Genomic DNA, 57,157 nt, shown 5'->3' on the forward strand with positions numbered 1-57,157 from the left:
GACTCCACTACACAAAAAACGCCTGTTAAAAAGGCGTTAGCCGCTACAGAGTGAATTATGGATAATTGCACTAAATCACGTAGAAGTTTGATCGAGTGGGGAGCATTAGAGAGTCTTGCTCCCATGCTACTCATGGGTTCGGATGGATTTCCAAATGACGGTACTGAGCAAGGCCAGCAAGCGGTTGAACATTTACAGTCGTGTAAGAAATGTCAGTATTGGGCAAAAGACTTTACAACAACAGATAACTTGGAAAGGATGGAAAGGCTGAGCCAGTATTGTTGCCCACAAATGTTTGTTGCTGTCGAAGAATCGAATCAAGCAGGTATCCATTTGCAATTTCGGCAATTTCGAGACGAATACTTGTGGATGATTGAGCAAAAAGACAGAGAGTTCGGTTTCGAGTTTTTTTCTTTCTGCCCATGGTGTGGTAATAAACTACCAGAAAACCCTTTTATCGATGATTGTTTGGGGCGCGGCTAACAAACGGATTAACCACTCGCTGCGCTCGCTGGCGACAAAAACACTTAGGCTCCCTGCGCTTCGCTTGGTATTGTAGCCTACGTGTTTTTGCCCGTTATGCGGGTGTTAGCTTTCTAAGGAGTAGAAATTGAGTCCAACAGTTTTCAGGGAAGATGGTTATCGGTTCTTCTTTTTCTCACGTGAGGAGTCTCGTATGCATGTTCATGTTTTATCTGGTGACGGCGAAGCAAAATATTGGTTAGAGCCAGAAATAGCGTTAGCAAAATCTTTCGGTTATTCTAGTAAACAACTATCTCGAATCGAGCAATTGGTCAGGGGGCATCAAGATGAGCTCATCAGCGCTTGGCAACGACACTTTAAAGACTGAAGTTACAAACGTATCACCTTTTGGCATATGGCTTCTTACATCATCGAATAAAGAATATTTTTTGTCATTCGAAGATTATCCTTGGTTTAAATCCAAGCCAATTGAGCAGATTTTTAATATTGAAGAGTTTGCGCCAGGTCATTTTCATTGGCCTGATTTGGACGTGGATTTAAGCGAGCAAATACTCGAAAATCCAGACAAGTATCCTTTAAAGGCGAAAGCTAACAAGTGATTGAACAGAGATGTTTAGCCAATGTCATGTCGCTTGCATCCGCAATCGTCGTGCCATTAGCAAGCCACTCGTTAATCGAGTGTTAGTTGTCGAAAAAATTATGGAGACAGTTTTGAATTACATAAAAGGATCTATTCCCATTGTAGCAATTTTATTTGTTACGGCATGTGCTTCCAGCGATATTGTCAAGATTGGCGATACGTTTAAAGTGTTCAAGGAGGGAGGTACTCCGGTACTTGGGCAAGAATATAGATTAAGTAGACTCAAAGCCGAGGCTCTCAAGGAAGCTCAGGAAAAATGTAGCGAAAATAATGCAAGTTTAGTAATTCAAGACGAGATCGAGACTGAAATGACAATAGGCGTGTTCGCAAGATACGAGCTAACTTTTATATGCGAGCGATTAGATAACAATAATTAGTAGTTGGATTTTAGTCTTTTTGAGTATTGTGGAGTGACAACTAACAAAGCCATCAAGCCAGTCACTGTCGTTCCTTCGGATGCGCAATCATTCATGCAATTTGCATTTAGCTGCGCTAAATTATCGCAAATTCCATGAATAATTACGCACCGCTTATGGCGGTGTTATATCGCATGTTGAAAAAGGATACATAAAATGAAATTTTGGATTGTCAGTGCTTTTCTTTTTATAACTTCAGGTTGCGCATCTACTCCAACCTTTCAATCTAAAGATAATCTAACGGCATATCAGTCAAATCAAGCCATAAACCTCAGCGATGATGTTGTTTACAAAGTAAAAAAGGGTATGGTCACTTGGTTTTTTGGAGTACAACAGGGTACTTATATTCCTAAATACCAAGATGATACTGGTTACTATTATGAAGGCTCTGGCCACTCAGCATGCATGGGAACACAAGGCAAAACTGGCGGTTGTACTGACAAATTAATTGGAGGCATTTGGCGTTCAAAAACGGCTCCAAATGATTTCCGAATGTATTATTTAGACGGTTCGTCTGAAAATGAAAGCCCCAATATTCAAGGCTATGCATTAACACTTAACAAATATGTTATTGAAACCAAATCAGAAGAATTTTCGACAAAGATCGGTGGTAGTTTTTAAGTTGCGATATAACAAAACGCTCAAGTCGCAACCCGCTGCGCGGGCTGCTGGGACAAATACACAATGCGGCTTCGCAATTATCGCATTGTGCATTTGCCCCTTAGCTTAGTGTTAGAGCCACAGACAGGAACGTGATGAAAACCTTAGATATGGAAGCAATAAATACGACGATACTTTTTTTCTTTATTATTTCATGTTTCCTAATGTTTATAAGTGGTGGCAAATTTCATGAAGAAACTACCGCATATTATAAACTTTGGGCTGAAAGTATGTCACCGTTGTCATTCAACCTATTGGGGAGTTTTTCGCTCCTTTCAGGAAGTGTTTTTTATTGGGCAAATCCGGATTATTGTACAAACAATGGAAAAAGTTTTCGGTTATTGTATGTACATCCTTTAAATGCAACTTTTACAACAGGAGCGGCAGGGGCTGCTACTTTGTTTTCAATGTGTTTAGGATTTATGATCTACCATGATAGATATGATTATGCTTTAGTAGTTTTTGCTGTCGCTTTTCATATTTTGCTTATTCTCTGGGGCTTAGCTAAATTAGATGGGATACTTAAATCAGAAAATGTATCATCGCAACATAAGAAGATACTAGGCTTCGGTCTCTTCCATTTAGTGATAATAGTATCGTTATTTTACGTTGTTAAATACAGCGTAGCGTGGCTCTAACAAGTGTTTCATGTTCGCAAGCAAGCTTGCCGGATTCACTTCGTTCACCGCATAAACAAGCGTTAGGGTCACTAAAGTAGTCTTTTAAAGAGGTAATTTGAACGGATTGACATATATGTATTGAATATGCATACTAAAAGTCATGGAAATTCAATATGACCCGTTAAAAGCTGAAATAAATGAAAGGAAGCATGGTGTTTCGTTCGAAGAAGCAGCAAGCGTTCTCTTTGATCCTATGGGACTGAGTTTTGAGGACGGCGATTCTGAAAATGAGCATAGGTGGGTTCTTCTAGGGATGAGTAGCAAAGATAGACTGCTCGTGGTCGTTTATACACTTCGAGAAGATGAAATTATTCGTTTGATTTCAGCTCGAAAAGCTACACGTAAAGAGGTGAAACAATATGCGTAAAGAATACGATTTTTCAAATTCTAAAAGAGCTAAAGATGTTCCGCACTTATCAAAGCTTCAAAATGATGGCAAAACGCGAATCACGATAATGCTTGATAATGATGTGCTAACCGCTTTTAAGGAAAGGGCACAAGCCGAGGGGATCGGTTATCAAACTTTAATTAACGCGGCGCTAAGAGAAGCATGTAAGTCGAAGCCAGTTGATGAAGAATCTTTAAGACGAATTATCCGTGAAGAGTTAAAGGCTTCGTAAGTGAGAGCGGACCCTAACAAAAGCATGAAGACGGATTTGTCAGAAAAGCGCTGGCAAACCGCTTATGCTAAGTGTTATATGCCTTTGAAAATCTCAGCTTTTATAGTTTTTATCTCGCTCACTTCTTTTCAAGCTGTGGCAGGTGGCAGTACCTTTCGGGTAAAAATCGAAAACCTCTTACATGACACTTTTAAGTTTCGTTTCATTGCGAGGGTGATTGACAATTTTAACTATGACAACTCAGGTTGTGAGATTATCGATGTTTCCGGATATTATGATGCAGACAAATGGAAAAATCGCAATGCACTTATCAATCAAAAAATCCACTCAGAATCCTTATTAGTTCTAGAGGCCGCTTTTGAAAACGATAGTGAAATAAACCTTGGTTATATCGGAAACGGGTTTTTTAACGTTGGCGATTGCAAATATGTTAGCAAAGGTCTTTTTCACGATGAACAAGGTGTTTATTCAATTTATGTCAGCATATAACAAATCAATTAATTCGCTGCGCTGGGATGCCACTGCGTGTCACCCATTATTGAAGCGTTATACGTCAGGTGACTAATATGGATATGGTAACTACCTTCAACAAGTTAATGCGTGGTTTTGTTCCGGATGATATTTCATCCGATTGGTTAATCAAAAATCCAGAAGGCACTTTGCGGAATGGCTCAAGTTATTGCAGTTACAAACTAAAAAAAATAAATGGTAAGCAGTTATTAGGTGCTTATGGCGAAAGTCGATTCACAAATTCACGGTTTTATGAGATAGCTGAAACCGGTGAGATTGAATATGAATGGTTTCTGCAAGAAATGTGTATCGCTAATGACCCAGAATCAGAAGAAGAAATGGTCAAGCATAATAAAGATGGTTTCGATAGAATCGAAGCGTTTGGTATCAGTGAAAACGTATAACAAATACATGAAGACGGATTTGGCACAAAAGCGGTGCCAAACCGCTTATCATAAGTGTTAGGCATCATGAGGAATATGGGACAATGGAAGTTGATTTAAATACAAGAATTCAAAGACTTGAAACGGCTAACCGAGTTCTTTTTATTGCGTTAGTTGTTCTTTTTTTATTCGTTGTTTACATTTTATTATCCAGTTTAAAAAAACCTAATCAAAGCACCGTAGAGGTAAGTGAACTAGTCGTACTAGACTCAAACGGTATAGTGCGCGCCCGTTTATCTGGGGATATGCCAAACGCTATGATCAATGGCAAAGAAATTGAAAGAGGAAATGCTGCCGCTGGATTAATGCTATATGATCAAGACGGTCAAGAACGAGGGGGCTATCTTACATTTAGTAACGACAGCATTGCACTCACTTTGGATTCAAAAGAAAAACAAACTGCGCTTTTCGTTTCAGGTGGAGATGGAGGAAGTGCACTACATTTATGGGACGACAATTCTGCAATAGAGTTACGGTCAGATTCTAATGGCTCAAGGTTAACATCATCTAAGCTAGGAACGGTAGTTGCGCAACTACCCGAAATTTTGGCGTTGAGCGGATCTTCCTGTGCAGAATATCGTAGTCACACAGTTAACTATCCTGCCGAGGAAGTATTTCAAAGTTGTAGAAAACGTTTCAACGAAGAGGCTTGCAAAAAGTGTTTCGAAGGTCTAATCGAGTGATGCCTAACAAATGCTTCAAGCGGACAAAAATAAAAAGCAATTTTCGCCGCTTAAGCGGGTGTTATGTGCAAGGAGGCTCCATTGGCATGGATTGAATATTTAAAAGCAGAAGATGTAATGTTGCACGCTACTCCAGTACAAATATTGGATTGGAGTGATGAATATACTATCGATGACGCTGCACACCTGATGTTGAATGATAGTCCAAGGTATTTTGCTGCTTTAAAAGATGAAGATAAATTAAAATTGATAAAGGGAACGATTTATACAAGGTCTGCTGATAATCGCCCTCCTAAATCATATTGGACTTCAGTAAAAAGTGAATTTCATCTGTTCTTTTGTACTGATGATAAACGCTACGACAAACTACGAAAGCAGTTAGACGAAGCAGTAACTCCGACCTCTACAGCAATCATTAGCATTATATCTGCTTTTATAGGTGATATGGTTGGCGTAGAGGCAGGAGTAATAGTCGGGCTTATTGCTGTATGTTTATACGGTGTGCTAAAAGTTGGCAAGGAGGCATATTGTGCAATTGCACATAACAAATGATTCAAACGGACATAAAACAAGAGAGGTTTTACGCCGCTTAATCAGGCGTTAGCTGCCAAATGGAACAGCCATGCGATTAGAGCAATCATTAGAAATCACTCTGAATTCGATAGATAATTTACCTTGGGATCATCAGGTTTTTATTACTGACTTTAGTCTTTCGAACATGGGGCAATTAGTATTGGTAATAGATGATGATGAGGAAGCAGAAAGGGATTTAAATGATGATCCGGTTTTCGCTACGTCAAGAGGTTTTAGAAGTTTTTTAAGCGTAAAGCAATTACAGGAAATAAAGGAAAATTTGGTAAATAGTGAATACGATTTTTCAGTTGAGAAATTTGTTGAAGCTATTTTGTATTATCACAAATACGATGCATTTATTAGGCAATGGCAGCTAACAAAGGTTTAAAGCCACTCGCTGTCGCGCATTTGGATAAAACTGCGTTTTGCTTCGCAAAAATTATCGCAGTTTTATCCAAATAAACTAAGCCGCTTAAACGAGCGTTATTCGCCATTAGACATTGCTTGACAATGTACGGCATTGCCGTATTATTGGGCCATGATCTTTATAGAAACAAGCCTATTTACAAAACTGCTACCAGATTATTTATCAGATGATGAATATCGTGGATTGCAGTCTTACCTTCTTCAAAAACCAGACGCTGGCGATATTATTAAAGGCTCAGGTGGTGTCAGAAAGGTAAGGTGGGCTTCTTTGGGAAAAGGCAAAAGTGGTGGTGTGCGCGCTATTTATTTTTGGAAGAAAGCTGAACATGAGATATGGATGCTCACTATGTACAGTAAATCGGAGCGAGCTACTATCGCAGGTCATGTGTTGAAACAAATAGCAGAGGCAATCGACAATGAGTAATAGAGATATAGGTGCCGAAATTCTTGCAGGTATAAATGAGATCAAGGAATATAAAAAGGGAAAGGTTTCTCTACGCAATAACGAATTAAGTGAGCCATCAGCGCCACAAGTTATTCGCTCTAAATTGAAAATGTCTCAGGTTATGTTTGCAGGTTTACTCGGTGTAAGCACAAGAACGCTACAGGATTGGGAACAGGGACGAAGAAACCCTCAAGGACCGGCAGTTGCATTACTAAGGATAGCCGAACAACATCCTGAAGTTTTTAGCGAGCTGAGATAAGCGGAGTGGCGAATAACAAATGCATTAAGACGGATTTTGTGGAAAAGCGCCACAAAACTGCTTATGCAAAGTGTTAGGCAATATTTGCATGAAAGGCCTTATCAGAGCACTACGAATAGAAGAACTGGATTTCGTTAGTAACCTTGCTTTGCGTTCAAAAGGATATTGGGGCTACTCTCAGGATTTTCTGGACGCATGCAAAGAGGAGCTTTCAATTTCCCCTGGCGAATTTCATAATTCGAAATTTCAATTTCGTGTCATGGAATACGAAAACAGAATTATTGGTTATTACGCAGTCTGCCACTTGGATTCAAACACCTACGAATTGGATGCGCTTTTTGTAGAGCCAGTATTCATTGGCAAGGGAGTTGGAAATCAATTAATAGATCACGCCAAGTCTTTGGTTACTCAACGTGGAGGCACAAAAATAATCCTACAAGCAGAACCCAATGCAGAGCCTTTTTATCTTAAGGCTGGCGCAAATATTGTTGGCAAAAAAGAGTCTCAAAGTATTAGAGGGCGCTATCTCTCTTTGTTAGAAATCGATTTAGGTGTAAAACATGTTGCCTAACAAGGCGCCTCACTCGTTCCCTTCGGTCACTGGGACAATAACACTGCGGTGCTTACGCACTTTACCGCAGTGTCATTGCTTGTTAGCTTAGCGTTAGTTTCACGGAGGATAGATGAAGAAATCATCATTTTTTTACCTTCTAGCAAGCGGTCTTTTCTTGATTACTCCGCTATATATTTTTAAAGGGGCTATCGCTTGTGAGATAGCCGAGCCTTTAGGATATGAAGAAATACGTCAAAACATTTTCGTTGCAAGGGGCAGCATAAAGACTTCGGAGTCTATAGACTTTATTGTACAAGGGGCGAAGAGAGTCAATGATACTTTTGGACCCACAATAGCTTCGCCGATGATAATAGTTGCCGATGCCGTGGATGAATCTAAAAAGTTTTTCGCTTCTGATACAGCTACATCACATGTTAGCCCATTTGGTACTTGCATTGTTCTAGGATCGAATGGTCAGAACGTAGATGTCATGGCGCATGAATTTGTTCATGCTGAAATATACGCAAGATTGGGTTGGATGACTTGGGTTTTAGACATGCCGAGATGGTTTGAAGAGGGGGTTTCGTTACTTGTTGATTTGAGGGATCCTTTTTTACCTCAGAATATAAGTCTTGAAGATATAGAAATCGAAGCTGTTAAAAGCATCTTTTATGGGCATCATTTTTACACTGATAATGCATTTCAGAATTATCAAGCAGCAAGATTAGCAGTTGAATCAGTTGATAAAAGTGAGTTCTATGCAAACCTTGAGAGGATGAAACAAGGGCATAGTTTTGATGAAGTATTTGGAATGTGAAACTACCAAAGTATTGAACACGGACGTAGCAATCTTGTCACCTTTTTTGCAAGAAGCCACAAAACAGCCCCCAAAATCACTCTGCCGGTTAATACGGAGTTATGCGCAAAGATTCAGAAGATTTTTTTCACACCGCGATAAAAATTTTCATGCGATCCAAGCGCGATCAGCTCTAGCACCACAGTTCCATTTTCATGGCTATATCCGAGCAGTGTCAGTTGCTTGACCATTTTAAACTTGTGTACGCGTAGAAACGACAAATCTCCCTTCTTTTGCTCTCCAAGCAACGGATCTTCCATGATTGCTTTTACTGCTTTGTCTAAATCGGATTTTTGATTTTTATGCAGTTTTTTAACTGCTCTTTTAAAATTTTGCGTTTGTAAAACGGTAGTAATTTTAGCCAAAGCTGTACGGCTCCAACTTACCCGCTTCTTTCTCGGCTTTAGAGATAATTATCTGTTTCACAAATTCATAGGGTAGGTCTGGGTTATCTTCCATCATCTCACCTATCTTAGCCCAATGTTCAATCTGCTTAGGTGTTGTGCGATTAAATGCTTTTCCCATGATAGTGGCTTTTTCTACCAATTCTTGATCTAGCCTTATGCTTGCGGTTGCCATGGTATATCTCCAACAAATTTAAGTTTATTGTAGCAAGATGCATCAGGTGTGGCAATTTGCGCACAACAAAACGTTGAACAGAAATTGTCAGCTCATGTCATGCCACTTGCATCTGCAAGAGCCACGCTATAATCTGATAACTCGTTAACTTTGTGTTACCCCTTAGAAGTGAGCTATTGATTAAGCTCTAAATAAAGAGCTATATTTGGCTCTATATTTATTGGAGGGTAAAACCATGCGACAAGTTTTAGCTGATTGTTCAGCAAGCATATCTGAATTAAAGAAAAATCCTTCTGCACTGCTAAATGAAGCTGATGGTGCAACAATTGCGATACTAAATCACAACAGACCTGCAGCCTATCTGGTTCCGGCAGATACTTATGAGCAATTGATGGATTTGTTAGATGACTACGAACTATCAAAAATCGTAGAGAACCGCCGCTCCGAAATTGATAATGCAATAGAAGTTAAATTGGATGACTTATAGGTTAAAGTTTGTTCCATCTGCATATAAAGAGTGGAACAAACTAGGTGCGTCAATAAAATCTCAATTCAAGAAAAAGCTTAGAGAGAGGCTTGAAAACACACATGTCATTGCCGACAAACTGACAGGTTATAAATCAGTCTATAAAATTAAGTTGAGAACTGCCGGATATCGAATGGCGTATGAAGTATTTGATGATGAGATTTTAGTCTACGTTTTAGCTGTCGGAAAGCGAGACAAAGATGCGATCTATAAGAAATTGGCAAAACGTATTGACTAATCACGGGATAACAAAATGATGAAGACGGATTTGTCACAAAAGCGGCGGCAAACCGCTTATCAAAAGTGTTACTTCTCTACAAAAATGATAAGGTTACTTTTTAGTTTTTAGACTGTGTATTTTGTTCAGAATATTGTTGGCATTAGTGATTGCGACGGTTAATTCTTTTTTTCTTACGTATTGGCAAGGTGATATAAGAGTCGACTCAAGCTAGCACTTTATTTCTCAAGTAACTATCGGGCTAATTGGTGCTTACATAGCATTAGCCTTTTTTGATGGATTCAAGTGAAAGTCTTTAGCGGGAAATATAACAAAACGATAAACAGAGATTGACAGCTTATGTCATGCCATTTGTTTTCGCAATTGTCACGCCATACCCTGCTGACTCATCATTGAGGCATTTAGTTTTAAGGAGGCAGTATTAAAGTGCCTAATTGACGGGAATGTATTAATGGCCAATAAGGCTGAAGATTATACCCGATATGCTTGTTTAATATGAAAATACGCTTCCTTTCATGAGCGTTGCATATTGCTCTGGCGTTCTTTATTGGTTGTCCAAATTGCGATACGATGTTCACAGTTTAAGGATACGAAAAGCCTCACCTTAATGTTAGTAGAGATTGATCTAAAATGGTTTACTGAGGGTGTTTATGATTGGTATAAGTTCTCCAAATAAATTCATCATTAAGGCAGTATGACTTATGTTATGTCCTTATGCATTTGCCATGATAATCGCCCTGTCACTTCCTGCGATAACATTCGGTTATCTTATCGCTATCAAGCGCAGATTTGATCTACTGCCGGGAGTTAATAAAACGAATTTTGCGCGACCAGAAGCTTACGCAAAATCAATTGGTAGAGGTCTGTTGATAATCGGAGTGTGCAGCACTGTAACGGGTATATTTTGGTGTGTGAGTGAATTGAGTTTAATGAAAGTAGCGGTTTCATCATTAATACTTGTGATAATTTCACTCATCTGCTTTTTCATGGTCTATCTAAACGCAAGCAAACCCTCATCTCCCGCGGAGAAGCATGAAGAAGATACATAACGATATTTTAATGTCTCAAAAAAAAGTTTTTCAAAAAGTGTGACAAACTCGTCATCTGAGTTATCAATATTTGTTTAAGGTAAAAAGTCACAAGTTAATTCACCGTAACTTGTTATGTTTAAAGGAAATGTATGAGAATACTTGCATTGTTTGTATGTTGTTTGTTTTTGCTCAGCGCTTGCGTGGTGGTCCCTGAAAAAGATACGGTAAAAGTGAATCGCTGTGAGATATCCTCTGATCGTAAAACACTAAAAATAATAAATGGCTTTGAAGATACAAACACTTTTTATTCTATCAGCGGTTTGGTACTCATCCCTATTTCAGGCGTTGTATCCGGTACTTATGTTGCCATCAATAACATTTATCATCTGGGAGAAGAGCGAATAGTCTGCGGTTCGAAAGAAACAGGGAACTAAATCAGCGCTTTTAAGGAGTTTAGGTGAGATTTCAAGGAAAACTATCTAATTGGAACGATGAAAAAGGATTTGGCTTTGTTGAGCCTAATGGAGGAGGGAATCGCGCATTTGTTCACATTAAGTCGTTCGCAAAATCTTCGAGAAGGCCTGTGGAAGGAGATATCTTAATCTATGAGCAAACGGAGGAGCAACCGGGCAAATTCAAAGCATTAAACGTCACTTTGGCCGCCGACAATAAGCGGAAAAAAAACGATTCAAGAGCCCAACAGTATAAGAGCCGACGCTCCAGCAAACGCACGTTAGAAAAATCACTAAGCCTTAGTTTTTGCCTCATCATCTTTTATCTAGTTATGACGCAGACACTTCCAAAAGAACTGTTTTGGTTTTTAATTGGCGCGAACGTACTAACATTCATTTTTTATTGGATAGACAAGCGGGCAGCGCAGCACAGGCAAAGGCGAGTGCCCGAAGCCAATTTGCATATGATGAGTCTTTTGGGCGCTTGGCCCAGCGCATTACTAGCACAGTTAAAACTAAGACATAAGTCAAGCAAAGCTGAGTTTTTGCGCGTCTACAGAGTCACAATTGCTGTAAATATTGCCGCCGTTTTTTGGCTCTTTAGTGAGCAAGGTAATCAATTTTTATCTATCTTTGGTATCAAATAAGGTAAATGCGTCACTCTTAACGCATTAAAGCTTATTGTTAAGTCTTATTTTTAAGTCTTATTTTAAAATAATGTGTCGCGCAAAATAGGAGAAAGCAATGCCTTATGAAAATATCAGCGATTTACCCGATGCCGTTACTGACAATTTACCCAAACACGCGCAAGAGATATTTTTAGAAGCATACAATAGTGCATGGGAGCAATATGCCAAGCCAGAGGATCGGGATGGAGATGATTCGCGCGAAGAAGTGAGTTTTAAAGTGGCATGGTCTGCTGTCAAAGAATCATATGAAAAACGAGATGGAAAATGGCAAAAGAAGTAAATCCCAAACAACCTAAAGTCCTTTCAAAACCTATCCGTATAATCATTGGTATCTGCGCGTTGCCTTCTATCATGCTTGCTGCGATGCTTATTCAATTGGCCAGTGCTGGTCGATGGGATGAAGTAGGTGCTTTTGAAGTGGTTTATGCTTTAGTCGGTATATTTGCTACTTTCATTGCGCTCACTGGCAGGCGTTTTTTCTGAAATATTAGAAGTGCTAGATTTAATCGCGTTATAGTAAAAGGAAATGAACGATAATATTGCGCTAAATGATGAAATACAACGTATTTCAACTATGTAATACGGTTTCAAAACACGCGTTAGTAAGGGTAAAAATGAACAAAAAATATGAAATTAATAAGTTCACACTTATCCAAATAGGAATTGCTGTTCTCACTCTTCTTTTTGTATTGCTGATTTATAACTTCAATGCAGTAGGAAGTTATCAGGACATGGCTGAAGATATAAAAAATGACATGTTTACATCGCCAGAGGTTTCTGCAGTTTTGCTAACGTACAGAAACATGGGCGATCGCGTTGAATTAACGGTTAACGTAAGCGGTGTTGAGGGTGAGATTAAGGGCTACAGGGCAGAGGCCTTAGCTTTTGTGTGTCAACACGATGAGTTTCAAAAAGCCCTAAGTAATGATAAAAGTATTGACGTAAAGCTTAATGCGATGCGACGTAAACACGATAAATATCTGCAGTTTAGCGTTACACCGGCTTTATGCTCGTCTATCAATTAACTGGTTTTTATTAAACTACCTGTAGAAAGCAAAACACATCATGCGCACAATCCTTCAGATCTTTTGGGAATTTTTGAAGCTGGGCTGTAGCTCATTTGGTGGTCCTATTGCGCATTTAATGTACTTCAGGCAAACCTTTGTTGAGAAGCTTAAATGGCTTAATGACAAAGAATATCAAAGCATTGTCACCCTCAGCCAAAGCCTTCCGGGGCCGGCTAGCAGTCAAGTAGGCTTTACTATCGGTTTGCTTCGCGGTGGCATTGCTGGTGCTTTTGTTGCGTTTATCGCCTTTACCCTTCCTTCCGTGATTCTGTTGATAGTATTTGCAAATTACTTGTATGTGTTTGACTCACCAATAGGAAAGGCGGCCTTACAAGGACTTGCTATTCTTGCTTTTGTTGTTGTGTCTCAAGGCTTGCTTGGAATGGCCAAGGGAAGTTGTAATACAAAACCGACTTTTTTACTGGCGCTGGCGAGCTTTGTGATCCTTTTATCTGCAAACTCACTGGCGGGTCAATTTTTCGTTATTTTGCTTGGCGCGATGTGTGGAGCAGCGTTACTTGCCAATGACAAGGAGAATGGCCTATCAAACGCAATACAAGAGCAAGCGCTCAAGCCGCGTCGTGCAAATATTATCTCATTTAGCTATTTGTGCGTATTCACAGGTCTTTTTTTCGCGCTGCCATACATTAGCGAAACGGTAAACATCTTTTATCGTTCAGGCGCTTTGGTGTTTGGTGGTGGTCACGTTGTATTGCCCTTATTGGAATCGGCGACCGTGGCAAATGATCTGCTCTCTCAAGAAAAATTTTTAGCAGGGTATGGCGCGACTCAGGCAATGCCAGGTCCTATGTTTTCTTTTGCAGCCTATTTGGGATTCATCGCAGATTCAAATACCCATATTTTGGGGTCGCCGCTTATTAGCGCTTTTGTTGCAGCTATTGCCATTTTTATACCTGGGTTTTTATTAATCTTAATTATTCTCCCGCATTTACAGCGGTTTTATCATTACAAGCGACTACAGGGTGCACTTGCAGGCGCAAATGCTTCAGTGGTTGGCCTTTTGGCGGCGGCCTTATACGACCCTATTTTTTTGCATGCTATTAACTCGGGAGCAGAGCTTGGAATTTCTGCTGTAGGGCTTGCTTTACTTATGCGCTTTAAACTTCCTGTGTTTTACGTGATAGTGTGGTGTGTTGTAGCAACTGTTATTTTAAAAATAATGTAAAAGGATAAATTCTCATGGCAAAGCATCACCGTATTAATTATTTAGAAATACCTACAACTAATGTTACAGACGCAAAAGCATTTTTCTCTGATGTGTTTGACTGGACTTTTGTTGACTATGGTCCTGAATATACATGCTTTACCGGTCAAAATATTGATGGCGGTTTTTATCTATCTGAAACGCCGATGCGGGTCGAAAGGGGCAGTGCACTAATTGTTTTGTACTCTGAAAATCTAGAACAAACACTTGAAAAAGTTAAAAGTGCGGGGGCTAAAATTTCACAAGCTATTTTCAGTTTTCCAGGTGGTCGGCGCTTTCACTTTTTGGATACTACAGGCAATGAATTTTCAGTTTGGTCTGAATAAATGCAAAGCGGCGCGTATTAGATATTTCAAAATGTTGCGCAAGAATAACATCACAAAAACAGATGCTTTATATAAAGTAAATCGAGATTTTGTTATGCATACCTTGCTTGTAGACTCCATTCAATAGAAATCAGCAATAAAACTATCATAAATTTATAATAAAGAAGGACTATCGATGAAAATGAAAAATATCCAAGCACTGGCGGGGCTGCTCGCTAAATTCTTCGCTATATCGCTTTTGTTTGTTAGTAGCGTAAGTTTTGCAAACATTGATGTCAGGTTTGTAGACAGCATGGATGATTCAAAAAACACCTTGGTACTTGTTGTCAACGAACCAGGGGCTCTCACCGGCTACTCGAAAACCTTAAATGAAAGCACAGAACAAAATTTTTCTGCCTTGTTAAGTTTGAATAATTTCACTGGAAAATTTGGCGAAGTGCAAACCTTGCAGCTGATTGGCGGCTTTGAACACGTTGTGGTGGTAGGCACGCAGAACGATCTGCCATTAACTGCGCCAGAGCTTCAGAACTTAGGCGGTAAAATAGCGGCGACCTTGTCATCAAAAAACAAGGATATTGAAGCGATAATTCTTACAGACAATTTAAACGCCGAGCTTGATGATGCGGCTGCTCAAATTGCATTCGGATACCACTTGCGCCACTACAGCTTTGATAAATATAAAGCCTCGAAAGCGGATGGTAAGTCATCACTCACCTTTGTAGTCAATAATGTGAGTCTTAACCAAAACGCTTACGAGAACGACTTGCGCTTTTTGGCGGAAGGCGTTCACTTTACTCGTGATTTAGCCTCTGAGCCTGGTATGTCGCTGTATCCTCAAGCCTTTGTTGAGCGCGTAAAAGAAAAGTTTAAAGGCATTGATAATATAAATATCGATGTACTGGATGTACGCGATATGGAAAAAAACAATATGGGGGCGCTTTTGGGCGTTGGAAAAGGCTCCATTCACGACCCGCGTTTGTTGGTGATTGAATATACGGGTGCTAAAAAAGGTGAAGCACCAATTGCATTGGCAGGTAAGGGTATTACTTTTGATACCGGCGGCATAAGCTTAAAAGGTAATGACAATATGTGGCAAATGAAGTCTGATATGTCAGGCGCGGCTGCAGTAGCGGGCACTTTATATGCAATTGCTCAGCGCGGTGAAAAGGTAAACGTTGTGGGATTAATGCCACTTGCTGAGAACATGCCTGCAGAAGATGCTATTCGACCGGGTGATGTGCTCAATACCATGCAAGGAACAACCATCGAGATAATGAGCACCGATGCAGAAGGGCGCTTGATATTGTCTGATGCGGTTTATTATGCTCAACAAAAGTATAAACCTAAAATGCTGTTAAATATCGCTACTTTGACTGGCTCAGCAGCGCGCGCACTAAGCGATGAATACGCAGCACTTATCACCAGAGACTTTGCGTTTTCGCAGCAAATCATGCAGATTGGTGAAAAAAGTGGTGAGTTGGTGTGGCCGCTTCCATTGCATCCTAATCATTTTGAGCAAATTAAATCTGATATTGCAGATATTAAAAATTCGGGAGCGGGGAATCCGGGAGCAAGCATTGGCGCAGCAGTTATTGCTACTTTTGTCGATGAAGACTTGCCGTGGGTTCATTTGGACATTGCAGGCGTAGACTGGTTAAGTGCCGACATCGACGTGGCGCCAAAAGGTAGTCAAGGTTGGGGTGTGCGCTTTATGGATGAATTAGTGCGACAAAATAAGCCTTAAGCCGCTCAATTGACACAGAATACGTCAAAAAATCAAATATCAAACATGCCAAGGCCTGGCGACTAAAATCTTCCTTTTAGTCGTTAGGCTGCAGCAATCGAAGTAAACTTAAGCATCGCGTAATATCCCAATATTGTAATAGGTAAAGAGGCTATCGTTGTAATCGCTATTATTTGAGCTGCGAGCTGATGATTCCCACCGATTTTTCTTACCATTACGTAGCTTGCCGCTGCTGTTGGCGCCATCGCCATTAAAAATACCACGCCAAGGGATACGCCACTAACCTCGAATGCGATGGCCAATAAAACCAGCACCGCTGGATATACGAGGCATTTTCCGATCAGTGCGAGCAAAACTAACTTGTATTCACTGCCTAAACTCGAAAATCGCAAAGATGCGCCTGTACAAAGTAAAGCAAGCGGAAGCGTAAGCTGGGCAAAATATCCTAAGGTGTTGAGCGCAAAATCTGGGATCGGTAGCTTAAAAACTGACACAACAAGCCCGGCAATAATGCTCAGTATGATAGGATTGGTCGCAATTCCTTTGCTGATCCGCCTTATACTGATTTGTGATCCTTCAAAAACATTAAGCACAGCAACTGAGAGCACATTATATAAAATCGTCAATGCACCTAAATAAATGGATGCATAAGCCAAGCCTTCCTGTCCATAAGCATTGGCGCAATATGCTAAGCCAATAATGCCCATATTAGATCTAAATGCGCCCTGAATAATAACGCCTTTGTCTTGACGTGCAGGCACATACAAACTAACTAATATTAAGAATGCTATAAAAACAATCAGCGTTCCGCTGATCCCGACAGCGATAGTTTTAGGCTCAGTTAAGGCTTGAAGGTCGCTAGCGCTTATGTTGACAAATAAAAGAGCAGGGAGCGCATAATTAAATATGAGCCGTGATGCCTTTTCAACAAAGCTGTCGTCTAGCAGAGACTGCTTGTAAAAACCGTAGCCGAAGGCAATTAACACCAGGACGGGGCCAATAACTGAAATCGAAAAATCAATAAAAGCTTGAAGCGCTGTAATAAAAAGACCGCATTAAGTGAGCAAAGACTGTATAAAATTATTGCATATCGATGTGCTTGAGAATACTACCAAATGCTCTTGCACCAAACTTTTCAATTTGTTTGTCAAAATACCAACCTCCTATTAGCGGAATGTTGATATGGCCTTTTGACTCCCATCGCACATGTGTGCCAGACGTTATTTCCGTTAAGGTAAGTTGCCCTAGCTCATGGTCGTAAGGAAGTGGCTTTGAATATTCAATTTTATATGCCATGTAACGGGGAGGTTTAAAGCCTACAATTCTTTCATGCAGCACAGATTTTCCTGCGACGATCTCTCGTAATGCACCTTGTCCATTTACTTCATACTCTCCTGTTTGAAGAAGGGTGGAGGCATCCACCCCTTTAAACTGAGCGTAATTTGCATGATCACTTAAAACGGCGAAAACGGTTTTGATGGGTTTGTTGATAACCCGCTCTACTGCAATATTAAACATATGTGTTTTCCATTAAGTGTAGCTGCTAAGCGCTTGCCTCAATTATTTAAGAGTGAGCGTTAATTCAGCGATGCTAACTGCAAGCGGCTTTAGTCTTTGCGAAGCTCGCGTCTTAATATTTTACCTACCGTCGATTTTGGCAGTTCATCAAGCACGTGTATTTCTTTAGGCAACTTGTAGTTAGTTAAATGGGCTTTGCAGTGTTCAAGCACGGCCTGCTCGTCGTATTCATCATTGACGGTAACAAACGCACAAACACGCTCTTGGGTTTTTTCATCATTTTTCCCAACAACGGCAGCCTCAAGTATGCCAGGATGCTGAGTAAGCACATCCTCAACTTCGTTGGGATATACATTAAAGCCAGAGACAATAATCATATCTTTGAGACGATCCACAATTTTAATACAGCCTTCTTCAGTTATGACTCCTACATCACCGGTTTTAAAATAACCTGAGTCAGTCATCACTTTTGCAGTCTCGTCAGGACGCTGCCAATAGCCTTTCATCACTTGCGGACCTTTTGCCGCAATTTGTCCTTCCTGGCCTTTACTCACCTCTTTGTCATTTTCATCCAGGAGAATGATATCGGTATCTGACATGGGGAAACCCACTGTTCCTAACACTTCTTTACCTGGTTGATTAAATGCAAGCACGGGTGCGGTCTCAGATAAACCATAACCTTCGGTAACAGAACAGCCAGTGGTTTGCTGCCACAAATTAGCCGCAGATTTTGTTAGCGCGGTACCTCCCGACATGGTGAGATGCAGTTTGCTAAAATCCAGATGCTTAAATTCAGGGTGCGAACATAAACCCATAAAAAGGGTATTAATACCGGCGAAGGCCGTAAATTGATAGGGCTGTAAACTTTTTACAAAGGCATCCATATCGCGTGGATTGGGAATTAAAAGTACCATTGCGCCTTTTGCAAAAAAAGTCATCATACATACTGTAAACGCGTAAATATGATAAAGCGGTAGTGGGCAGACAATGAGCTCCTCACCCTCTTTAAACGCGCCGCCCAATCTGTCGAGCGTTTGTATGCTATTTGCCAGTACATTTTGGTGCGTCAATTCAGCACCTTTTGATACGCCAGTTGTGCCGCCTGTGTACTGTAAAATACAGGTATCGTCCAAATCGTTCTCGGTTCGGGCTTGAATATCACCTGCCTCTACGCTGTTAAATATTTTGGCATAACAAGGGTATTCGCCGCTCACCTGCGCATTATCCAGCAGTTGCGTTGCACTGGTAACAATCACATGTTCAATGCCGACCTTTTCTTTAATGGCTTCATATTTTGGCAACAAGTCAGACAGTATCACCAAGGCTTTTGCGCCTGAATCATTGAACTGATGCTCCATTTCTGTTGTGGTATAAAGCGGGTTTGTATTGACAACGACCAGTCCGGCTCGCAAGGCGCCATACACGGCAATGGGATGCTGTATTAAGTTAGGCAATTGAATTGCAATTTTATCGCCTGCTTTCAAGTTAGTGTGATGCTGCAGATAGGCTGCAAATTTTGCAGATAAAGTATCCATATCGGCAAAACTTAGTTCTTGACCGAGCGCAGAGTAAGCGGGGCGTTTTGCATATTTGCGAAAAGTCTCTTCAATATAATCTGCAAGACTATTAATGTGATTAGGTATTAAAGCAGAGCGAGTCATAGCATCCTCAAAACGTTTTTACCATCCATCGGCAATTGCAACTGCATTTGCCAGTTTGTTTCAGATTGTTTTAACAGATTTTTTACATTAGAGGATCATTGCACACATGCATAGAAAAATTTTACTTTAGTTGCTTTATAGCCATATATTCATACAGTAAAGTATTGATTAACTTTCATCAATTAAGCTCTATTTTTGCTGCTGATGTAATTGTGCGAATATTAGGCCGGCAATTAATCCCGCTATCATTTGCAATACCATGCCTGAAAGGCCGCGTGCGCCGGCTAGAAGTGTTACGTTCAAAATAGGTTGCATGGCTAAAAGCATCACCAGAAAAGCGACTGCGCCAGCCACGGGGTAAAGATAAGCGCGTTTAAGGTGAAGCTTTTTATTCAGCGCACCGGCAATGCTAAATGCAATTAATAGTGCCACTAAAACAAGCGGACCATAAGTAGGAGCCAGTCCAATTAAATCTTGGCCTGTGGTTGTTAATCGCTCATTAAACGGAATTTGGATATCAATTTCGCTAAGTTTCGCCAATACTGCCTGAGTATGAAAGATGCTTGCAAATACAAAACCCACGGCGGATGCTACTATAAGCACGAAGATGCGCATTAACCAAGTTTTAAGCATTATCAATCCTTTATGCAATTCGTTACGTTTATGATTATTTTATACCACAATTAAGCCATAAACGAAGATACGCCGGTTTTGGCCTAAAATTTATTTATGGAGTCAGTTTTGAATCACCTAAGCTTATCTCTTTCATTTCAGCAAGCACGAATTGCTTTGCCACGTCCTTATTCAGTTAAACAACTCATCATTTATGTCTTTTCTGCTAGCTTTTTAATGACTTGTGTCATTGGTGCGGCGTATGCTCAATCGTCCTCTCATACTACTCCTGCATCGCAAGTGTATGGACTGCAAGCGGTGATGAAAGACTTGCCCCAGTCATGGGGACTTGCTTATTCGCCCGATAACCAGTTGTTCATTACTCACCGATTAGGGAATTTTTCAATTCTGTCTCTTGAACAAGAGGATCTGCAGCAAGTATTGATGGCTGACATCTCCTCGCAGGATGAGGCCAGCGCCTTACAAACAGTCAATTCGCCGGTGATAAGCGTTCGATTTTTACCTGATGATTTGTTGGTTGGCGGGCAGGGAGGTTTACTCGATTTAAGCTTCCACCCTGATTATCTGAATAATGGTTGGATTTACCTTTCGTATTCGGCAGGTACAGAGCAAAGCAATGCTTTAAAAGTGGTTCGCTTTAAACTTGTTGATAACGAAGTGGCTCAACTTGAACCCGTATTTGAGGTCGCCAATAAAAAAGATACGCCGGTGCACTACGGTGGCAGACTAGCGTTTGATAGTGAGCATTCACTTTATATTACGACTGGAGATGGTTTTGATTATCGTGAAAAAGCCCAGCTCAAACATAATCAGATGGGTAAAACGATTCGCGTGACTGACACCGGCGAGGCGCATCCCGCAAATCCATTTTATAACGGCCCAGATGCACCAGAATCTTTCGTTTTTTCATATGGGCATCGTAATCCACAAGGCTTGGTCATCACTGATACAGATGTTGTTATTGGTCATGAGCATGGGCCAGCCGGAGGAGATGAAATCAATTTTTTACATGCTGGTGATAATTACGGATGGCCAGTAATTACTAATGGTAAAGACTATATCGGCGCGACCATTTCTCCATTTACAGAATACGAGGGTATGAAACAACCCAATCTGGATTGGACACCATCTATAGCACCTTCAGGTATGGTGCTTTACCAAGGTGAAAAGTTTGATGCGCTTAAAGGTCATTTATTGATAACTTCGCTCAAATTTTTGCAAATCTATGCAGTTCCCTTATTTTACGATGGGGATATCGGAGCGGATATTGATGCGAATATTGATACGAATACTGATGCGAATAACACTGAAAAAATAGAGCCAACACTTGGAAAGGACTTTACAATTTTACGGGAACCCGATACACGCTTGCGCGATATCGAAAGTGATCCTGAGGGTCGCATCTGGGTTTTGGGTGACGGTCAGCCAGCGACGCTGTTTATGCTCGTGACGCTACATTAGACCAATGTATTGATGAAATGCATTAACAAATAGTTTTCAATTAGCGTGATGAATATCGGTTATAATCAGCATTTCATTCAGTGGCATTCATTTTTAGGGCTTATGTGGGTATAATCCCGCCGTTAAGTCAACGCCTAGCTAGTCAAAGCTGAGCATTTATTAGAGGACCTTATAGTGTTAGAAGAATATCGCAAGCATGTCGCCGAGCGCGAAGCCGAAGGCATTCCCCCCAAGCCACTAAACCCAGAGCAAGTTGCGGGTTTAGTCGAGCTGTTGAAAAACCCGCCGGCGGGCGAAGAAGCATTTTTGCTAGAACTAATTTCAGAACGTGTTCCTCCAGGCGTTGATGAGGCAGCCTATGTAAAAGCTGGTTTTTTAAGCGCAATTGCTAAAGGCGAAGAAAGCTGTGATCTTATTTCCAGAGACGCTGCTGTGCAGCTTCTTGGTAATATGCACGGTGGTTATAACATTGAAACACTGGTGGCCTTGCTGGATGACAGTGAACTAGCTGAACTCGCAGCAGAAGAATTAAAGCACACTTTGCTTATGTTTGATGCATTTCATGATGTGGAAGAAAAGCACAAAGCAGGTAATAAGTATGCGACAGAAGTCATGGAGTCATGGGCTGAGGGTGAATGGTTCACTCAGCGTAACGATTTACCTGAAAAAATTACCGCATCAGTGTTTAAAGTAACGGGCGAAACAAACACCGACGATTTGTCTCCTGCCCCTGATGCATGGTCACGTCCTGATATTCCGCTTCACGCAAAAGCAATGTATAAAATGACGCGAGATGGCTTAGAGCCAGAAAAGCATGGCGAAGTGGGACCAATGGCCCAAATCGAGGCGGTGAAAGAAAAAGGCTACCCGGTTGCTTTTGTAGGCGACGTGGTAGGAACGGGCTCTTCTCGAAAATCTGCTACAAACTCGGTTCTTTGGTTCTTTGGTGAAGACTTGCCAGGCGTGCCTAACAAGCGCGGTGGCGGTATTTGTATCGGTTCTAAAGTTGCCCCTATTTTCTTTAATACGATGGAAGATGCCGGCGCACTCGTTTTTGAAGCAGACGTTGAAAAAATGGAAATGGGTGATGTCATTGAAATCTACCCATTCGAAGGTGTTATCAAAAACGCCGATTCAGGTGAAGTAATAGCCGAATACAAGTATAAGTCTAAAGTGCTGTTAGACGAAGTAAGAGCAGGTGGTCGTATCAACCTCATTATCGGTCGCGGTCTTACGGACAAGGCACGTGAATCGCTTGGTTTAGCGCCTAGCGATTTGTTCCGTAAACCTGAGCAACCTACTTCAAAAGCAAAAGGATTTACCCTTGCTCAGAAAATGGTAGGAAAAGCGTGTGGCGTTGACGGGATCCTTCCGGGCACCTACTGCGAACCTAAAATGACAACTGTGGGTTCGCAAGATACTACCGGCCCAATGACGCGTGATGAATTGAAAGATTTAGCCTGTTTGGGATTCACCGCTGATTTAACAATGCAATCATTTTGCCACACTGCCGCTTATCCGAAGCCGGTAGATATCGATACTCAGCATACTCTGCCAGATTTTATTATGAATCGCGGTGGTGTTTCTCTTCGCCCCGGTGATGGCATTATTCACTCATGGTTAAATCGAATGTTATTGCCTGATACAGTGGGTACCGGCGGTGATTCTCATACTCGATTCCCAATGGGGATTTCATTCCCCGCGGGTTCTGGTTTGGTAGCTTTTGCTGCTGCGACAGGTGTCATGCCATTAGATATGCCAGAATCAGTACTCGTTAAGTTTAAAGGTAAGATGCAGCCTGGTATTACCTTGCGTGATTTAGTGCATGCGATCCCGCTTTATGCAATTAAGCAAGGTTTATTGACGGTTGAGAAAAAAGGCAAAATCAACGCGTTTTCTGGCCGCATTTTGGAAATTGAAGGTTTGGAAAACCTCACAGTTGAGCAAGCCTTTGAACTTTCAGATGCGTCTGCCGAGCGCTCAGCAGCCGGTTGTACCATCAAACTATCTGAAGAGTCGGTATCTGAATACTTGCGCTCTAACATCACAATGCTTCGCTGGATGATCAACGAAGGCTACGGTGACCCGCGTACACTTGAGCGCCGAGCGCAGAAAATGGAAGAGTGGCTTGCTAATCCTTCATTGATGCAAGCTGACGCTGATGCAGAATACGCTGAAGTGATTGAAATTGATTTGGATGAAGTTAAAGAGCCTATCCTTTGCTGTCCAAACGACCCTGATGATGCAAAAACCTTATCAGAAGTTGCGGGAGATAAGATTGATGAGGTATTCATCGGTTCATGTATGACAAATATTGGTCACTTCCGAGCTGCGGGTAAATTGCTTGAGCAGTATAACGGAACCTTACCAACACGTTTGTGGATCTCGCCTCCCACCAAAATGGATCAGGCGCAGCTAATGGAAGAGGGTTATTACAACATTTACGGTCGAGCCGGTGTGCGCACCGAAATGCCAGGATGTTCGCTGTGTATGGGGAACCAGGCTCGTGTGTTAGCCGGAGCCACGGTTCTGTCTACCTCTACGCGTAATTTCCCTAACCGTTTGGGCGATGGTGCAAATGTATATTTGTGTTCTGCTGAAATGGCGGCTGTTGGCTCAATTTTAGGCAAAATACCAACCACTGAAGAGTACATGGATTACGCCAGCAAGATTGATTCAATGAGTGCTGAGGTATTCCGCTATTTGAACTTTGATCAAATGGACGTATTCAAAAAAGCGGAAGAAGAAGCGAAAGCCAAGATTATTCCTACATTGAATGTCGCCTAATTGCCAAGCATCAGTTTAGCGACAAGCTAGCTAATTAAAAGCGATTGAAGTGACCCGCCGAAAGGCGGGTTACTTATTTTCAAGGCCTGATTTGCTTGTTTTTGCATTAATTTTGATTGAATAATCAATTCAGTAAGAGTAGGATTTAGCCATCTAGATAGCTAAATGCGCGTCCTGTAAGACGAGTATCAGGAAATGTTATGACATATCAACGCTTCGGCTTCACGCGGCTATTGTGCGCAATAATAGTGATTGGCTTTTTGCATAACGCGACGACTGTGTATGCAAGAGATGCACAATCGGCAATAGATGAGCTAAGCCAAGACAAGGTGGCGCAGAGCGCGAATACCGTTGAAACGGTGAATTTGGTTTTTTCAAATGATGTGAGCATTGATGTGGAATTAGCAGACGAGGCGCATGAACGTCAGCTTGGCTTGATGTATCGTCGTGAGATGTGCGAGGATTGCGGAATGCTATTTAAGTTTGACCGCGTGCAAACAGGAAGTATTTGGATGAAAAACACCTATATTCCCTTAGATCTTGCCTACATCAACGCATTTGGAAAAATAGTCGACATCAAAGCGCTTGAGCCTCATGATCTGACCTCTGTTACATCCTCAGTGCCGGTGCTATATGCCTTGGAGATGAATCAGGGCTGGTTTGAAAAAAACAGCATAAAAGTAGGCGACAAAGTCAAACTTCCCGAGACAGTGAAGCCTACAAGCGGACTTAACTAAAATCGCCCACTAACTTTTAACGTTTAACCAGAAGGATGAAAGATGCTACACGCTTTAAATGTGGCAAAATTTGGCGGCACTAGCGTTGCTAACTATCAAGCTATCAATAACTGCGCAAAGATTGTGGTCGGTAACCAGAATACGCGTGTGGTCGTTGTAAGTGCTGCAGCGGGCATTACTAATCACTTAGTGCTTTTGGCCAACACGGCTCTCACGTCTGAACAAATTTCTGAAGTCATCGACAATATTCGCAAAATCGAGTTAGCAATCTTAAATTCACTTAAAAAACCAAGTGAAGTAGAAGACAAACTGTTTAGTTTGCTTGATGAACTTGAAGTGTATGCAAGGCATGAAGAGCTTAATTTCAGAGATGATTTAAAAGATGCGCTGTTATCGATGGGAGAGCGCATGTCTTCGTTATTGGTTGCGGCCATCATACGAGAGCATGGTGAAGAGGCAATTAACTTCGATGTTCGCAAAGTGATGCGAACAGACGACAGGTTCAGCGAAGCAACGCCTGATATTGAAACCATTGGCAAACTGAGCCAACAATTGCTTTATCCTGAGCTTAAAAAAGCAATTGTAGTTACTCAGGGATTTATTGGAAGCGACGTTCAGGGGCGCACGACGACCTTAGGTCGCGGTGGCTCAGATTTTACGGCCGCACTTTTGGCAGAGGCCCTGGGTGCAAAAACCTGCGAAATCTGGACAGATGTAATAGGCGTTTATACAACTGACCCTCGTATAACAGACAAAGCGAAACCATTGCCAGAACTTAGCTTCGAAGAAGCGGCAGAAATGGCAACATTTGGTGCTAAAGTGCTGCATCCTGCAACTATGGAACCCGCGCTTCGACAAGATATCAAAGTGTTTGTAGGCTCCAGTAAAGAACCTGAAAAAGGCGGAACCTGGATTGTACGAGATTGCAAACATGAGCCACCATATCGCGCGGTAACGAGACGCAAAGACCAGGTTCTGGTCACTATAAAAACACCTAAAATGATGTATGCGCAAGGCTTTTTGGAGCGGGTATTTCATATTATTGCCAAACATGACTTGAGCGTCGATTTAATTACGACATCCGAAATTGCGGTCTCTTTTACTTTGGACAATCCGCCCAACAGTATGTCGGAGAAGATGAACAAAGAAACGCTACTGGAGCTGAGTGAAATTTGTGAAGTGAAAGTCGAACGCGATTATGACGTTGTAACCGTAGTTGGTAACAATATGCACAGTGCAGCAGGTGTATCGTCTCGTATTTTTGCAGCAGTGGCAGATTTTAATTTACGCATGATTTGCTTTGGTGCGAATGTCCATAACCTCTCGTTTGTGGTCGATAAAAACGATAGTGATGAAGTGGTTAAGGCGCTTCATGCCAGTTTATTTGAATAGCGCATAGCTATACAAAAAAACGGCAGCGATTAAGCTGCCGTTTTGGTTTGTACTAAGTAGGCGACTATACCCTGAACTGGGAAATAGAGGCCTGTAACTCTTCTGCCAGTCTGGCAACTTCAGAGCTGGATTCTGCCGTCTGCTTGGCCCCAATAGTGGTGTGTTCGGCAATACCTACGATATTTTCCAGGCGCTCACTAATTTGAGATGACACGGTGTGCTGCTCTCTGGCGGCCTCTTCAATGCGAGTACTCACTTCATATGCCTTATGCACTGCATCAGTAATTAAATTAAGCGCGGCCCCAGCTTTTTCTGTTTGTGCAACACATGCGTTAGTTTGCTCTTTGCCTTGATTCATTACTGCTACGGCTTTTTCAGCACCCGATTGTAATACTTCTATCATGGAGTTAATTTCTTGCGTTGACTGCTGGGTTCGACTCGCTAGGGTACGCACCTCATCCGCTACAACGGCAAAGCCTCGACCTTGCTCACCAGCACGAGCAGCCTCAATTGCGGCATTAAGTGCCAATAAGTTAGTTTGGTCTGCAACACCGCGGATCACATCTAAAATCCCGCCGATGCTTGCGCTATCTTGATGCAGTTTATTGATAACCTCGGCAGCTTGCTGCACTTCGTTCGCCAATACTTGAATAGTATCTTTATTTTCTGCTGATATTTTCTTCACTTTCTCAGCTTCAGCGTCAGCGTGCTTGATTTCGACCAGGGTATCGTGAGCACTGCTTGAAACTAGTTCCGATGTGGTATGCATTTCAGTGGTCGCAGCCGCAATTTGCGAAATCTGCGATTTTTGATCTTCAATCGATGTCGTGGTTTGAAGCGTGATCGTCGATGTTTCACCTGAAGCGGCTGCCAATTGATCGGCACGCTGATTAATTGCGTGGATCAGTTGCTTAAGATTATCGATGAGTGAATTGACATTTTTTGCCAAGGTTCCGAATTCATCTTGCGCTGTATCATCCAGCTTTTGTGTTAAATCACCAGACGAGGCAATTTTTAACAGCTCATTTACGCGAGAAAGTGGTTTTGTGATGGCGTTTACTGTGATGTAACCTACACCCCCTGCAATTGCAAAAGAAATAAGCACAACAACAATAATTGTCATGGTGCTGCTCGATATCTGTTTACTGACGCTCTCTTTAATTACATTAGCTTTTGAGTCGGCTAGGGCATTTAAGGTATCAAGTTCTACAATTGCGTCCGTGATGATCTCGTCGGCAGCCAAGAGCGCTTTCTCAGCAGCGCTAACTTGATCAAGTTCCGCTATTTTTGTTGCAACTAAACCGCTTTCAGAACTTAATGTTGTTGAAATACGATCGATATATTCACCAACTTCTTCAATGGTTCCTGATTCATCTTCTCCATTTGAGACCGCATCCATTTGAGCGAAGCGTTCTTTAGTTTGTTCTAATACTACGCTAACTTCTTTGCTTCGAATTTCAGCGCGTTGCATGTCTTCAGTATTACTGTAGTCGATAGCAACGCTAAGTAGCGTTAGCAAGCTTGATTCAAGAGAGTTAGCAACAGTTGCCGCCTCTTGCAAGGCATCCGATTCTTGCACTTCATCTAAGTCGGTAAAATCCAGTAAGAGGGAAGATGCATCGTCAGCGCTTTCTTCAAGTGTCTCAATCATTTGTGCAATCGAAGCATTTAGACTGAGCGCTTTTTGGTGTGCGCTGAACATATCGCGAGACGTATTCACATAATTTTGATACATCACATTAAGATTTGCCACGGAGCCACGCAAACCTTCATCATTCTTGACTACTTCGTTGAGCGTTTGAAGTGTTTCACTAAAGCGGGCATCGCTTGTTTCAAACTCACTAAGCTTGGAAGAGACTTCGCTTTCATCATCACTAACAAAGCCTTCAAATGACAAACGTCCCATATTAAGAAAGGCAACTTTCAGATTTGAAGTGCCTGTAACGGTGGGCATAGCCAAGGATGTAACTTCGTTTGATGCATTGCCAACTTTACTCAAGCTGGACATTGAGGAATAACCAAGTAACAGCAGAAGTAGACTGATAATGGCAAATCCACCGATGATGCGCATCGCTACCGTTAATTTCATAAGAGCTCCTGTGAACCTAATACTAAGGATTGAGTTTGAATGCCTATCAAGTAGTATCGGTAAACAGACAGATAACTTAAGCGTGATATTGAATTGTTTTTTGCGTTTCCAGGCAATGCAAAGACAGGCTGTTGCCCCACACGAATCCGCTGTCGAGGGCGTGAACTTTAGCCTTGCAAGTAGTTTTTTTAGGTAAATGACCCATCAGAGACGCCCAGTGTCCAAAAAATAAGGTGTGCTTTTCACTTAGCTTAGGGTTATCAAACATAAACCAAGGTAGCAAGTCAGAAGGTGCGCTACTGGGGTGGCACTTTGTTTCAAACTCAAGTGCGCTGTCTTTTTTCAAATATCTCATCCGAGTGAAGGCGTTTACGATAAAACGCTGTCTATCGGTTCCATTCAGTTTTTCTGACCATAAAGCAGGGGTGTTCCCATACATACTTTGCAGAAACGCACCCACGTCTTTACCTTGAAGCGCTAACTGGATTTCGTCTGATAAAGCAATAGCTTTTTTAATTGACCAAGCAGGATAAAGCCCGGCATGGGAAATGAGAGTCTTTTTTGCCGGCTTGACGGCTAATGGCTTTGTCATAAGCCATGAAACAATATCATCGAAGGATTTGTCATTGATTAGCGGGTTAAGTTTATCTTGTGCTTTAGGAGAACGGACGCCATGAGCTATGGCAATTAAATGGAGGTCGTGGTTACCTAAAACCGTTTCAAAGTGCTCGCCCAGATCTCGACAGAACTTCAAGGTATCGAGTGACTCAGGTCCTCGGGCAACTAAATCGCCAACGGCCCACAGTTTATCCGTTTCAGCATTGAACCCTGCTTTTTTCAAAATGCGTTTAAGCGCCTGGTAGCAACCTTGAATGTCGCCAACTACAAAATTTCTCATTGTTAGTGGAGCGCGTTTGGCACAGCAAGTCTAAATACAGGAATAGGTGCCTTGTACATAGATTTATCAGTACATTCAAACTCATAATAGCCTTGCATACTGCCAACTTGCGTTTTTAACATCGAGGCACTGGTATACTGAAACGTATCGTTTGGGTTGATTGTAGGTTGCTCTCCAACAACACCTTCCCCTCTGACTTCGACCTTTTCGCCGTTTCCGTTGGTGATCAACCAATAACGATTTTTTAAGGTCATTGGTCTTTCGCTGAGGTTGGTAATGTTGACAGTGTAGCTAAAAACATAAACCAAACTGTCCTCTGATTTTTGCTGCGTTCCGATATATTTTGTGTCGACGTGTATAGAAATCAAATCAGTCAATTCCTGCCTCATAAACCCAATTTGCGATGTGTGCAAACTCATTCAAAGAAAGGGTCTGCGCTCTGCGCTGCGCATCAATGCCCAGGCTTTCAAGGCTATCTTCGCTGATTAAATTTTTCAAGCTATTGCGAATAGTTTTTCTGCGTTGGTTGAAAGCGGTTCCTACAACGTTTTCAAGTGTATCTACGCTGTGTACCTCTACGGGAGCTTTTTGATGCGGCACAAGCCTTACCACTGCCGAGTCGACTTTGGGCGCCGGTTTAAACGCGCTTGGCGGCACCATAACAACAGCTTGCGCACTACAGTAATATTGTGACATCACAGATAATTTGCCATACAGGCTGTCGTTATGGGTTGCGCATAATCGCTTTACCACCTCAAGTTGCAGCATAAAATGCATGTCTTCAACGTAGTTTGCAAAGCTAAAAAGGTGAAACATTAAAGGTGTGGAAATGTTATAGGGCAAATTGCCAAATACCCTCAGTTTCTGATTATTCGCAAGGGAGGAGAAGTCAAAATGCAGAGCGTCTTGCTCAATAACATTAAGCTTTGACTGTATAAATGGGTGTTCGCGCAACCGCTTTGCGAGATCTCTGTCGAGCTCAATAACATGTAGCCGATCAACTATTTCGGCAACGGGTTCAGTTAATGCGCCCAATCCCGGACCTATTTCGAGGAGGTTTTCACCGCGTTTCGGGTCGATTGCACTGACAATTTGGTCGATGACATATTCATCATGTAAGAAATTTTGGCCAAATCGCTTTCTCGCGGTATGGCCTAAATAGGTTCGACTCACTGCTTTTTCTTCGCTAATTTGATGGCTTTATTTAGTGCTCTGCGCATACTGCCCGCGTCGACCTCTCCTGTACCGGCTAAATCGGCTGCTGTTCCATGATCAACTGAGGTCCGAATAAAAGGCAAGCCTAAAGTGATATTGACAGAATTTCCAAATCCTTTGAATTTTAGAACCGGTAGACCTTGGTCGTGATACATCGCAAGGACTGCATCGGCTTTATCAAGATATTTTGGTTGAAAAATGGTGTCTGCGGGTAAAGGCCCAATCAGATTCAGCCCTTGAGAGCGCAATCTATCAAGCGTTGGCGTAATAATCTGTATCTCTTCTTTCCCTAGGTGTCCGTCCTCACCCGCATGAGGATTTAACCCACAGACATAGATGCTTGGCTCAGGAATACCAAACTTTAATTTAAGGTCGGTATTGATAATGCGAATCACCTTTTCAATGCGCTCAGGAGTGATGGCCTTTGATACATACGCAAGGGGAATATGAGTGGTGGCTAAACATACACGCAGGCCATCAGTTGCCAGCATCATCACTACATCTGCGGTGTTAGACTGCTGGGCAAAATATTCAGTGTGTCCACTGAAGGAAACGCCCGACTTATTGATTATTCCCTTGTGGACAGGCCCCGTTACTACTGCGTCAAAATTGCCAAGCATATTTTCTTCACATGCCTGGCGCAAAGTTTCAACCACATATTGGCCATTTGCACTGTCGAGCTTTCCCGCCACAACATCAACAGCGCATGGTATGTGATGCACAATCATTTCACCGGCTTGTTGCACATACTCCAGTCCAGGTTCAAATGGCAAAATATCCAATTCAACACCTAATTGAACTGCGCGCTGCGCCATAACCTCGCGATCTGCAAACACCACGATTTGGGCATCCCAGGCTTGCTGAGAAAGCTGGATCATCAAATCCGGACCTATTCCTGCAGGCTCTCCCGGTGTAACCGCAATTCTTAAAGGCAATGACATGCTTTATTCCTTAGGCGTTAACAACTTCAATATAGGCTTGGTCACGCATTTCGCGAAGCCATGCATCGGTTTCTTCTTGGAATTTACGGTTAAAGAGTAACTGATAGGCGCGCTCTTCTTTTTTACGCTCTGTCGCATCGTCTACGCGTCTGTCAATCAACTGGATGAGATGCCAGCCGTGTTGCGAACGAATGGGCATGCTGTATTCGTCTTTTTCCAATGAGGCTAATGCATCTTTGAAGGCAGGTACGTAAATATTTGGGTCATTCCAGCCTAATTCGCCGCCTCTTAGCGCTGAACCAGGATCTTGTGAATGCTCTTTCGCCAGTTCGGCAAAGTCCGCGTCACCTTCAATCAGGTCTTTTCTGAACTCTAGCAGCATTTGTTCCGCTTTGGTATCGCTTAAGATGATACTCGGCTGAATGAGTATGTGTCGCGCATTCACCTCTTCGATTTGCACCAGTTCGACGCCCCGTGTATCCAATACTTTAAGAATGTGAAATCCAGCGCCTGAACGAATTGGGCCAATCAGCTCGTCTTTTGGTTTATTTTGAACCGCTTCAGCAAAAAGTGTGGGCATTGAGTTGATATTCATCCATCCCATGTCTCCGCCATCAAGTGCTTCTGCGCCAGATGAAGAAGCGATCGCAATCTTGGTAAAGTCCGAGCCATTGTTTAACAGCTCCAGTACTTTATCCGCCCTGTCGCGAGCATCGCTAATTTCCTGATCAGTCGCATTGCCCGGCAATCCTATCAAGATATGACCGAGTCGATATTCGGCTTGAGCATCGCCCTGCTGATTCAAAATATCTACCAGTGTTTCAATTTCTTGAGGTGTGATATATACACGACGCCGAACGTTTGCGCGTCTTACTTCGCCCATGATGAGTTCTTTTCGAACCGACTCACGATACGAATCATAGCTAGTGCCTTCAGATGTGATGACTTGTCTAAGTTGTGGAACGCTCATCCCTTCGCCTTGAGCGATATTGGCAATGGTTTGGTCAAGTTGCGGATCGCTTATTTGAATGCCCATGCGTTGAGCCATTTGCATTTGTAAATTTTCCATTATTAAACGTTCAATCGCTTGCGTTCTCAATGCGTTGTCGGAAGGCAGTGCCTGACCTTGCGCTACCGCCCCGCGTTTAACGGTATCAACCAATTCCTGTATTTCACTTTCCAGTATTACGCCTTGGTCGACAATAACGGAGACTTTATCTAGCAATTGCTTTGCATTGCTCGTAAATGCCATACAGCAAACGAAAAATAACAAGCCAATATGTGTAAACTTAATTTTCATAACTTCTCAATGTTGATGCAATTTATTGCACAGCAAAACCATATGCTGAGCAAGTATTACGCGTTAGATTAATTTAAAACAAAGGGTTGACGATACCCAAATAAGCCCTGACGCAACATATCGACTTTGTTCGTTTGATTGCCCATGCCTTTAAAGACAAATTGTAGCGCAATTCCAGAATCGAATTCATCTATGTTGCGAATGCCCTCATTATTAAATCGTGTTGCAAGATGACGCTGAACTGTCAGTCTAAGCGCCCAACAACAACTCTCGTACTCGATACCCACAAACGCCTCAGTAGTGCGTGAGAGCTCAAAATCTCGATAATAACGACCTACCCAATGCCAGTTTTCATTGATAGGCCAACTTGCAGAGATACCAAATTGGTCAATTTTTTCGTTAGAAAGTTCGCGAATATAACGATGACTCAGTTGGATAAGCTTGGTATCCGACAAGCGATACTCTGTTGAAACACTGCTTCGCTCAACCTTATTGCTTTGATTCCCAACTTGAATATCCGAATGCACAAACCAATTACGGTTTATGCGCCAATCGACTTCAGCCGCAATGGATGAACGATTATCGTCTCGATTGCTGGCATCTAATTCTGAATCCTCCAGGAATAAAATTTGACCGATACTGGCGACCAGGACCTCTCTGTTCGCATCATTTATTAAACGGCTAGTCGCCCCTAATGTAATTTGATTATTATCGTTAATTCTATCTAAACCCGTGAATTCCTGACCACGAAAAATATTTGAAAAGGTGGTGAGTAATTCTGTTGTGTCATACAGCCCAATATTTGACTGATCCTGATAGCTGGTATAAAGATACTGGACTTTCGGTTCGAAGGTAAGGAGGTATTCGTTATTCGCCAGCTTTTGGTCTTTTTCAAAAATCAAAGAGCCGTAGAGCCTGCCTTGTCCCAAGGTACGAGTGACCTCATCCTCAAGCGGGGTATCAGGAATATTTTCTACGTCTTGGTCGTAATAAGTGTGCATCACACTCACCTGAGCAAGCAATTCGCCCCACGCTCGCTGATAAGGAAGACTTATCGACGGCTCCACATGAAAACGAAGCGCATCTCCTCGACTCGCGAGGGGATTTTCGAAATAGGCCAATTCAGATTTTATATCAAAATCCAGCCAGTCGTTAAGCTTTGAAGAATAAAACAATTTCGCTTCGGGAATGGCGCGATAATTATCTTCGAAATTACCAATGGTAGTAAAATCTCTCACGAATAAAGAAAAGTCCAGGCTTTGGCTGTAATAATTGACACCTGCTGTTCGTTGAAGATGCGTATCCGCCTGGTTATAAAATTCGTTGCGCAGGTCAACGATATAGTTGTTATCACTTATATCGTTGATATCTGCACTAATTGACCAATTCTCACTTAATTTACCCTGATGGAAAAAACGATAAAAATATCGGTCGTCACTGTCTGCCAAATCAGTGTCGCTAGGAAGATATTCCAGTTGCAATTCACCCATATGATTTTGTGTTAGATATCGCCATTCGTTTTTAAGCTGTAAACCGCGATTGGTCATGTATCTTGTGGTGATGGTTGTATCTAAATTGGGCGCAATATTCCAATAAAAGGGTTGAGCATATTCAACGCCGGTGCTGCTTGTTGAACCTATTTCAGGAAACAAAAACCCAGTTTGTCGCTCTGTTGTGATAGGAAAAGCGAAATATGGCAGGTAAAAAACAGGGATGCCGCCAATGTAAAAACGCGTATGTTTAGCTTCCCCAAATGGGCGGCCCTTTCGAATTGCAATTTCGCTTGCCTGAATTTTCCAATCTTCACCACCTTTTGGGCAAGTAGTAAAAGAGACGTCTTCTAAAATTACGCCTTGCTCTTTAGAGATAGACAGTAAATCCGCACCACCACGTCCATTAATGCCTTTGATCATATACTCAGAAGACTGCAACTGAAGCAATTCCAGTTCAGCATTAGCCTCTATCCCTAAACTTTGCACTTGCAGTAATTCGTCTGTGTAAGACACGTTACCCGTCGCTTCAATAGTGCGGCCGTTTTCCTGCAAGTTGGCGGAATCTGCCGTAATGATTGATTCCGGAGTAGTGATGATCACATCACCCTGAAATACCGCCACTTCATTTTTGATAATTTGCGCCGCCTCAGACCTCACTTCAATTGTGCCATCAGCAATTTTAGGCAATTCAAATTCAAAGGTCTGCACTTCGCATGTCAATTGGGCAAGCGCTGATGGGCTCGCGATTAATGCAAGAGTAGAAAACAGCAGACATCTTTTAGCTTTTTTCATGCAGACTTCATGTGTACGAGTAAGAAAAGGTAGGTAAATAATTTAGCTTCAGGATTTTAATGGTAATCGACGCAAAACCCAAGATTAATCTAAACAAAAGCGCTAAAAAGCGTACTTTTGACTAAAAACCCTTTAAAATATGACAAAACCAATCATTCACAATCATATAGTTAATTATGCCGTACTGGGGAAAAATTGTAGGTGCCATTATAGGAATGGCAATTTTTAAACTGCCAGGCTTAATATTAGGTCTGATTGTTGGGCACATGTTTGACATCAACTATGCGCGAGATTTTTCGCGTCAAGGTGGCTTTGCTCGCTTTTTTTCAAATAAAGAAAGCATTCAACGACAAGCTGTGTTTTTTCATGCCTTGTTTTCGTCCCTGGGGCACATTTGTAAAGCGGATGGGCATGTTACGCCCGCAGAAATAAAAGTCGCCTCTAAATTAATGGATGACATGCGCTTAAGTGGTGAACTCAAAAAAGAAGCGCAACAAGCCTTTAGAGAAGGCAAGGCAAGAGATTTTCCTTTGCAAGATATGTTGCAAACCTTCAGACAGCAGGCGCATGGCCGACGCGATATATTGCAAGTATTCCTTGAAATACTTATTGCAGCAGCCTTTGCTGATGGAAAGGTAACACAGGCCGAAGTGAATGTGCTTTCAAAAGTCGCAGCAAGCTTAGGCTTTAGTCAGGCAGACCTACAGTTTTTGATTGCTACTTTTGAAGCAGGGCAGCGTTTTCGACAGGGCGCTGGATTTGGCGGGGGCGCGAATCGGGGTAGGCAGGAACAATATCAACATGCTTACTCCAGTCAAAACGCCCTTAAAGACGCCTACAAAATACTCGGTGCTAGCGAATCAGACGATGATAAAAGTATAAAACGCGCATATAAAAAATTAATGGCACAGCACCACCCAGACAAGTTAGCTGCGAAAGGCTTGCCAGAGCAAGCGATTGAAATGGCGAATCAACGCACTCAGGAAATTCAGTCAGCTTATGAGTTAATTAAAGAGAAGCGCGGTTTTTAAAGCGCTTTTGTTCATTATATGGGAATACATCTTCAAACAGACCAGAGCGAATATTGGCTTGTTTGGATTGCCAAAAAGTGGCTTCAAGTAAATCCGGGTGCAAAGCTTTAAAATGTTTACGGGTGTTTGGGTCACACAATAGAAAAGAAGCGAACTCTTCAGGAAAGATATCGTTTGGCGCCACAGAATACCAAGGCTCGCTGGCCATCTCATCTTCGGGATAGCGGGGTGGCGGGATATGGCGGAAGTTACATTCGCTTAGGTAACAAATCTCATCGTAATCGTAAAAAATGACCCGTCCATGCCTCGTTACACCAAAGTTTTTGAACAACATGTCACCGGGGAATATGTTTGCCGCCGCAATTTGTTTGATCGCTAAGCCATATTCTCTTATAGCATGAATATATTGTTCTTCTGTTTTTGCATCGTCTAAATACAGGTTTAATGGCGTCATGCGCCTTTCGATATAGACGTGCTTTAACAACAGCATATCACCCTCAATGCGCAACTGGCTTTGTACCGTCTTTTTCAATTCGTTAAGCAATTCGTCTGAGAATCTATTCAAGGGAAATGCAACCCAGGAGAATTCAAGTGTGTCTGCCATTCTTCCTACTCGGTCATGTTGTTTCACCAGTTGATACTTCTCTTTTACGGTCGCATGCGTCATTTCTTTTTGCGGGGCAAATTTATCTTTGATGAGTTTAAAGACAAATGGATAGCTGGGTAAGGTAAAGACGGTCATGACCATGCCTCTAATGCCTGGCGCCACTACAAAGTCGTCGTCGGTTTGCGATAAATGCTCTAAAAAGTCTCTGTAAAACAGTGTTTTTCCATGCTTTTGTAAGCCAATACAGGTATATAGCTCAGACGCCGTTTTGCTTGGCAGTATAGACTTCAGGAAATGCACGATGGCACCCGGATATTGTGTGTCAACCATAAAGTAAGCTCGCGCAAATCCAAAAATAATCGCTGTATCCTGTTTATTTGCAATCAAGCTATCGATATACAGCTCACCCTTTTCGTTATTTAAAACAGGCAGTACAAACGGAAACGTCTTTGATGGTCCTACACTAATTTTACCCACCACATAAGCTGCTTTATTGCGATAAAAAAGCGGTTGTAAAATTTCCAGCTCTGCGTGTTGCAGGGTATCAATATCTTCCTGAATTTGTTCACTCAGCGCCTCATCCATCAATCGGTAAAGCGTTTGGTCTTGCCTCACTGGCAAAGTAAGAGGAAGCTTGTCGATGATTGTTTTGTATACATCGTGAATGTTCTGTTGATTTATTTGGTATCGGTCAGACTCGGTATAGGCCGAGAAGGTGTCAGGATCCACCTGAGTTTTAACGAAGATATTTTCATTTAAATAGTATCGTCTGTCGAACATTCGACAAAAAAGGGAGTTGAAAAAACTTTCTGCCAGTTCCGGCTGCTTGTGATCGCTTAAGAGTTCAATGTACGCCGCCTTAACCCAATGCCAAATATGCTCATCAAGCGTTTTTATGCCAAAGCGATTTTTTAAAAGCGTGACGGCTTCATTTACTTTCGCATCGTATGACTGAATGCGAAGAGCAGAGTGTTCCTGGACTGACTTCCAGTCAGCACTTTCAAAGCGAGCGTTTGCGCCTTGAGTGAAGTACAAAAACGTGTGATAGTGCCGGTTAAATCCAGACAATATGGCTTGGGCAATATCTTTTGCTAATGGCAACATTAGGTCAATAAAATAATCAAGAATAATCACATGGTGACAGCGCTAGACTCAACAAACAAGCCCCAGAAGCTAGAACTTTCGTCGGTAAATCAGCAATTAATTGATGATTTTATCAACATGCTTTGGCTGGAAAAAGGCTTAAGTGACAATACAGCAAGCGCATACCGTAGCGATTTGACCAAATTTGCGCTGTTTGTCAAAAGCAGTTTGCTTGATGTCAGTAGCGATACAGTCAAATCCTACTTGACGCATCGGCTGAATAAAAAACTGTCGCAACGTTCGACCTCCCGGTTCTTAAGCAGTGCGCGAGCCTTCTATCGGCATTTAATTGCAAATAAAAAAATCGATAAAAATCCCATTGAAAATGTCAGTAATCCCAAATTGCCGAGCTACTTGCCAAGCACCCTATCAGAGTCACAGGTTGAGCGCTTATTGAGCACGCCGAGTGATGATGATCCTGTTCAAATGCGTGACAAAGCCATGTTGGAGCTTTTGTATGCCACTGGAATTCGTGTTAGCGAACTGGTTAATTTACAAATGCATGAGTTGGGCATGCTTCAAGGTGTAATAAGGGTAACAGGTAAAGGCGGTAAAGAACGATTGGTTCCTATGGGGGAGCTTGCTTGTGAGGTGCTAAGTGACTATTTAAAAAATGCGAGGCCAGCTTTACTTAAAAAACCAAGTAATACCGTTTTCCCGAGCAAGCGCGGTAGCACGATGACGCGTCAGACCTTTTGGCATCGCATAAAGTTTTACGCCAGTCAGGCCGATATAAAAGTGCATTTGTCGCCACATACTTTGCGTCATGCCTTTGCCACTCACTTGTTGAATCATGGCGCTGACTTGCGGGTGGTGCAAATGCTTTTAGGTCATAGCGACTTATCAACGACTCAGATATATACGCATATCGCAACCCAGCGCTTGCAAACACTTGTTAAGGAGCATCACCCCAGAGGATAAAATGAGGCGAGTGAATACCTTGAAATCAAGTGGGTCGAATTAAAATGCGCAAGTTACTCAAACAGGCGGGGCAAACATCCAAGAAACTTTTTTAGATTTTTTTCATCAAATGTTCGCCTTTTTACGTAAACCTACGGATAACTGCTTATTGCCAGTCTTAGCATTTGCTATTATTTGTTATGAATTGGGTGACTTACACCCTGAAATTTAATCTTGATAAGCACGGTCTATCATTTTAACCAAAGCATTTTATCAATCAGTTTTTATTTGGACGTTTTACATGACAATAACTACACATCAAATCGCTTGCTCACGCCATACTTTTGTAGGTAGTCGATTAAATCGACTATTGGCACTGTTTTCTGCAAGTATTTTAACTCTCGTTTTTGCCTTTAGTGCTGACGCTCAAGTATCTGGAGAAAGAGATGAACTTGCTGCCGAGTTAAGCAAAAAGCTACAGTTGCGAATAGATTCGATTGCTGACTCTCAAGTGCCAGGCTTGCTTGAGCTATATACCGATCGAGGTTTGTTTTATGCCAGCGAAAGCGGAGATTATTTTCTGCAAGCAAGAGTCTATAGCCTCAAAGACGGAATTGTCGATGTAACTGAAGACAGTTTGAAGAAAATGCGTCTGGACGGTATAGAAAAGTTTGCCGATTCCGCCATTACCTTTAAGGCCGATAATGAAAAATACGTCGTGAATGTCTTCACTGACGCAACCTGTGGTTACTGTCGTAAGCTTCACAACGAAATGGATCAAATTAATGATTTGGGCATTACTGTGCGCTATTTGGCGTTTCCAAGAGCGGGCATAAATAGCCAGGTATATAAAGATGCGGTATCTATATGGTGCTCTGAAGACCCTCAAGACGCCATTACAAGAGCGAAAGCTGGAGAGCAGGTTGCCGATGCAAGTTGCGAAAACAAAGTCGCAGAGCAGTATAACTTTGGAAAACAAATCGGCGTGAATGGCACACCTAATATCATTCTTCCTGATGGCTCAGTTGTGCCGGGATATCAGCCTGCTAAAAACTTAGAGGCTGCCTTGCAACAAGCTGCGCTGTAGGCAATTCTATTGCTCTAACAACATAGCGAAACCTTGGGTTTATTTCGATTGACTCAAAAGGATAGCAGGTAATCAAAGTAAGCGCCGGCACGTTGGTCGGCGCAGTCACTTCAAACGCAGTTTCAGGCACAACCATGACGTCAGTCACCTGAAACTTTGTATGCGCATCTGCTTGTTCAAATGAAAAAATATCGCCTACTTTTACCTTTTTCAAATAAGCAAAATGGGTGTCTCGATGCCCCGCGATAACGACATTTTTACTTTGTTCCTTGTTAAAATTATCTGAAAAGTTCATAAGTGCTGATGGACCAAAGGCTAAGTTGCGCGTATTCAAGCCTGCAAGTACAAAGTCTTCATGGTCTTTATACTTTAATTTACCTATTATTTGAGTGTCGGCCCAAGGCCAGGGTCGCGCGATATGCGCAATCTTGTCTCTACCTGTGCCGGACTGCTTGTCTGGAAAAGTAAGTGCTCGCTCCCAGGCACTTTGCATCAGTTGCTGCGCGACTTCCGCCTTTAGCGGAATGTAAAGTCCTTTGCCAATGAGCAGCAGTGCACTTATCAACAGGGCGTAGAAGACACTTTGTTGCCAACAAGACGGTAGCCATCGACTCATCTGTTCACCTTTAGCGTCAATACTCTAAAACCTGTTAGTAATTTAAATAAAAGGGATAAGCCCAATACTAATGCGCCACTTATTACTAGCAATGCTGATGGTGTAGCAGTTTGCGGCAGGCTGACCTGTGCTGCTCGCCATGTTTGCGTTTGCAGGTCGGATAAATCCTGCTGCGTGTTTTTAAGCATGGCAAGATATTCTGCTGAGGGCTTATGGTTTTGTTCGTCAATTGCCAGCAGGCTTGTGTATTGGCTCACTAATTGAAACGCTAGCGCAGTTTCGGTGATTGCTTTTTCTGTCTGTTGCTTAAGTGTTAAATATGCTTCTCCCTGACCATGGCCAGGTTTTTGAGAGCGTAAAGCAAATTCCCGCTCGATACTGCGTATTTTTTGATAGCCCCAATGTTTATCTATACCGCTTTGATAGCTGATGGTTTTGGCTGGCAGCGCACTTTTCCAAAGTATGTCTTGTTCGTCAGCGTGAAGATTAGAATGCCAATTGGCTTGAAGATAAAACCCAGCGTTGTGTTGATCGCCTGAATCGATACGCTTTTGTCGATAAACAATATCGATTGGCTCATTTGCGTACACATCCGGGATGATGCGAGGATAAATTTCGGGTGCAGACGCCAGCTTATTTGCCGAAACTAACTGTATGTCGCTTAATACAGGACGTTTAATTTTGTCGAGCAAGCGCTGCATTTTTTCTTCGACGGTACTAAGATCGCCAATCAAGGTAAAGGTACCTCGCCCGGCAATCGCTGCTTCACTCATAAAATAGGCATTTGGCGCACTGCCAATTCCAACGGTAAATAACCGGCTTTGCTCTAGATTATTGGCAATTAACTGTATCAATTGTGCCTCGTTACTCACGCTTCCATCTGTGATAAACAGGATTTGATGTAGGCTTTCAGGCCGCTTGTTTCTGAGTGAAAACGCTAGCTCCAGCGCATCTTTCATTTCTGTCCCACCACTTGCTTGCAGGCTATTGATAAATGATTTTGCTTTTTGTTTGTTTTCAACAGTGGCGGCTTGCTCTGACTGAAACAATGCGCGAGAGCGACTATTAAATTCAATGATATTAAATCGCTCATTTGCCTTTAAATCATTTATCGCGGTAAAAATAGCTGACTTTGCCTGCTCGATTGAGTCTCCTACCATAGAGCCTGAGGTATCGAGAATAAAAGTTAGATCCCGCGCTGCGCCGATTAAAGAGGCTTTTGGTGGTAATACTTGAATGATGCCGTAATCGTAATCGCCGACTTGCTGAACGACATGACTGGCCTGAGGCTGCGCTAACTCGCCAAGGGTCCAATTTAGTACGAAATCTTTGGCGAGAGTCTTGGTTAAATTTTGGGATGAAGCAGAGGCATTTTGAAGCCTTATTTGGTAGCTATCGTCATTCAAATAGGCTACATCAATTTCATGATGTTCACTTTCAAAGTCAAATAAATCGCTTGCCATATTGATGTTCAGTTTGATATCCAGTTTGGTGTCGACAAGGGCCATCTCAATACTGGTGCTTTCTTCATCAGCTTCGCCGCTTAGTGAATGAAGCAGATCTTGATTCTCAGTCGCTCTTGCGTGCGGTGAATAACGAGGTGTAATTGCCGTGGGAATGACTAAGCTGTAGCGCCGCCCTTCATTTGATAATACCTGTTGATATTCAATAGTGACAATAATGGCGGTGTTCGGCGCAATATTAGCCACTTTATTTACAAATAGATTTGGGCGCAATTGATTAACAAGACTTGCGCTGTTTCCCGCTTGTTTAGCCTTTTCAAAGGCCTTTTTCGCCTCTTCTTTTTGTTTTATTACGCCTTCGATTTTTCGTGTGCCAATTTGCATTAACATGGCGTCAACTGCAGCATCCTCTGGAAGGGGAAACACAAACGTGCCGTGTTGCCATTTGTTTGACGGGTTTGTAAAGTGTTGCGTTACTCGCGTGCGGGCAATATTTCCACTGACACTGACATCAAACTCACTTTTTTCAAGTTTGGCGGCGAGCCAGGATGGTGGGGCGTTTTCGTCATCTTTCGCTGCTTGCCCGCTATCACTTTGAAGGTAAAAACCTCCGCGACCGCTGGCATATATATTGTTGATAATATGCGCCTGTGTGATGTGGTGCTCAGTTCCGTTATCGCCCAGGTTAATAAGCGCCTTGATTGTGTTTTTTTCATCGATGTTGCTTGCACTATTTTGTAAATCATGGCGCTCGGCAGCGCTTTTTTTATTGATTAATGAATAGGCAGAATTGCTTGCCTGACTGATTGCTGATTCAAATGCGCTTACTACTGCGATGATACTTGCAGCAGCCAAGACCAGCATTATTTTTTTCGTATTGGTCATTTGAAGGCTTCCTAATATGGCCCTAAAGCAAGAGTGAAATGGGCCAGCACTTTAGGACAAGCCCAATAAATTGCTTCGTTAACTAAACAGACGTTATGATTTTCACGCTTAGCGAGCTTCGTTTTTGCCAGAGCTTGTATGACTAGAACCAAGTTCTGAAGCCGCCTGCAAACTTTTCTGGTTTGGACCTACCTGAAGCGTCACGCGCCGGTCAAAAAATAGCGCTTCAGGATTAACAGCCGATTGACCGACAAGCTCGTCTCTTTGGATTTCACCTTGCGCAAACATGCTAAATTGACTGTTTTTCACATTTTGAGAAAGTAAGTACTCCTTAACAGCTTGTGCACGTTTTTGTGATAAGGTTTTGTTATAAGCTGAGTCGCCACGAACATCGGCAAAGCCTGTGAGTGAAACATGCAATTCAGGATACTTTCTAAGCAGGGCAGCGAGGCTATCTAGTTGCTGAGTAAATGCATCTTCTACTAAAAATGAAGCCGTTTTAAACTGAATGCTCGATTCTAATGTTGGGAGCGCGCGCAACCATTCTGTCGCCGCTTTATCGTCAAAATTGGCCATCTGAAGCATTTGTGTTTTTTCAAGTTCTTCGAAATCATTTTGAAGCGCGTACAAGGCATTCTCTTTTTGTTTTAAATCGCTTTGCAAAGTTAAGATTTCGCCGGCCTGCATGTCGATTTCACTATCATTATTGACATCATTAGCGATAAAAATGCCAAACAGCGCGCCAATAATGCCACCCACCGGTCCACCTATAATTGAGCCCGTGACAGCACCTGAGCCTAGCCCAATTAACTCGTTGCGTTGTTCTTTTTTAATCAAGGGTTTGTCGGGTGTTTGCGCGTTTTCATCAGCGGTTGTTTGTTGCGCCTGGGCCTGACTAAAAGCGCCAGTGCTTAACAATACGGTAAGTGTGCTTGCTAAAAGTAATTTTTTCATTGTATCTACCTTTTTTGATGTTGCGGCTACATGCCTAAGTTGATAAAGCTTGGTCTGTACAAAATGCACAGTTGGCGTTGCTTGAGTGCTATTACACACAAACAAAATGGCAATTCGAGGCATCAAAAATGGCAATGTGACGATCAATTGTGGCGAAAAAATGGAAATTGTCGCTCTGGTCTTTGCTTTAAACAAAATTTCGTTATAGTGGCTGCATCAGCCGGGTGAATCGTATTTTCAATGAACCCTAGCGGGACACGTTGAAACTTGCAGGATAAACATCATGCCTAAAACCATTGCTTTAGTAGAAGATGATATTGCGCTACGCGAAAATTATATTGCGGCCTTATCCAGGCAGGGCTATGACATTAATGCGTATGCAACACGACCTGCGGCAGAGCAAGCGTTTGCGAAGGCCTTACCTGATTTAGCGATTATCGATATTGGTCTTGAAGATGAGATTGATGGTGGGTTTGCACTTTGTCAGCAATTAAGAAGTCTGTCGAAAACACTTCCTATCATCTTTTTTACGGCTCGCGATAATGACTACGATACTATTTGCGGTTTGCGTATGGGGGCAGATGATTATTTGACAAAAGATATCAGCCTGCCGCATTTATTAGCCAGAATAGCAGCCCTTTTCAGGCGTAACGCGCTATTACAGTCAAATAGTCCAGTTCATGATAACGAGGATTTAGTAGAAAATGGAAAGTTGCGTATTGATGTAAATCGTATGACCGTCAATTGGGATAGGCAAGCAGTAGAGCTCACTGTCACTGAATTTTGGATGTTACATGCGATTGCAAAATATGCTGGTCACGTAAAAAGTCGCCAGCAGTTAATGGATGAGTCAAAAATGGTGGTGGATGACACCACTATTACGTCACACATTAAGCGAATTCGCAAAAAATTCGTTGAAATTGACCCTGAGTTCGACTGCATTGAAACGGTGTATGGCATGGGTTACCGCTGGAAGTCAGCATGCTAAAGCGTTTTGGTTTAGGGCTTAGAACAAAGCTACTTTTATTTTCCTCCTTTTTATTTGTGATCCCTTATTTGGGATATCAATTTGTTTGGGAGTTGGAAACCTATCTTCGAATCGGCCAGGAGCAAACACTTGTGGGCACTGCTCGAGCTGTAGCAACTGCATTGCATGAACGCCCGGCATTATTTGACAATCAATCGGCATTTTTATCGGATGTGCGCCCCAGTAAAGATTTATATGCCCACCGCATACAATATCCAATTCAGTTAGATGGCCGCCTGTCAGACTGGCAAGATTATCGTGCTTTAAGTTTACGCTATGGCGCAGAAAATTTAATTGAACAGAGCGCCGTTTACTCACCTGAAAGTCTTAATTTTGAACATATGGTGGGTCAATACGAAAACTTTTTATATGCGATGTTTGATGTGACCGACGACAAGGTGTTATTTCGACCTCAAAATGCCTTGCGAATTGATCGCAATGATTTTGTGCAAATTGCTTTGGTAAATGCGATGGGCGAGTTCAGGCGTTACGCAATCGCACCATACTCTGAAGGGTGGGTGAATGCTTACGCACTTGATACCGAATCCAGTGGCATAAATCCTCTTTCACTTGAAACCAAAATTCAAGGACAGTGGCGTAATACTGAAAAGGGCTATCAATTGGAACTACGTTTCCCCCTAGATATGGTTTCAAGTAATATTGCTTTTGCAATTTCAGATGTCGATGATCCTCAATCAAGGCGCGTGAAATATGTAATGGGTACAGCCAATCCGGCAAAGTCGGATGATCTAGGCACAGTGTTAGTGCCGTCACCTGAGATAGAGCGGATCATAAGAGGTCTACAGTATTCAAATGCTCGCGTGTGGGTGGTAGACAATCACATGCGCGTTTTAGCGCGCTCTGGCAATATCCAAAGCGCAAAAGGCGTACAAGAAGTAAATAGCTACGACGAGCAGGCCATAAAGCAAGACACAAATGATGCAAGGGCTGAGTCAACAAACACAGGACTTTGGCAGCGTTTTGAGCAAGCGATTTTGCTTCCATTGTATTATAAAATTTTAACTAAACCGCCTGCTGAATTTATTGACGATTTATCTGATGCTTTTGCGCTACAAGGTCAAGATATTGCAAATGCACTATCAGGTCGCCCCGATACACTTTGGCGCTTAAGTCCTGATAACAAAGCCGTCATTTTGTCCGCAGCGCATCCTATATATATTGATAACGAGGTGCGCGGTGCTGTAGTGGTTGAGCAAACCACCCATGGTATTCGTACTTTGCGAAATCAGGCGCTAGAAAAACAATTTAACTTCATTCTCGCGGTAATTCTGCTTGGCATTATTTCCTTGTTTTTAATTGCCTCGCGTATTTCTTCACGCATTCGGCGTTTGCGAGACAATACCGAAAATGCCATTGATGCCAGCGGTAAAATTGTAGGGCAAATTGTTCCATCTAATTCAGCCGATGAAATTGGTGATTTGTCGAGAAGCTTTCACCAAGTACTTGGCAAACTCAGTCAGTACAATCATTATCTGGAAAATATGGCTTCACGCTTATCTCACGAGCTGCGAACTCCCGTTGCCATTGTTAACTCCTCGCTGGACAACTTAATGCTCGACCCAGATGCAGCAGACAGACATATATACGTGGAGCGGGCCAAGCAGGGGATTTCGCGCTTAAGTAAGATCCTGAATAATATGAGTGAGGCAACGCGTCTCGAAGAAGCTATCAAGCGCAGCGAAGCACAAAAATTCATGCTTGCAGAAGTTCTTAGCGGATGCATTGATGGCTATCGCATGACCCACCCGGAATTCACTTTTGTATATGAAAATGAATTACCTGATGCCAGTTTACGGGGTTCGCCAGAACTCTTTGCGCAAATGCTGGATAAAATTCTGAGTAATGCCATCGACTTTTCAGAACATAAAGATCCAATCATTGTACGCGTATTTGAAAAGCAAAAAGCAATAGCGGTATCTGTAAGTAACCGTGGCGCTTTGCTACCTGATAATATGAAGCATCAACTGCTTGATTCAATGGTATCGGTTAGAGAAGGTAAGTCGTCGTCTTCTTCCCATTTAGGGCTTGGACTTTACATTGCGCATATGATTGTCAAGTATCATGGCGGTGAATTGAGCATCGATAACTTGCCTGATCACACCGGCGTGATTGTCTTAATGCGTTTTCCGACTTAGACTGAGCACATATTTTTTCTGATTTTTAAGGATTTTAATGGCTATCATCATAATAATTACGGTGGTGCTAATGAATGTGCTGATTGTTGGCCTTTCTTTTATTAGCCCGCTATTTTGGTGGCTATTGCCGTTTAGTTTGGGTTTTTTAATACTTGGCATTCATGATGTGCTTCAGACTCGACATGCGCTTTGGTGTAACTTCCCAATCGTGGCGCGCGGACGCTGGTTTATGGAAGAAATTCGCCCCTTTGTACAACAGTATTTTATTGAATCAGAAACAGACGGCGCGCCGATAAGCCGTATGTTTCGTTCAATCGTCTATCAACGAGCAAAAAACAATCGTGATACTGTGCCTTTCGGTACACAGCTCGATACTTATCGAACCGGTTATGAGTGGATTGGCCATTCAATTTCTGCTTACAATGTCAAAGATATGGATTGCCAGCCGAGAGTCAAAATCGGCGCTAAACACTGTTTGCAGCCCTATCATGCAAGTATTCTGAATATTTCCGCCATGAGTTTTGGTTCACTAAGTCAAAATGCCTTACTTGCATTGAATGAAGGCGCCAAAAAAGGGGGGTTTTATCATAATACGGGTGAGGGAGGCATAAGCCCTTATCATCAAAAGCATGGTGGCGACTTGGTCTGGCAGGTGGGAACCGGTTACTTTGGCTGTCGAACAAAAGATGGAAAGTTTGATGCGGATCTTTTTGCAAAAGCCGCCAGCGACCCACAAGTTAAAATGATCGAAATTAAGCTTTCACAAGGCGCCAAGCCAGGTCATGGCGGCATTCTGCCTGCGAGTAAAAATACCATTGAGATTGCAGAAATTCGTGGTGTGGAGCCAGGGACTGAAGTTGATTCTCCGCCTTTTCACACTGCTTTTACCACGCCAATCGGTTTGATTGAGTTTATACAGCAATTAAGAAAGCTTTCGGGGGGCAAACCAATAGGGTTTAAGCTGGCAATTGGCAGAAAGTCAGAGTTTATGGCAATTTGTAAAGCCATGCGTCAGTTAGACGATGGCCCAGACTTTATAACAGTCGATGGTGGAGAAGGCGGCACGGGAGCTGCTCCCTTGGAATATTCAAATTCCATTGGCTCACCTTTAAGAGAAGCGCTTGCTTTTGTAGATGATGCCTTAACAGGATTTGGTTTGCGTGAACAGGTAAAAATCATTGCCAGCGGAAAGATCATCTCTGGTTTTCATTTGGTTAAAAATTTAAGCCTGGGCGCTGACATATGTAACAGCGCTCGTGGTATGATGCTGGCGCTTGGTTGTGTTCAGTCTTTAAGTTGTAACACTAATCGATGTCCAACGGGCGTGGCAACACAAAATCCTGCACTATTTAAAGGTTTGGTGCCTGAGGAAAAAGCAGAGCGAGTGTACCGCTTTCATGAAAAAACGGTGCATGCAGCGGTTGATATTATGTCTTCAGCCGGGATAGACCGACCAGAGTCTTTAAACAGAACGCACATTTTCAGGCGTGTCAGTCAACAAGACGTAAAGCGGTATGATGAAATATTTCCGCATGTTAAAACCGGCTCATTTGTAAGTGGTGATATTCCTGCTCGCTACAAGCTTGACTTTGAGGAGGCATCTGCAAATTCTTTCAAGCCAGCGGGACACCTGAGCGAAGTAGAGAGTCAAACAAAAGTGGTAGGATAGTCTCTTGTTAATCAAACATCGAAAGTTGCCAAATGAAGCTCCACTCGATCCGAAGCTTCCGCCTATTCTGGACCGTTTATTACGATTACGTGGGGTTCAAGACGCAAACGAAGTAAGCACGAAAGCTTCTCATCTACTGCATTTTAAAGATTTAAAAGGCATTTTTGCAGCAGCACAGCTATTACGTGATGCGGTGATTAATAATCAGACGATTTGCATTGTTGGCGATTTTGATGCCGATGGAGCTACCAGTACGGCACTTTGCATGTTAAGCCTGAGAGATCTCGGGCATCAGCCTGACAAATTACGTTATATTGTGCCAAACCGATTTGACTTTGGATACGGTTTAACGCCACCGGTGGTCGACATGGCGCATCAGCAAGGTGCAGACCTTATAATGACCGTCGACAACGGTATTTCAAGTGTTGAGGGTGTTGCACATGCCAAAGCAAAGGGAATTAAGGTTTTAATCAGCGATCATCATCTTGCCCCAAAAGAAGTGCCTCAAGCAGATGCCATTGTGAACCCAAACCAAGCGGACTGTTCGTTTAAAAGCAAGCATATTGCAGGGGTTGGCGTTGCGTTTTATGTGATGTCAGCGCTTAAGCACGCGCTTAATGAGGCAGGTTACTTTGCAGAGCGGCATTTAAGTGAACCAAATTTGGCGCAGTATCTGGACTTGGTTGCCCTTGGCACCGTTGCTGATGTAGTTCCGCTCGATCACAACAACCGTATTCTGGTGCATCAAGGTTTGCAGCGCATACGAGCTGGAAAGACGCGTCCAGGGATTCAGGCCCTGCTAGATGTAGCGAGTCGAAAAGCGCATCGGCTCGCCTCAAGCGATTTGGGCTTTGTTTTAGGCCCAAGATTAAACGCCGCCGGACGCATTAGCGATATGTCTGTGGGTATAGAGTGTTTAATAAGCGAGTCCTACGAACATGCTTACTCGCTTGCCACGCAACTGGATGCGCTAAATCGAGAGCGACGCAGCATCGAACAGCAGATGCAATTGCGCGCACAAGAGGCGCTTGAAAGTATCAGTCTAGATGAAAATACCCTTCCAGCAGCTATTGTTTTATTTGATGAGGACTTTCATCAAGGTGTGGTAGGAATTTTAGCCGGTCGGATAAAAGAAAAATACTTTCGGCCAACCATTGCTTTTGCGCTTGAAAATGAAACCCAGGCTGACTCGCCTGATGCGGTCCTCAAAGGTTCGGCGCGCTCAATCCCGGGCGTGCACATACGAGACGTATTAGAACGTGTGCATAGTCTTTATCCGGGACTTATTAATAAGTTTGGTGGTCATGCCATGGCAGCCGGTTTATCTTTGCCGCGAGCCAGTTTGGACGACTTTGAAAAGGCATTTTTACAATGCGCAGATGAAGCGATGCGAGGCTTGCCGAGCGCACAAACGCTAATGTCTGATGGCCCTCTAGACACAAATGAGTTACAGCTTGAAACGGCGCAACTGCTTAAAATGAGTATGCCTTGGGGGCAACAATTTGAAGAGCCATTGTTCGACGATGTATTTGAGATTATTCAGCAGCGCATTGTAGGTGAAAAGCACCTCAAGTTGATTGTCAAAAAAGACGAGCAAGTGTTCGATGCCATTGCCTTTAACGTGGATTTAACTGTGTGGCCAGACAAGCAGATACCACGCGTTCATCTAGCCTACCGTTTAGATGTTAATGAGTATCAAAATCAGGTTAGCGTGCAGTTACTGGTGAGTGATTTAGCGCCTTGTTAAGTACGGCTTTGTTAAAAATGCCTTCTCTCAAAAAGATAGGTCAGTAAAATGAGTAGATTGCAAGCTACAGGCTATGTGATACACCGACGACCTTACAGAGAAACGAGTTTGCTGGTGGATTTTTTTACGCGCCAGTATGGTCGTATAAGCGCGGTAGCAAAAGGCGCTCGAGGTAATAATAAGTCTGACCGAAAAAGCCTTATTCAACCGCTGCAGTTACTTTCATTTGAGCTGAGCGGTCGTACTCAGCTAAAAAACTTAGGGCTAGCTGAGGCATTGCAAAGTGCATGGCAATTAAAGGGCTCTTGTTTTTACAGTGCTTTTTATATGAATGAACTGCTTGTTAGAGCGCTGCCAGAAACCGAACCCGCCAGCCTGCTTTTTGAGCAATACCAGCAGTGTTTACAACAACTATCAGAGATCTCAAACGCCAGCGTTGAGCAAGCGCACAGTCTGGAAAGAATTGAAATCTGCCTGCGCAGCTTTGAGTTGATGTTACTGCAAGAACTCGGATATTTACCTGATTTTAGTCACGACGCTGAAACAGCCAAGCCAATTCAGGCCGATGGCTTTTATACCTTTATCGCAGAGCAAGGTTTTATATCTTGCCCTGCCTTACAGCCCTATGTTCTTAAAGGTGAAGACTTACTTGCGATAGATGCTAGACACTTCAGCAAAAGTGCTCGTAAAACGGCTAAATTTATCTGCCGCCAGGCGCTTTTGCCCATAATTGGTGACAAACCGCTTAAATCCAGAGAACTTTTTATCCAATCTTAGCAATCGATTCTGCGTTAAATTTGGTATCATACTTACCTTATGTAAATCCTCTTTAGGCCTGTTTAATGAAAGATATTCTTTTAGGTGTAAATATTGATCATATTGCTACCCTCAGAAACGCACGCGGGACCAATTATCCAGCCCCGGTTCACGCTGCAGATGTTGCTGAACGTGCTGGCGCAGATGGCATTACCGTGCATTTACGTGAAGATAGACGGCATATAAAAGACGAAGATGTATTCTTACTAAAACAAAGTATCAATACCCGCTTGAACCTGGAAATGGCAGTGACAGATGAAATGCTATCGATTGCGGCCAAGGTTTTACCGGCGTTTTGCTGCCTGGTTCCTGAAAAACGTGAGGAGCTTACCACTGAAGGTGGCTTGGATGTGGCTGGCAATTTGTCCAAAATTAAAGATGCCTGCTCACAGTTGCATGAACAAAACACGCAAGCTTCGCTTTTTATTGATGCAGATGAAAAACAAATAGAGGCATCAGTTGAAGCGGGGGCACCATACATTGAAATACACACCGGTCAATATGCCGAAGCAGCAGATGAATATACTGCGCAAAAAGAACTGGAAAAATTGATTGCAGGGATAGAGTACGCAGACAGGCTCGGTCTAAAAGTGAATGCCGGGCATGGTTTGCACTATCACAACGTTAAGCCTATTGCTGCTATTGAGCAGCTCATAGAGTTGAATATTGGGCATTCAATTATTGCCAGAGCTGCTTTTGATGGTTTGGACAAAGCGGTTAGGGATATGCGAGCGCTGATGCAAGAGGCGAGGGTTCAACTCGTAAATCGCAGGTAATCTCATGATTCTTGGAATTGGCACGGATATCGTTGAAATAGAGCGCATCGATCAATCGTTAAAAAAGTCTCATGCCCTTGCGCGAAGAGTGCTCACCGATAATGAATACGCCGAATTCGAGATCTCTTTGCATCCAAGCCGTTATCTGGCCAAAAAATTCGCCAGTAAAGAAGCCACAGTAAAAGCGATTGGAACAGGCATTGGATATGGAATGAGTTGGCAGCATATTGAAATTTCTCACGATGAAAAAGGCAAGCCTTTACTAATTGCACATGGTGCGTTTGACATTTGGTGCAAAGAGAATGGCGTCAATGCCATGCATATCAGTATTGCCGACGAGCAGGATTATGCTTCAGCCTTCGTTGTGATTGAAGCAAGCAAATAGGCAAGACTAGCCCTATGGTAAAATTTTATAAAGCGCCGAAATCTGGACTGAATGATACGAACAGGCGTAATTCATATCGCAGCAAGCGTCAGATGAAAAGCTCGCAAAATGCTAAGTCTTCAGTACAGATTGTTGTGGATATAGACGAGATAGATTATCACGGCAAAGGAATAGCCTTATCCACTACCCCAATTACCATTGTAGAAGATGCACTTCAGGGAGAACGTCTGAAAGTGCGGCTGACTCACCAAAGCAAGCAAGTGCAGTTTGCGACACCAGTTAAGATTGAAAAAGCTTCCTTAAAGCGTGTTGAGCCTTTTTGTCCTCATTATGATGAATGCGGCGGCTGCTCTATGCAATCAATGAGCGCGTCAAACGGCATAGCAATGAAAACGCGCGCATTAAAACGTCTGATGCAAACTAAGTTTGGTCTAGAAGACGAAGTGTTTATGCCCTCGGTATTGGCGGATATTGATTACGAAACATCGCTTGAGCAAAGGCGAGGCTACCGCCGTAAGGTACGAATTGCCATAGATGCGCGCAATCACAATAAAGTGCGCTTGGGATACAAGCAACAACATTCAAATCAAGTGGTGGATATCCGTTCTTGCAAAATCCTGGTTCCCGAACTGGAAATAAGCGTGCTGAGTTTACTGGCATCTTTAAGAGCGAGTGAAGATGGAGAACTATCAACAGAATCAGCACCAAAAGCGATTTTAAAAAAGCTGGGGCATATTGATGCAGCATCGCTAAAAACGGGTGTTGTAGTGCATATAAATGCAAGTAAACCATTATTTAGTAACGAGCTTGATTATTTTCAGCAATTGGCGCAAGCACTTAAATTACGTATACAAGTTAGCGAAAAAGGCCATAAAAAAGCAGATTATTGTGCCGAAAATGCCTTGCTCGCAATAGAAGATATAGCCGGCTTGTCCCTCGGTGTCGCTATCAACGATTTTTTCCAAATCAATGGGCCCGTCAACAGGAAAATGATAAATCAGGCGCTTGAGTGGCTTGCGCCTGACAGTAAGGCCATAGTTCACGACTTTTATTGTGGTATTGGAAATTTTAGCTTGGCACTGGCAAAGCACTGCGGGCAGGTCATTGCATATGAAGGTGTAAGTGAAATGACTGTGCGCGGCAAAGAAAACGCTGAACAAAACGAATTGAACAATTGTCAGTTTACCTGTCTAAACTTGTCAGATGAAAAAGCATTGTCATCTCTCAAGCTGAAAAGAGATGACCTTGTTTTATTAGATCCGGCTCGGGATGGCGCAAAGGCGCTTTGTGAAAAGTTAAGCGCTGAAAAAGTAAAGCGAATTGTTTATGTGTCGTGCAATCCAAGCACACTCATCCGTGATTTATCGATTTTAGCAACGCGCTATAAGATAAAAAAAATGTCGACCCTTGACATGTTTGCCTTCACCCAGCACCTTGAAACAATGGTCTTACTCGAATCATAATACATGATATCTGACAAAGGCCTCATTAATTAAATTTGACGGCAGGGAGCTTACGTTTCCCTTTTGATCAACCAAAGGACAGGCAATGGTTTCAATTCGCAGTGTGCACCGTTCCCAAAGACCGAGCTTTGAGCAGTGGCTTGCTGCTTTGCCTGTGTCTGATAGCACAAAAACCAAATTGCGCAGCATATCTGATCAGCCAGAAATTCTGCTTATTGGTCAAGAAATGGTGGAAATACTGCACGAGTTGCATATGGATGATGAAACACTGCAAGCGGCGCTGATTTACCCTTATTGCGATATCCACGAATTAGATAATGACGAGGTATCTGAACGCTTTGGAGAGGGTATCGCTGCGCTGATAAGCGGTGTACGCAAAATGGATGCCATTAAAACGCTACAGTCTCGTAATCCCTCAGACCCTTCACAAGTAGAAAATTTACGCAATATGTTATTGACCATGGTTGAAGACGTGCGCGCGGTGGTCATAAAAATGGCAGAACGAATCTGTGCACTGCATCAAATAAAGGATGAAGACGAGGAAACGCGTGTTATTGTTGCCAGAGAGTGTGCAACCATTTTTGCGCCGCTAGCGAATCGCTTGGGCATAGGTCAGCTTAAGTGGGAACTAGAGGACTTATCCTTTCGATATTTGCATCCTCAAACCTATAAAAAAATTGCCAAGATGCTAAAAGAAAAGCGCAGTGAGCGGGAACAATATATCAGCGATTTTGTTGCTCACCTACAGGGCTTGCTAGACGATGCAAATATCAAAGCGCAGGTTATTGGGCGTCCTAAGCATATTTACAGCATTTACAAGAAAATGCAGAAAAAGCAATTAGACTTCGAACAGCTTTTTGATATTCGAGCACTTCGCATAATCGCCGAAAGACTGCAGGACTGTTACGCGGCTTTAGGCACTGTGCATGCAAGCTATAGGCACATACCAGCAGAGTTTGATGATTATATAGCCACGCCTAAACAAAACGGTTATCAAAGCATCCATACGGTTATCATTGGGCCTGCGGGTAAATCCATTGAAATTCAAATTCGTACCGAGCAAATGCATCAAGATGCAGAGCTTGGCGTTGCCGCGCATTGGAAATATAAGGAAGGCACCACGGGTAAACAGGCAAGCGCAGACGAGCGCGTTAACTGGCTTCGTAAAATCTTGCAGTGGCAAGAAGAAATGGCGGAATCGGGTAATTTGGTTGAAGAGTTTAGAAGTCAGGTATTTGAAGACAGGGTATATGTGTTTACACCTAAAGGTGATGTGATTGATTTGCCCCAAGGCGCAACGCCTTTGGATTTTGCCTACTATATTCACAGCAATGTTGGGCACAAGTGCACGGGTGCCAAGGTAAATGACAGAATTGTGCCATTTACCTACAAATTACAAACAGGCGATAAAATCAATATTCTCACCAGTAAAAACGCAACGCCTTCACGCGACTGGATGCATCCGGGCTTAGGCTACGTTCACAGCGCACGGGCGCGAGCAACTATCCATTCCTATTTTAAGAAACAGGATAAAGAAAAAAACGCAGAGGCGGGTAAAGAGCTGCTTGAACGTGAGCTTTCAAAAGTCAATATTGCGCTTAAACATGCGGCTGAGCTCACTGAAAAATACAATGTGAAAACGGTGGAAGATTTATACGCTGCCATAGGCTCAGGCGACGTGCGAGTGATGACAGTTGTGCACACTTTAGTACAAAAATACGCACCAGAGCCAGAGCTGCCGCTTATTCCTAAACCTGGCAGGACAGGTAAATCGAAGGCTTCTAAGTCTTCACAGCCTATTATTGCTGAAGGGGTAGGGAATCTTTTAAGTACGCTTGCAAAATGTTGTCAACCCGTTGCCGGTGATAATATCGTGGGTTACATCACATTAGGAAAAGGTGTTAGTGTGCATAAAGAGCATTGCGCACAGTTAGAAAATTTGCTCAAGCAGCATCCTGAGCGCGAGATTGAAGTAAGCTGGGCAAATACGAAACATGGCGCGTTTAAAACCACCTTAGATGTTCAGTGTGAAGATAGAGATGGCATTTTGCGCGATATGACAACCGAGCTTTCGAATGAAAAAATAGCCTTGTTAGGCGTCAACAGCTTATCCAATACAAAAGACAATACTGCGCTTATAAAACTCGTGGTTGAAGTGCCTAATGCTGCCATGTTGAATAAATTGATTACGCGGCTTAAAAATGTCAAAGGTGTAATGGATATCACTCGATACTAAAACGTTGCGGTGGACGTAAAAGGAATACATTACTGATGTCGAAATCGATGTTTTTAAAACTCGCTGGCGGGATGTTGTTTTTATGCATGCTGCTGTATGTTTGGATAGCTAACGAAGCGCGAAAAGAAGTGTACTTTCTTTGTGGAAATTTTGTTGCGGGCACTCGTCTGGACGACGTGCAGAGGCAGCTCAACACAATCAATATTTCTCGTTATGAACAGTTTAAAGACGCTAAGACCGGGCAAATAAGCCTTATTCATCATAGCAGCGCGCTTAATTTTCATTTGTTTGTGTGTGAAATTAAGTTTGATGACAACAAGCAGGCGTCTAGCGTGAATTATCGTTCGATTTTTTGAAAGGCCGCCAAGTTTCACCATAACGTTTCACCATAAAAGAGCTTTGGAAAGGGCAGCAACACGCTATCAAAAGCAAAACATTATTGTAAGCAAAACACTATGAAACCAGAAAACACAAATGCAAATAGCAATTTGGCGCTTGCCAATGATATTCAGATTAAAGCAAAGCAGCTTGGGTTTGACTGGCCAGATATTTCGCCGGTTTTTGACAAGGTGCGAGAGGAATTAGATGAAGTGCGTCGTGCCTTAAAGACCGGCGACAAAAATGCACAAATCGATGAGGTCGGTGACCTTTTGTTTGCTGTGGTCAATTTAGCGCGCCATCTTAATATTAGCCCCGATGACGCACTTAAACAGGCATGCCAGAAGTTTGATAAGCGTTTTACGCAGGTCAAACAGATGGCACAACAAGCGAACATCGATATGTCGAACGCTCACATCGATGAATTAGAAGCGCTATGGCAGGCTGCCAAAAAGCGCTAATGCTTGAGTTTATCTAAAAAACACTTAAATCATAGACGATTGCAAAAAGGCTTAACGCCAATCCTGCTATACCGACCAAACACAAACCTAATTGTGAGCGTCTTGGGCGTCGCTTTCCTGCCATGCGATGTTGAGCAATATCATAAATTTCATATAAACCAAACAGACCCGTAAGGATAGCAAGCCAAGGTGCCAACCAGGCATATGGATGCAATCCTGCTATTACCGCAATTTCCGAGACTTCACTGGCGGCATATAAACCAAAGGCAACTAAAGCGATAAAGCCAAGACCACTAACAGTCGTTAAAAAGCCGAT

The 57,157-nt window shown here is 42.6% G+C and carries 63 protein-coding genes (1 of these 63 cut by a window edge); 45 read left to right on the forward strand and 18 right to left on the reverse strand.

From position 1 onward, the window contains the following. The first annotated feature begins 57 nt into the window (after window positions 1-57). The 17 genes from D6V41_RS15845 (at window position 58) to D6V41_RS15925 (ending at window position 8,208) form a co-directional block, all read left to right on the forward strand. Window positions 58-483, forward strand: coding sequence for a hypothetical protein (locus tag D6V41_RS15845; RefSeq protein ID WP_136252524.1), 426 nt, complete (start codon window positions 58-60; stop codon window positions 481-483). Window positions 484-610: 127 nt separating this feature from the next. Next, on the forward strand, window positions 611-850 hold the full coding sequence (locus D6V41_RS15850) for a DUF4160 domain-containing protein (RefSeq protein ID WP_136252525.1): 240 nt from the start codon (window positions 611-613) through the stop codon (window positions 848-850). Beyond that, window positions 810-1,082, forward strand: a complete 273-nt coding sequence (locus D6V41_RS15855) for a DUF2442 domain-containing protein (protein ID WP_136252526.1) — start codon at window positions 810-812, stop codon at window positions 1,080-1,082. The genes D6V41_RS15850 and D6V41_RS15855 overlap by 41 nt, the downstream gene beginning before the upstream one ends. 112 nt (window positions 1,083-1,194) lie before the next feature. Next, complete coding sequence (locus tag D6V41_RS15860) at window positions 1,195-1,500, forward strand: hypothetical protein (RefSeq protein ID WP_136252527.1); 306 nt, start codon at window positions 1,195-1,197, stop codon at window positions 1,498-1,500. A 195-nt stretch (window positions 1,501-1,695) separates the two neighbouring features. After that, entirely contained in the window at window positions 1,696-2,160 is a 465-nt protein-coding gene (locus D6V41_RS15865) for a hypothetical protein (protein ID WP_136252528.1), read from the forward strand. 134 nt (window positions 2,161-2,294) lie between these two features. Next, complete coding sequence (locus D6V41_RS15870) at window positions 2,295-2,837, forward strand: hypothetical protein (protein WP_136252529.1); 543 nt, start codon at window positions 2,295-2,297, stop codon at window positions 2,835-2,837. A gap of 142 nt (window positions 2,838-2,979) precedes the next feature. Further along, the gene (locus tag D6V41_RS15875; RefSeq protein WP_136252530.1) at window positions 2,980-3,246 is read left to right on the forward strand and encodes a BrnT family toxin; all 267 of its coding nucleotides are present in this window, start codon (window positions 2,980-2,982) and stop codon (window positions 3,244-3,246) included. Beyond that, on the forward strand, window positions 3,239-3,499 hold the full coding sequence (locus D6V41_RS15880; protein WP_136252531.1) for a BrnA antitoxin family protein: 261 nt from the start codon (window positions 3,239-3,241) through the stop codon (window positions 3,497-3,499). The genes D6V41_RS15875 and D6V41_RS15880 overlap by 8 nt, the downstream gene beginning before the upstream one ends. A gap of 36 nt (window positions 3,500-3,535) precedes the next feature. Continuing rightward, entirely contained in the window at window positions 3,536-3,988 is a 453-nt protein-coding gene (locus D6V41_RS15885) for a hypothetical protein (protein WP_136252532.1), read from the forward strand. A 77-nt stretch (window positions 3,989-4,065) separates the two neighbouring features. Then, complete coding sequence (locus D6V41_RS15890) at window positions 4,066-4,413, forward strand: hypothetical protein (protein ID WP_136252533.1); 348 nt, start codon at window positions 4,066-4,068, stop codon at window positions 4,411-4,413. A gap of 83 nt (window positions 4,414-4,496) precedes the next feature. Next, on the forward strand, window positions 4,497-5,135 hold the full coding sequence (locus tag D6V41_RS15895; protein ID WP_136252534.1) for a hypothetical protein: 639 nt from the start codon (window positions 4,497-4,499) through the stop codon (window positions 5,133-5,135). An 81-nt stretch (window positions 5,136-5,216) separates the two neighbouring features. Beyond that, entirely contained in the window at window positions 5,217-5,687 is a 471-nt protein-coding gene (locus D6V41_RS15900; RefSeq protein ID WP_136252535.1) for a hypothetical protein, read from the forward strand. A gap of 70 nt (window positions 5,688-5,757) precedes the next feature. Next, the gene (locus tag D6V41_RS15905) at window positions 5,758-6,096 is read left to right on the forward strand and encodes a DUF7716 domain-containing protein (RefSeq protein WP_136252536.1); all 339 of its coding nucleotides are present in this window, start codon (window positions 5,758-5,760) and stop codon (window positions 6,094-6,096) included. A gap of 132 nt (window positions 6,097-6,228) precedes the next feature. Then, complete coding sequence (locus tag D6V41_RS15910) at window positions 6,229-6,558, forward strand: type II toxin-antitoxin system RelE/ParE family toxin (protein WP_168711063.1); 330 nt, start codon at window positions 6,229-6,231, stop codon at window positions 6,556-6,558. After that, window positions 6,551-6,838 carry a helix-turn-helix domain-containing protein gene (locus D6V41_RS15915; RefSeq protein ID WP_136252537.1) on the forward strand — a complete coding sequence of 96 codons (288 nt, stop codon included), beginning with the start codon at window positions 6,551-6,553 and terminating at the stop codon, window positions 6,836-6,838. Before D6V41_RS15910 ends, D6V41_RS15915 begins: the two co-directional genes overlap by 8 nt. Before the next feature lie 88 nt (window positions 6,839-6,926). Continuing rightward, window positions 6,927-7,409 carry a GNAT family N-acetyltransferase gene (locus tag D6V41_RS15920; protein ID WP_136252538.1) on the forward strand — a complete coding sequence of 161 codons (483 nt, stop codon included), beginning with the start codon at window positions 6,927-6,929 and terminating at the stop codon, window positions 7,407-7,409. A gap of 112 nt (window positions 7,410-7,521) precedes the next feature. Beyond that, a complete protein-coding gene (locus D6V41_RS15925) occupies window positions 7,522-8,208 on the forward strand; it encodes a hypothetical protein (RefSeq protein ID WP_136252539.1) in 687 nt (228 codons plus the stop codon). A gap of 113 nt (window positions 8,209-8,321) precedes the next feature. On the opposite strand, the gene D6V41_RS15930 is transcribed toward D6V41_RS15925, so the two are convergent. After that, entirely contained in the window at window positions 8,322-8,612 is a 291-nt protein-coding gene (locus tag D6V41_RS15930; protein WP_136252540.1) for a type II toxin-antitoxin system RelE/ParE family toxin, read from the reverse strand. Continuing rightward, window positions 8,605-8,826, reverse strand: a complete 222-nt coding sequence (locus D6V41_RS15935) for a TA system antitoxin ParD family protein (RefSeq protein WP_136252541.1) — start codon at window positions 8,824-8,826, stop codon at window positions 8,605-8,607. The genes D6V41_RS15930 and D6V41_RS15935 overlap by 8 nt, the downstream gene beginning before the upstream one ends. Before the next feature lie 235 nt (window positions 8,827-9,061). Between D6V41_RS15935 and D6V41_RS15940 the strand changes: the two genes are divergently transcribed. The 10 genes from D6V41_RS15940 (at window position 9,062) to D6V41_RS15985 (ending at window position 16,124) form a co-directional block, all read left to right on the forward strand. Continuing rightward, complete coding sequence (locus D6V41_RS15940) at window positions 9,062-9,313, forward strand: type II toxin-antitoxin system Phd/YefM family antitoxin (RefSeq protein ID WP_136252542.1); 252 nt, start codon at window positions 9,062-9,064, stop codon at window positions 9,311-9,313. Further along, window positions 9,303-9,590: a type II toxin-antitoxin system RelE family toxin gene (locus tag D6V41_RS15945; protein ID WP_136252543.1), complete on the forward strand. Its 288-nt coding sequence runs from the start codon at window positions 9,303-9,305 to the stop codon at window positions 9,588-9,590. The genes D6V41_RS15940 and D6V41_RS15945 overlap by 11 nt, the downstream gene beginning before the upstream one ends. 1,180 nt (window positions 9,591-10,770) lie before the next feature. Next, on the forward strand, window positions 10,771-11,055 hold the full coding sequence (locus D6V41_RS15950; protein WP_136252544.1) for a hypothetical protein: 285 nt from the start codon (window positions 10,771-10,773) through the stop codon (window positions 11,053-11,055). Window positions 11,056-11,078: 23 nt separating this feature from the next. After that, entirely contained in the window at window positions 11,079-11,720 is a 642-nt protein-coding gene (locus D6V41_RS15955) for a DUF1294 domain-containing protein (RefSeq protein WP_136252545.1), read from the forward strand. Window positions 11,721-11,817: 97 nt separating this feature from the next. Next, a complete protein-coding gene (locus D6V41_RS15960; protein WP_136252546.1) occupies window positions 11,818-12,042 on the forward strand; it encodes a ChaB family protein in 225 nt (74 codons plus the stop codon). After that, window positions 12,027-12,245: a hypothetical protein gene (locus D6V41_RS15965; RefSeq protein WP_136252547.1), complete on the forward strand. Its 219-nt coding sequence runs from the start codon at window positions 12,027-12,029 to the stop codon at window positions 12,243-12,245. The genes D6V41_RS15960 and D6V41_RS15965 overlap by 16 nt, the downstream gene beginning before the upstream one ends. A 131-nt stretch (window positions 12,246-12,376) precedes the next feature. Continuing rightward, window positions 12,377-12,787 carry a hypothetical protein gene (locus D6V41_RS15970; protein ID WP_136252548.1) on the forward strand — a complete coding sequence of 137 codons (411 nt, stop codon included), beginning with the start codon at window positions 12,377-12,379 and terminating at the stop codon, window positions 12,785-12,787. 40 nt (window positions 12,788-12,827) lie between these two features. Then, window positions 12,828-14,015: a chromate efflux transporter gene (gene chrA / locus D6V41_RS15975; protein ID WP_136252549.1), complete on the forward strand. Its 1,188-nt coding sequence runs from the start codon at window positions 12,828-12,830 to the stop codon at window positions 14,013-14,015. A gap of 14 nt (window positions 14,016-14,029) precedes the next feature. Next, window positions 14,030-14,380 (forward strand): VOC family protein, encoded by a 351-nt coding sequence (locus D6V41_RS15980; RefSeq protein WP_136252550.1) that lies wholly within the window; start codon window positions 14,030-14,032, stop codon window positions 14,378-14,380. A gap of 181 nt (window positions 14,381-14,561) precedes the next feature. After that, window positions 14,562-16,124, forward strand: a complete 1,563-nt coding sequence (locus D6V41_RS15985; protein WP_136252551.1) for a leucyl aminopeptidase — start codon at window positions 14,562-14,564, stop codon at window positions 16,122-16,124. An 83-nt stretch (window positions 16,125-16,207) separates the two neighbouring features. On the opposite strand, the gene D6V41_RS15990 is transcribed toward D6V41_RS15985, so the two are convergent. The 4 genes from D6V41_RS15990 to D6V41_RS16005 form a co-directional block, all read right to left on the reverse strand. Beyond that, window positions 16,208-17,110, reverse strand: a complete 903-nt coding sequence (locus D6V41_RS15990; protein WP_241664577.1) for an AEC family transporter — start codon at window positions 17,108-17,110, stop codon at window positions 16,208-16,210. A 94-nt stretch (window positions 17,111-17,204) separates the two neighbouring features. Beyond that, a complete protein-coding gene (locus D6V41_RS15995; RefSeq protein ID WP_136252553.1) occupies window positions 17,205-17,642 on the reverse strand; it encodes an SRPBCC family protein in 438 nt (145 codons plus the stop codon). A gap of 89 nt (window positions 17,643-17,731) precedes the next feature. Then, a complete protein-coding gene (locus tag D6V41_RS16000; RefSeq protein WP_136252554.1) occupies window positions 17,732-19,303 on the reverse strand; it encodes an AMP-binding protein in 1,572 nt (523 codons plus the stop codon). A 189-nt stretch (window positions 19,304-19,492) separates the two neighbouring features. Next, the gene (locus D6V41_RS16005; protein WP_136252555.1) at window positions 19,493-19,936 is read right to left on the reverse strand and encodes a hypothetical protein; all 444 of its coding nucleotides are present in this window, start codon (window positions 19,934-19,936) and stop codon (window positions 19,493-19,495) included. Between the two features lie 108 nt (window positions 19,937-20,044). Here D6V41_RS16005 and D6V41_RS16010 point away from each other — a divergent pair, with 108 nt between their 5' ends. The 4 genes from D6V41_RS16010 (at window position 20,045) to lysC (ending at window position 26,313) form a co-directional block, all read left to right on the forward strand. Beyond that, a complete protein-coding gene (locus tag D6V41_RS16010; protein ID WP_168711064.1) occupies window positions 20,045-21,397 on the forward strand; it encodes a PQQ-dependent sugar dehydrogenase in 1,353 nt (450 codons plus the stop codon). 174 nt (window positions 21,398-21,571) lie between these two features. Then, window positions 21,572-24,184: a bifunctional aconitate hydratase 2/2-methylisocitrate dehydratase gene (gene acnB, locus D6V41_RS16015; RefSeq protein ID WP_136252557.1), complete on the forward strand. Its 2,613-nt coding sequence runs from the start codon at window positions 21,572-21,574 to the stop codon at window positions 24,182-24,184. 200 nt (window positions 24,185-24,384) lie between these two features. After that, window positions 24,385-24,921, forward strand: coding sequence for a DUF192 domain-containing protein (locus D6V41_RS16020; protein ID WP_136252558.1), 537 nt, complete (start codon window positions 24,385-24,387; stop codon window positions 24,919-24,921). A 42-nt stretch (window positions 24,922-24,963) separates the two neighbouring features. Next, window positions 24,964-26,313 (forward strand): lysine-sensitive aspartokinase 3, encoded by a 1,350-nt coding sequence (gene lysC / locus D6V41_RS16025; RefSeq protein ID WP_136252559.1) that lies wholly within the window; start codon window positions 24,964-24,966, stop codon window positions 26,311-26,313. A 64-nt stretch (window positions 26,314-26,377) separates the two neighbouring features. Here lysC and D6V41_RS16030 read toward each other — a convergent pair whose 3' ends face one another. The 7 genes from D6V41_RS16030 to D6V41_RS16060 all read right to left on the reverse strand — a co-directional run bounded on the left by D6V41_RS16030 (window position 26,378) and on the right by D6V41_RS16060 (window position 35,041). Next, window positions 26,378-28,402, reverse strand: a complete 2,025-nt coding sequence (locus D6V41_RS16030) for a methyl-accepting chemotaxis protein (RefSeq protein ID WP_136252560.1) — start codon at window positions 28,400-28,402, stop codon at window positions 26,378-26,380. 76 nt (window positions 28,403-28,478) lie between these two features. Then, a complete protein-coding gene (locus tag D6V41_RS16035; RefSeq protein ID WP_136252561.1) occupies window positions 28,479-29,300 on the reverse strand; it encodes a symmetrical bis(5'-nucleosyl)-tetraphosphatase in 822 nt (273 codons plus the stop codon). 2 nt (window positions 29,301-29,302) lie between these two features. Continuing rightward, a complete protein-coding gene (gene apaG, locus D6V41_RS16040) occupies window positions 29,303-29,668 on the reverse strand; it encodes a Co2+/Mg2+ efflux protein ApaG (protein ID WP_338324274.1) in 366 nt (121 codons plus the stop codon). A gap of 1 nt (window position 29,669) precedes the next feature. Then, window positions 29,670-30,473 carry a 16S rRNA (adenine(1518)-N(6)/adenine(1519)-N(6))-dimethyltransferase RsmA gene (rsmA, locus tag D6V41_RS16045; protein WP_136252562.1) on the reverse strand — a complete coding sequence of 268 codons (804 nt, stop codon included), beginning with the start codon at window positions 30,471-30,473 and terminating at the stop codon, window positions 29,670-29,672. Then, window positions 30,470-31,456, reverse strand: coding sequence for a 4-hydroxythreonine-4-phosphate dehydrogenase PdxA (gene pdxA / locus D6V41_RS16050; protein ID WP_136252563.1), 987 nt, complete (start codon window positions 31,454-31,456; stop codon window positions 30,470-30,472). Before pdxA ends, rsmA begins: the two co-directional genes overlap by 4 nt. Window positions 31,457-31,466: 10 nt before the next feature. After that, on the reverse strand, window positions 31,467-32,756 hold the full coding sequence (gene surA, locus D6V41_RS16055) for a peptidylprolyl isomerase SurA (protein WP_136252564.1): 1,290 nt from the start codon (window positions 32,754-32,756) through the stop codon (window positions 31,467-31,469). A 68-nt stretch (window positions 32,757-32,824) separates the two neighbouring features. Continuing rightward, window positions 32,825-35,041: an LPS-assembly protein LptD gene (locus tag D6V41_RS16060; protein ID WP_136252565.1), complete on the reverse strand. Its 2,217-nt coding sequence runs from the start codon at window positions 35,039-35,041 to the stop codon at window positions 32,825-32,827. Between the two features lie 176 nt (window positions 35,042-35,217). Here D6V41_RS16060 and djlA point away from each other — a divergent pair, with 176 nt between their 5' ends. After that, the gene (gene djlA / locus D6V41_RS16065) at window positions 35,218-36,072 is read left to right on the forward strand and encodes a co-chaperone DjlA (RefSeq protein ID WP_136252566.1); all 855 of its coding nucleotides are present in this window, start codon (window positions 35,218-35,220) and stop codon (window positions 36,070-36,072) included. On the opposite strand, the gene aceK is transcribed toward djlA, so the two are convergent. Then, the gene (gene aceK / locus D6V41_RS16070; RefSeq protein WP_136252567.1) at window positions 36,050-37,783 is read right to left on the reverse strand and encodes a bifunctional isocitrate dehydrogenase kinase/phosphatase; all 1,734 of its coding nucleotides are present in this window, start codon (window positions 37,781-37,783) and stop codon (window positions 36,050-36,052) included. The two genes, djlA and aceK, sit on opposite strands and share 23 nt — an antisense overlap. Before the next feature lie 30 nt (window positions 37,784-37,813). On the opposite strand from aceK, the gene xerD reads away from it, so the two are divergent. Both xerD and dsbC read left to right on the forward strand, forming a co-directional pair. Then, a complete protein-coding gene (gene xerD / locus D6V41_RS16075) occupies window positions 37,814-38,743 on the forward strand; it encodes a site-specific tyrosine recombinase XerD (protein ID WP_136252568.1) in 930 nt (309 codons plus the stop codon). Window positions 38,744-39,023: 280 nt separating this feature from the next. After that, a complete protein-coding gene (gene dsbC / locus D6V41_RS16080; protein ID WP_136252569.1) occupies window positions 39,024-39,809 on the forward strand; it encodes a bifunctional protein-disulfide isomerase/oxidoreductase DsbC in 786 nt (261 codons plus the stop codon). On the opposite strand, the gene D6V41_RS16085 is transcribed toward dsbC, so the two are convergent. The 3 genes from D6V41_RS16085 to pdsO form a co-directional block, all read right to left on the reverse strand. Continuing rightward, window positions 39,769-40,425: a class GN sortase gene (locus D6V41_RS16085; RefSeq protein WP_136252570.1), complete on the reverse strand. Its 657-nt coding sequence runs from the start codon at window positions 40,423-40,425 to the stop codon at window positions 39,769-39,771. The two genes, dsbC and D6V41_RS16085, sit on opposite strands and share 41 nt — an antisense overlap. Next, on the reverse strand, window positions 40,422-42,773 hold the full coding sequence (locus tag D6V41_RS16090; RefSeq protein ID WP_136252571.1) for a marine proteobacterial sortase target protein: 2,352 nt from the start codon (window positions 42,771-42,773) through the stop codon (window positions 40,422-40,424). Before D6V41_RS16090 ends, D6V41_RS16085 begins: the two co-directional genes overlap by 4 nt. Before the next feature lie 108 nt (window positions 42,774-42,881). Further along, entirely contained in the window at window positions 42,882-43,727 is an 846-nt protein-coding gene (gene pdsO / locus D6V41_RS16095; RefSeq protein ID WP_168711065.1) for a sortase-associated OmpA-like protein PdsO, read from the reverse strand. A 283-nt stretch (window positions 43,728-44,010) separates the two neighbouring features. On the opposite strand from pdsO, the gene pdsR reads away from it, so the two are divergent. From pdsR to D6V41_RS16150, 11 genes are all read left to right on the forward strand, one after another. After that, window positions 44,011-44,715 (forward strand): proteobacterial dedicated sortase system response regulator, encoded by a 705-nt coding sequence (pdsR, locus tag D6V41_RS16100; RefSeq protein ID WP_136252573.1) that lies wholly within the window; start codon window positions 44,011-44,013, stop codon window positions 44,713-44,715. Next, complete coding sequence (gene pdsS / locus D6V41_RS16105) at window positions 44,709-46,910, forward strand: proteobacterial dedicated sortase system histidine kinase (protein ID WP_136252574.1); 2,202 nt, start codon at window positions 44,709-44,711, stop codon at window positions 46,908-46,910. The genes pdsR and pdsS overlap by 7 nt, the downstream gene beginning before the upstream one ends. A 37-nt stretch (window positions 46,911-46,947) precedes the next feature. Then, window positions 46,948-48,579, forward strand: a complete 1,632-nt coding sequence (locus D6V41_RS16110; protein ID WP_136252575.1) for an FMN-binding glutamate synthase family protein — start codon at window positions 46,948-46,950, stop codon at window positions 48,577-48,579. Window positions 48,580-48,583: 4 nt separating this feature from the next. After that, entirely contained in the window at window positions 48,584-50,326 is a 1,743-nt protein-coding gene (recJ, locus tag D6V41_RS16115) for a single-stranded-DNA-specific exonuclease RecJ (protein ID WP_136252576.1), read from the forward strand. A gap of 48 nt (window positions 50,327-50,374) precedes the next feature. Beyond that, a complete protein-coding gene (gene recO / locus D6V41_RS16120) occupies window positions 50,375-51,103 on the forward strand; it encodes a DNA repair protein RecO (RefSeq protein ID WP_136252577.1) in 729 nt (242 codons plus the stop codon). A gap of 65 nt (window positions 51,104-51,168) precedes the next feature. Next, window positions 51,169-51,918, forward strand: coding sequence for a pyridoxine 5'-phosphate synthase (pdxJ, locus tag D6V41_RS16125; RefSeq protein WP_136252578.1), 750 nt, complete (start codon window positions 51,169-51,171; stop codon window positions 51,916-51,918). Window positions 51,919-51,922: 4 nt separating this feature from the next. Then, a complete protein-coding gene (gene acpS / locus D6V41_RS16130) occupies window positions 51,923-52,303 on the forward strand; it encodes a holo-ACP synthase (protein ID WP_136252579.1) in 381 nt (126 codons plus the stop codon). A gap of 92 nt (window positions 52,304-52,395) precedes the next feature. Beyond that, complete coding sequence (gene rlmD, locus D6V41_RS16135) at window positions 52,396-53,766, forward strand: 23S rRNA (uracil(1939)-C(5))-methyltransferase RlmD (protein WP_168711066.1); 1,371 nt, start codon at window positions 52,396-52,398, stop codon at window positions 53,764-53,766. Between the two features lie 85 nt (window positions 53,767-53,851). After that, window positions 53,852-56,002, forward strand: a complete 2,151-nt coding sequence (gene relA / locus D6V41_RS16140; protein WP_136252581.1) for a GTP diphosphokinase — start codon at window positions 53,852-53,854, stop codon at window positions 56,000-56,002. Window positions 56,003-56,037: 35 nt separating this feature from the next. After that, window positions 56,038-56,358 carry a hypothetical protein gene (locus tag D6V41_RS16145; RefSeq protein ID WP_136252582.1) on the forward strand — a complete coding sequence of 107 codons (321 nt, stop codon included), beginning with the start codon at window positions 56,038-56,040 and terminating at the stop codon, window positions 56,356-56,358. Between the two features lie 99 nt (window positions 56,359-56,457). Beyond that, a complete protein-coding gene (locus D6V41_RS16150) occupies window positions 56,458-56,841 on the forward strand; it encodes a MazG nucleotide pyrophosphohydrolase domain-containing protein (RefSeq protein ID WP_136252583.1) in 384 nt (127 codons plus the stop codon). Window positions 56,842-56,854: 13 nt separating this feature from the next. Here the strand turns inward: D6V41_RS16150 and D6V41_RS16155 are convergent, their stop codons facing one another. Continuing rightward, window positions 56,855-57,157, reverse strand: partial view of an alpha/beta fold hydrolase gene (locus D6V41_RS16155; RefSeq protein ID WP_136252584.1) — the end only. It continues 1,767 nt past the right edge of the window; the window shows 303 of its 2,070 coding nt (coding positions 1,768-2,070); the start codon falls outside the window, past its right edge — the gene reads right to left on this strand; the stop codon is at window positions 56,855-56,857.

Source organism: Ningiella ruwaisensis, assembly GCF_004798935.1.
GTDB classification, from domain to species: domain Bacteria; phylum Pseudomonadota; class Gammaproteobacteria; order Enterobacterales; family Alteromonadaceae; genus Glaciecola; species Glaciecola ruwaisensis.

What these genes read in the sequence shown, in the direction of transcription:
- D6V41_RS16145 (WP_136252582.1), top strand. Translation starts at nt 56,038, where the DNA reads ATGTCGAAATCGATGTTTTTAAAACTCGCTGGCGGGATGTTGTTTTTA.
- surA (WP_136252564.1), bottom strand. Translation starts at nt 32,756, where the DNA reads ATGAAAATTAAGTTTACACATATTGGCTTGTTATTTTTCGTTTGCTGT.
- recO (WP_136252577.1), top strand. Translation starts at nt 50,375, where the DNA reads ATGAGTAGATTGCAAGCTACAGGCTATGTGATACACCGACGACCTTAC.
- D6V41_RS16150 (WP_136252583.1), top strand. Translation starts at nt 56,458, where the DNA reads ATGAAACCAGAAAACACAAATGCAAATAGCAATTTGGCGCTTGCCAAT.
- D6V41_RS15935 (WP_136252541.1), bottom strand. Translation starts at nt 8,826, where the DNA reads ATGGCAACCGCAAGCATAAGGCTAGATCAAGAATTGGTAGAAAAAGCC.
- D6V41_RS16020 (WP_136252558.1), top strand. Translation starts at nt 24,385, where the DNA reads ATGACATATCAACGCTTCGGCTTCACGCGGCTATTGTGCGCAATAATA.
- D6V41_RS15845 (WP_136252524.1), top strand. Translation starts at nt 58, where the DNA reads ATGGATAATTGCACTAAATCACGTAGAAGTTTGATCGAGTGGGGAGCA.
- D6V41_RS15920 (WP_136252538.1), top strand. Translation starts at nt 6,927, where the DNA reads ATGAAAGGCCTTATCAGAGCACTACGAATAGAAGAACTGGATTTCGTT.
- acpS (WP_136252579.1), top strand. Translation starts at nt 51,923, where the DNA reads ATGATTCTTGGAATTGGCACGGATATCGTTGAAATAGAGCGCATCGAT.
- D6V41_RS15985 (WP_136252551.1), top strand. Translation starts at nt 14,562, where the DNA reads ATGAAAAATATCCAAGCACTGGCGGGGCTGCTCGCTAAATTCTTCGCT.
- pdsR (WP_136252573.1), top strand. Translation starts at nt 44,011, where the DNA reads ATGCCTAAAACCATTGCTTTAGTAGAAGATGATATTGCGCTACGCGAA.
- D6V41_RS16110 (WP_136252575.1), top strand. Translation starts at nt 46,948, where the DNA reads ATGGCTATCATCATAATAATTACGGTGGTGCTAATGAATGTGCTGATT.
- pdsS (WP_136252574.1), top strand. Translation starts at nt 44,709, where the DNA reads ATGCTAAAGCGTTTTGGTTTAGGGCTTAGAACAAAGCTACTTTTATTT.
- xerD (WP_136252568.1), top strand. Translation starts at nt 37,814, where the DNA reads ATGGTGACAGCGCTAGACTCAACAAACAAGCCCCAGAAGCTAGAACTT.
- D6V41_RS16030 (WP_136252560.1), bottom strand. Translation starts at nt 28,402, where the DNA reads ATGAAATTAACGGTAGCGATGCGCATCATCGGTGGATTTGCCATTATC.
- D6V41_RS16005 (WP_136252555.1), bottom strand. Translation starts at nt 19,936, where the DNA reads ATGCTTAAAACTTGGTTAATGCGCATCTTCGTGCTTATAGTAGCATCC.
- relA (WP_136252581.1), top strand. Translation starts at nt 53,852, where the DNA reads ATGGTTTCAATTCGCAGTGTGCACCGTTCCCAAAGACCGAGCTTTGAG.
- pdxA (WP_136252563.1), bottom strand. Translation starts at nt 31,456, where the DNA reads ATGTCATTGCCTTTAAGAATTGCGGTTACACCGGGAGAGCCTGCAGGA.
- D6V41_RS15890 (WP_136252533.1), top strand. Translation starts at nt 4,066, where the DNA reads ATGGATATGGTAACTACCTTCAACAAGTTAATGCGTGGTTTTGTTCCG.
- aceK (WP_136252567.1), bottom strand. Translation starts at nt 37,783, where the DNA reads ATGTTGCCATTAGCAAAAGATATTGCCCAAGCCATATTGTCTGGATTT.
- D6V41_RS15880 (WP_136252531.1), top strand. Translation starts at nt 3,239, where the DNA reads ATGCGTAAAGAATACGATTTTTCAAATTCTAAAAGAGCTAAAGATGTT.
- D6V41_RS15970 (WP_136252548.1), top strand. Translation starts at nt 12,377, where the DNA reads ATGAACAAAAAATATGAAATTAATAAGTTCACACTTATCCAAATAGGA.
- D6V41_RS15940 (WP_136252542.1), top strand. Translation starts at nt 9,062, where the DNA reads ATGCGACAAGTTTTAGCTGATTGTTCAGCAAGCATATCTGAATTAAAG.
- D6V41_RS16085 (WP_136252570.1), bottom strand. Translation starts at nt 40,425, where the DNA reads ATGAGTCGATGGCTACCGTCTTGTTGGCAACAAAGTGTCTTCTACGCC.
- D6V41_RS15870 (WP_136252529.1), top strand. Translation starts at nt 2,295, where the DNA reads ATGAAAACCTTAGATATGGAAGCAATAAATACGACGATACTTTTTTTC.
- D6V41_RS15980 (WP_136252550.1), top strand. Translation starts at nt 14,030, where the DNA reads ATGGCAAAGCATCACCGTATTAATTATTTAGAAATACCTACAACTAAT.
- D6V41_RS15995 (WP_136252553.1), bottom strand. Translation starts at nt 17,642, where the DNA reads ATGTTTAATATTGCAGTAGAGCGGGTTATCAACAAACCCATCAAAACC.
- D6V41_RS15855 (WP_136252526.1), top strand. Translation starts at nt 810, where the DNA reads ATGAGCTCATCAGCGCTTGGCAACGACACTTTAAAGACTGAAGTTACA.
- pdsO (WP_168711065.1), bottom strand. Translation starts at nt 43,727, where the DNA reads ATGAAAAAATTACTTTTAGCAAGCACACTTACCGTATTGTTAAGCACT.
- djlA (WP_136252566.1), top strand. Translation starts at nt 35,218, where the DNA reads ATGCCGTACTGGGGAAAAATTGTAGGTGCCATTATAGGAATGGCAATT.
- D6V41_RS15950 (WP_136252544.1), top strand. Translation starts at nt 10,771, where the DNA reads ATGAGAATACTTGCATTGTTTGTATGTTGTTTGTTTTTGCTCAGCGCT.
- D6V41_RS15905 (WP_136252536.1), top strand. Translation starts at nt 5,758, where the DNA reads ATGCGATTAGAGCAATCATTAGAAATCACTCTGAATTCGATAGATAAT.
- lysC (WP_136252559.1), top strand. Translation starts at nt 24,964, where the DNA reads ATGCTACACGCTTTAAATGTGGCAAAATTTGGCGGCACTAGCGTTGCT.
- D6V41_RS15895 (WP_136252534.1), top strand. Translation starts at nt 4,497, where the DNA reads ATGGAAGTTGATTTAAATACAAGAATTCAAAGACTTGAAACGGCTAAC.
- D6V41_RS16035 (WP_136252561.1), bottom strand. Translation starts at nt 29,300, where the DNA reads ATGAGAAATTTTGTAGTTGGCGACATTCAAGGTTGCTACCAGGCGCTT.
- D6V41_RS15865 (WP_136252528.1), top strand. Translation starts at nt 1,696, where the DNA reads ATGAAATTTTGGATTGTCAGTGCTTTTCTTTTTATAACTTCAGGTTGC.
- dsbC (WP_136252569.1), top strand. Translation starts at nt 39,024, where the DNA reads ATGACAATAACTACACATCAAATCGCTTGCTCACGCCATACTTTTGTA.
- rlmD (WP_168711066.1), top strand. Translation starts at nt 52,396, where the DNA reads ATGAAAAGCTCGCAAAATGCTAAGTCTTCAGTACAGATTGTTGTGGAT.
- D6V41_RS16000 (WP_136252554.1), bottom strand. Translation starts at nt 19,303, where the DNA reads ATGACTCGCTCTGCTTTAATACCTAATCACATTAATAGTCTTGCAGAT.
- D6V41_RS16090 (WP_136252571.1), bottom strand. Translation starts at nt 42,773, where the DNA reads ATGACCAATACGAAAAAAATAATGCTGGTCTTGGCTGCTGCAAGTATC.
- D6V41_RS15965 (WP_136252547.1), top strand. Translation starts at nt 12,027, where the DNA reads ATGGCAAAAGAAGTAAATCCCAAACAACCTAAAGTCCTTTCAAAACCT.
- pdxJ (WP_136252578.1), top strand. Translation starts at nt 51,169, where the DNA reads ATGAAAGATATTCTTTTAGGTGTAAATATTGATCATATTGCTACCCTC.
- D6V41_RS16060 (WP_136252565.1), bottom strand. Translation starts at nt 35,041, where the DNA reads ATGAAAAAAGCTAAAAGATGTCTGCTGTTTTCTACTCTTGCATTAATC.
- D6V41_RS15875 (WP_136252530.1), top strand. Translation starts at nt 2,980, where the DNA reads ATGGAAATTCAATATGACCCGTTAAAAGCTGAAATAAATGAAAGGAAG.
- chrA (WP_136252549.1), top strand. Translation starts at nt 12,828, where the DNA reads ATGCGCACAATCCTTCAGATCTTTTGGGAATTTTTGAAGCTGGGCTGT.
- D6V41_RS15925 (WP_136252539.1), top strand. Translation starts at nt 7,522, where the DNA reads ATGAAGAAATCATCATTTTTTTACCTTCTAGCAAGCGGTCTTTTCTTG.
- D6V41_RS15915 (WP_136252537.1), top strand. Translation starts at nt 6,551, where the DNA reads ATGAGTAATAGAGATATAGGTGCCGAAATTCTTGCAGGTATAAATGAG.
- D6V41_RS15960 (WP_136252546.1), top strand. Translation starts at nt 11,818, where the DNA reads ATGCCTTATGAAAATATCAGCGATTTACCCGATGCCGTTACTGACAAT.
- D6V41_RS15945 (WP_136252543.1), top strand. Translation starts at nt 9,303, where the DNA reads ATGACTTATAGGTTAAAGTTTGTTCCATCTGCATATAAAGAGTGGAAC.